The organism is Streptomyces sp. NPDC049541 (assembly GCF_044465725.1).
Classification (GTDB): Bacteria; Actinomycetota; Actinomycetes; order Streptomycetales; family Streptomycetaceae; genus Streptomyces.
Genome location: NZ_JBITLY010000009.1, coordinates 283,782 through 339,983 on the forward strand (window position 1 = coordinate 283,782; position 56,202 = coordinate 339,983).

Genomic DNA, 56,202 nt, shown 5'->3' on the forward strand with positions numbered 1-56,202 from the left:
CGAGGGCCGCGGTGATGCGGCCGCTCTCCACTTCGGCGAGCAGGGCCTTGGTGTCGACGACGGGGCCGCGGGAGACGTTCACGAGCAGGGCGCCGTCCTTCATGCGCGCGAGGAAGTCGGCCCCGGCCAGGCCGCGGGTGGCCTCGGTGAGGGGCGTGACGAGGACGACGACATCCGCTTGGGGCAGCAGGGCGGGCAGATCGGTGAGCGGATGCACCGGGCCGCGCGCCGTGGTGCGCTCAGAGCGCGCGACGCGCGCCACCCGCGCCACCTCGAACGGCACGAGCCGGTCCTCGATGGCGGATCCGATCGACCCGTACCCGACGATGAGGACGTTCTTGTCGGCCAGCGCGGGCCGGAAGCCGCCGAGCCACTCCCCGCGGTCCTGGGCGCGCACGAAGTCGGGGACACCGCGCAGCGAGGCGAGGATCAGGGTGAGCGCGAGCTCCGCGGTGCTCGCCTCGTGCACCCCGCGCGCGTTGCACACCTGTACGCCGGGACGCAGATGCTTCAGCCCCGGCTCCAGGCTGTCGATGCCGGCCGACAGGGTCTGTACCACCTGCACGCCGCTCAACGCGCGCAGGGGACGTACGCCCACGTCACCGGGCTTCATATAGGGGACGACGTAGTAGACGCAGTCGGCGGGGTCCGCGGGGAAGTCGTCGGCGCCGTCCCAGAAACGGTAGTTGGGGCCTTCGGGAAGCCCCTCGATGGTGTCCGGCGGGATGGAAAGCCACACGTCAGCAGTCATGTCAGGAGGCTATGTCAGGTTCATGGGAGCGCAGAGGTTAGGTTGGGGGCCAGGAGAGGGAGGGTCACGAGCAGGTGGAGCGCAGGACGATCGGCGCGGGGGCACTCGCGGTGGGGGCCGTCGGACTCGGGTGCATGCCGATGAGCTGGGCGTACAGCGGGTCGCGGCAGCGGGGCGACGCGTCGCTCAGGGCGGTGCACCGGGCGCTGGACGCGGGCTCGACGCTTCTGGACACGGCCGACATGTACGGACCGTTCACCAACGAGCTGCTGGTGGGGCGGGTGTTGAAGGAGCGCCGCCAAGATGCCTTCGTGTCGACGAAGGTCGGCCTGCTGGTGGGCGAGCAGCACATCGTGGCCAACGGCCGCCCCGGCTATGTGAAGCGCGCCTGCGACGCTTCTTTGAGGCGTCTGCAGACGGATGTCATCGACCTCTACCAGCTGCACCGCGAGGACCCGGAGGTCCCGGTGGAGGAGACCTGGGGCGCGATGGCGGAGCTCGTCCAGGCCGGAAAGGTGAAGGCGTTGGGGTGGTGCGCGGTGGGCGCCCGCGGCGGCCGGCGCTCCGGCGGCCGACTGCACGACGCGACGATCAGGCAACTGCAGCGCGTCCAGCAGGTGTTCCCGGTGAGCGCGGTGGAGGCCGAGCTGTCGGTGTGGTCGCCGGAGGCGCTGGAGTCGCTGCTGCCGTGGTGCGAGGCGCGTGCCGTCGGCTTCCTGGCCGCGATGCCGCTCGGCAACGGCTTCCTGACCGGGACGCTCACCCCCGGCCAGGGCTTCGAACCGGACGACGTCCGCGCCCGCCATCCCCGTTTCACCGCGGAGATGATGGCCGCGAACCAGCCGATCGTGGCCGGCCTGCGCCGGGTCGCGGCCCGGCACGGCGCCGAGGTCACGCCCGCCCAGGTGGCCCTGGCTTGGGTCCTGGCCCAGGGACGGCACGTGGTCCCGGTCCCGGGCACCAAACACGAACACTGGGCGACGGAGAACGCGGCGTCCGCCGCCCTCCGGCTGACTCCGGAGGATCTGGCCGAGGTGGCGGCACTGCCCGGGGCACGGGGATCCTGGGACTAGAACCGGTGCAGAGGATCGGCCGGAAACCGTCCGGGACCGAAACAGGCGGGCTCCGCGGACACGAACGCCCGTCTCGACACCCCCACTGACCACCAGCGCAACGCGGCACCGCCGCTCCCACCGGGAGAACCCCGCCCGAGCCGCGGAACTGCCGGAGGCACGGGGATCCTGGGGCTGAGGGCTGTGGTCGTGAGGCCGAGAGCGGGCGCGTGGCCGCGGCGGCGGGGCTTCGGGATCCGTGGACCGGGAACCTGTGAGGCGTGGGCGGTGTAAGAGAAGGAGAAGCTGCCGCTGGACCGCCCGAAGGGACCAAGACCGTGCTACGACGAGCTGTGCCGGCCGTGCTGGCCACAACCGCGCTCCTGCTGACGGCGGGCTGTTCCTCCGGCGGAGGGTCCGGGGGAGGCGGTGACGGTACGTCGCCGGGCAGCACTGCCGCGCACTCGTCCCCGTCTCGGCAGGCCGCCGAACAGGCCCCGCCCGCCAAGGGCTCCGTCAAGGTGCTGCGCACGGTCGCCACAGGCCTGAAGACCCCGTGGGGCCTCGCCCGGCTGCCCGGCGGGGGCCTGCTCGTCTCCTCCCGGGACGAGGGGACGATCACGAAGGTCGACGAGAACACCGGCAGGAAGACCGAGCTGGGCAAGGTCTCCGGGGTCTCCCCCGCCGGAGAAGGCGGCCTCCTCGGCATCGCGCTCTCCCCGGACTTCGCCGCGGACCGCATGATCTACGCGTACTTCACCTCGGCCTCGGACAACCGCATCGTCCGCCTGCTGTACGACGCGAAGAAGCCGGCCGGCGAACAGCTGGGCGCCCCGGACACGATCTTCAAGGGCATCCCCAAGGGCTACATCCACAACGGCGGCCGCATCGCCTTCGGCCCGGACAGGATGCTGTACGCGGGCACGGGCGAGAGCGGAAACCGGGGCCTGGCCCAGGACAAGAAGTCGCTGGGCGGCAAGATCCTCCGGCTGACCCCGGAGGGCGACCCGGCTCCCGGCAACCCCTTCCCGCACTCCCCCGTCTACAGCTACGGTCACCGCAACGTTCAGGGCCTGGCCTGGGACCCCGAACAGCGCCTGTTCGCCTCGGAGTTCGGCCAGGACACCTGGGACGAGCTGAACGCGATCAAGCCGGGTGACAACTACGGCTGGCCGGACGCCGAGGGCAGGTCGTCCGACCCCGAGTACCACAACCCGCTGGCCCAGTGGCACACGGACGACGCCTCCCCCAGCGGCATCGCCTACGCGGAGGGCTCGATCTGGATGGCGGGTCTGAAGGGGCAGCGCCTGTGGCGCATCCCCCTGAAGGGCACGGCGGCCTCGGTCGATCCGCAGCCCTTCCTGGAGGGCAAGTACGGCCGGCTGCGGACCGTGGTCCCGGCCGGCGGCGACAAGCTGTGGCTGACGACGAGCAACACGGACGGGCGGGGAGACCCGAAGTCCGGCGACGACCGAATACTGGAGCTGCAGGTCGGCTGAGGAATCACTCCTCGGCAGCGTCCGTCCCGTCCTCCTGCCGGGGCGGCCGTACGACGACCTTCCCGGACTCGAGGTCTATCGGCCCGCGTCCGGGGTCGTTGTCGCCGACGTCCTCGCGGGTCAGTTCCAGCCGCTTCTTCTCGTCGCGGGTGTGTTTGCGGCCGGGTGCGAAGAGTTCCTCGAAGGCGTTGAACATCGCTGTCCCTTCAGCTGCTGAGTCATCCGGCGATCAGCCGGTCGCCGTCCCCCGGCGGGAAGAATCCCCGTCGATGCGCCACCGCCGCAGCCTCTCCTCTTCCTGAGACGCCGAGCTTGCCCAGAATGTTCGACACATGGACGCTCGCGGTCTTCGGGGAGATGAAGAGTTCCTCGGCTATCTGGCGGTTGGTGCGGCCGGCGGCGACCAGGCGCAGGACGTCGCGTTCCCGTCCGGTGAGGCCGAGTGCCTCCACCGGGTCGGCGGGCCGAGGGTCCGGGACGCGCTTCAGGGCGAGACGGGCCCGCTGGGCGAGCAGGGCGACGGCGTCGGCGAGGGGGCGGGCGCCGAGGTGGTCGGCCACCGCGTGAGCCAGGCGCAGCAGTTCGGTGGCGCGCTCGCGCTCGTCGTCGCCGCCCGAGGCGAGAAGGGCCTCGGCCAGCCGGTGGCGGACGCGGGCGAGGTCGTAGGGGCGGTCCAGGCATTCGAAACAGGTGACCACGTCCGACCAGGTGTCGGTGGTGTCGCGGCCCTCGGCACGGTCGAGTTCGGCGCGGACCCACTGCTCGTGGGCGAGCCAGATGGGGGTGTCGGTGGTGGTCTTCTTGACGGCCTCGCGGAGCCGTTCGAGGGCGTCGGCGCGGCCCTGCGCCGCCGCGGGCAGGTTCCGGGCGTCGGCCTCGGCGGTGGCGGCGGCCAGCAGCAGGGGCCAGCCGTAGCGCTGGGTGCCGGGCGGGATGTCGCCGACGAGGGCGCGGGCGAGTTCGGCCCGGGCGTCGAGGAGGCGGCCCTCGCCGGCGGCTACACCGATCTCGATGCGGGAGAGGGGCAGGGTGTGCTGAGGCATCGGATCGTGCGTGCCCAAGTAGCTTCGGGCCGCGGCGAGTTGGCGGGCGGCCTCGGACAGGTCGCCGCGGCCGAGGGCGACATGCGCGAGGCAGCTGGCGCCGCCGCCCCGGGGCTTGGCGCCGTGTCCCACGCGCAGCGCGCAGGCCGCCGCGTCGGCGGCCTCGTCCCAGCGGCCCAGCGAGTAGAGCGCCTCGGAGAGGTTGGTCCACACCCAGGCCTCGGAGTCCAGCTGCCCGAACTTCCTGGTGTAGACGAGGCCTTCCTGGAGGAGGGCAACGGCTTCCCGGGCGCGGCCGACCGCGTCCAGTTCGGAGGCCAGATTGACGTAGGCGCGACCGGCGACGTACGAGACGCCCTCCTCCAGGGCCCGGTCCTTGACCTCGTGCATCTCGGCGAGGCCCGCCTCGACGGAACCCGCGTCGACCATCAGACCGCCGTAGGTGAGGCGGGCGTTGAGTTCGATCTCGCGGGCGCCGACCATGCGCGCGTACTCGACGGCACGCTCGGCCGACGAGAGGGCCTCGGGGCCGGGTTCGTGGAGCATCGACCAGGCGGCGGCGGTGGAGAGCACCTCGGCGTGCACCTCGGAGGGCGGCAGGCCGCGGACCAGCTCCTGGGCGGTGCCGAGTTCCTTCCAGCCGTCGCCGCGGGCCAGGGCCTGCACGAGACGGGAGCGCTGCACCCAGAACCAGGCGGCGCGCAGGGGGTCGTCCTCGTCCTCCAGCAGATGCAGGGCCCGCTTGGTGATCTTCAGGGCGCGTTCGCGTTCTCCGGACAGCCGGCCGGCGACCGCGGCCTCGGCCATCAGGTCCAGATAGCGCAGGGGTGTGGTGGCCGGGTCGCAGCCGCAGGGCGGATAGACCTCGGTGTAGTCGATGGGGCGCAGCCGGTCCCGTACCTCCTCGGGGGCGGTGTCCCACAGCTCCATCGCCCGTTCCAGGAGCCGCAGTTGCTCGCTGTAGGCGTGGCGGCAGCGGGCCTCGACGGAGGCGTCCAGCACGGCGGGGAGGGCCTTGTCCGCGCTGTGGGCGTGGTACCAGTAGCTGGCCAGGCGCATGACACGCTGGTCGGCGGGGACGAGCCCCGGGTCGGCCTCCAGGGCCTCGGCGTAGCGGCGGTTGAGGCGGGAGCGCTCGCCGGGCAGCAGGTCGTCACTGACCGCCTCGCGGACCAGGGAGTGGCGGAAGCGGTAGCCGTCGCCGGCGGGCGTGGCCAGCAGGATGTTGGCGTTCACGGCGGCCCGCAGCGCCTCGATGAGGTCGTCCTCGGCGAGCTGGGCGACGGCGGCGAGCAGCGGGTACTCGACGGTGGAGCCGCCCTCGGCGACGATCCGGGCGACCCGCTGGGCGATCTCGGGCAGGCCCTCGACACGGACCAGGAGCAGATCGCGGAGGGAGTCGGTGAGGCCGGTGCCGCAGCCCTCGCTGGCGCAGACGGCGAGTTCCTCGACGAAGAAGGCGTTGCCGTCGGAGCGTTCGAAGATGTCGTCGACCTGGGTGGGGTCCGGTTCGGCGGCGAGGATGCCGGCGATCTGGCGGCCGACCTCCTCCCGGTTGAAGCGGCCGAGTTCGACGCGGCGGACGGTGCGCAGCCGGTCGAGTTCCGCGAGCAGGGGGCGCAGCGGGTGGCGGCGGTGGATGTCGTCGGCGCGGTAGGTGGCGAGGACGACCAGGCGGCCCGTGCGCAGGGTACGGAAGAGGTAGGCGAGGAGGTGGCGGGTGGAGGCGTCGGCCCAGTGCAGGTCCTCGAGGGCGACGACGACGGTCCGGTCGGCGGCGACGCGCTCCAGGACGCGGGCGGTGAGTTCGAAGAGGCGGGCCATGCCCTCCTCGTCGTGCCGCCCTCCGGAGGCTTCGCCCAGTTCGGGCAGGAGCCGGGTGAGTTCCTCCTCCTGGCCTGCGGCCGCGGCGGCGAGCTCGTCGGGCAGTTCGCGGCGCAGGGCGCGCAGGGCGGTGGAGAAGGGGGCGAAGGGCAAACCGTCGGCACCGATCTCGACACAGCCGCCGAGCGCGACGACGGCGCCCGAACGGCAGGCCGCGGTGGCGAACTCCTCGACCAGCCGGGTCTTGCCCACCCCGGCCTCGCCGCCGATCAGGAGGGCCTGGGGGGTGCCTGCGGCGGCCTGGGCGAGGGCGTCGTTCAGGATGTCGAGTTCTTCTGTTCGGCCGACGAACACGGGGCTTACGGACCTGGTCTCCACGACGCCGAGCATCGCATGAGGATCCGACAGCGGGGGAACGGTTTTCGTCCGGGGGCTGCTGCCCCCGGACTCCCGCTCCGGCCCCGGAGGGGCCTCGTCCTCAAGCGCCGGACCGGCTGGTTGCAACCGGCCGGCGCTTGTCGCGCTCACGCCGCGCGGGCGGAGCGAAGCCGGCGAAGCCCCCGGCTATGGCTTTCGTCCTCGGCGGCATGGCGGGTGGCCTCGTGGCGGGCGGCGCGGCGGCCGCGGACGACCTCGCGGGCCAGCCGCTCCTGCTCGGCCTGGCGGATCAGTTCGGCGGAGCGGAGCTGGGAGATCTCGTACTCGTACATGGTGTGTCCCTTGTGAGAGGCGGTTTTCGGGCTTCGCTTGCTGCGATGCCTCAACCTTCGTCTCCAAGGGGGGTGCGCCACATCGGGAGAGTTCCGCATCTTCGGGGGCGCCGGGGGCCTTAGATGTGAGTGAGGGGCCTCAGGAGCTCCGTAAGGTGCTTACGGACGCCCTAAGACCCCTCAGGACCTGCGGTGATGCGGTGGTGGTTCAGCGGGTGGACGGCAGGCCGAGCAGGAGGTCGGTGTACTTCAGGACGGCCAGCAGCAGGCCGATGACGCCGAGTGCGACACCGCCCCAGGCGACCGACTTGATCCAGACCGGCTGCGGCTTGCCGGGGGCGCCGAAGGCGGGCCGGGCGAGCACCACGACGCCGACGATCAGCGCGAGGAGCGCGAACACGCCGCCCCAGAACGCGGTGGCCTTCCAGGCGTCGCCGTAGCCCTCCTTGAGGAGCTTGGCGACATTGGAGGACTGCGCGGTCTGCGCGTGCATCTGGCCGATGAGCGACTGGCGGGCGGAGGCGACGGTGCCGACCCAGCTGCCGGTCAGCGAGACGACGCCGAGCGCGGCGGAGACGACGGCCCCGGCGCCCTGGCCGACGCCGGAGGGCTCCCGGTCGCCGCCGTCGCTCTCGACAAGGTCTGCCTCGGCGGTCGCCTCCTCGGGGGTCTCCTCGGCCGCGGTGGCGTCCACCGTCTCCTCGTCGTGCTTCACTTCGGCGGCCTCGGTCGTGCCGGCCTCGTCATCAGTCTTGGTGGTTCCCATACCTCGCACCGTACGGACGCTGTCTGAGAGGTCTCTTAATGATCGTCGAGGCGATCGTGGAGGCCCCTCCTTACGGATCTTCACTCATCGTTGTGTGCGGCACGCGCGCGTGCTGCGCGCCACTCCGGGGCGAGGATCGACCACACCTCGAGGTCGTGCCGCACCCCACCATAGGGGTGCGCCTGGCGCCGTACACCGTCGCGGGTCATTCCGAGGCGCCGGGCGACGTTCAGGCTGGGTACGTTCCCCGAGGCGGCGACCCACTCGATGCGGTGGATGCCGCGCTCCTCGACCGCCCATTCGACGAGCACCCGCATCGCCCGGGTGACCAGTCCACGGCCCGTTGCCGCGGGCTCCAGCCAGCAGCCGACCTCGGCGTTCTGGGTCTCCGCGTCGAAGTTCAGCGTGAGCACGCCACCCACGAGCCTTCCGTCCAGCCAGATGCCGTGGAGCGAGCCGGTGTCGGCGGCGCGCATGTCGGCGTAGCGCTGGAGCACCTGACGCGCGGAGGGCACGTCGACGGCCTTGGAGCCGAAGGCGATGAACTGTCCGATGAAGTCCCGGCCGCGCTCCAGATGCGCCAGGAACTCCTCGGCGTGCCACGGCTCCAGGGGACGCAGTTCGGCATCGTCACCCAGAGGTATCGCGTACATCCTCGTCCTGCCCCTTCGCCAGTACGTCCGCCACCTCGGCGTCCGTCGCGGCGGCCAGCCTCTCATGGGCCGCGCGGGCCTCGGGCGGTTCGATGCTGATGCGGGGCAGGCGCTGGTCGAGCCAGCGGGGCAGCCACCAGTTGGCGCCGCCGAGCAGGTGCATGAGGGCCGGTACCAGCAGGGTGCGCAGCACGAAGGCGTCGAGGGCGACCGCGGAGGCGAGCGCGATGCCGAACATGGCGATCACCCGGTCGCCGCTGAGCACGAAGGCGAGGAAGACCGAGATCATGATGACCGCGGCCGAGTTGATCACCCGACTGGTCTCGGCGAGCCCGACACGGACTGCGCGCCGGTTGTCGCCGGTCTCCAGCCACTCCTCGTACATCCGGCTGACCAGGAAGACCTGGTAGTCCATGGAGAGCCCGAAGAGGACGGACACCATGATCACGGGGAGGAAGGGCTCGATGGGACCCGCGCGGCCGAGGCCCAGCAGTTCGCTCCCCCACCCCCACTGGAAGATCGCGACGACGACGCCGAAGGCGGCGGCGACCGCGGCGACGTTCATCGCGGCGGCCTTCACGGGGATGCCGATGGACCGGAAGGCGAGCAGCAGGAGCAGACAGCCGAGGCCGATGACGACGCCCACGAACAGCGGCAGCTTGCCGACGATGACGGCGGCGAAGTCGTCGTAGCTCGCCGTCACACCGCCGACGTGCAGGTCGAGCGAGGTGCCGGTCTCGGCGCGCGGCAGCACCTCGGTGCGCAGCCGGTCGACCAGGTCGCTGGTCTTCTGCGACTGGGGTGCCGACTCGGGGACGATCGTGAAGTACGCGGTGTCGCCGCCGGTGTTGTAGGTCACCGGAGTCACCGACGCGACACCCTCGGTGGTGCGGATGGTGGCGTCGAGGTTGTCGAGGGCGAGCTTGTCCTCCGCGCCGTCCACGCGCGTCACCACGGTCAGCGGGCCGTTCACACCGGGCCCGAACCCGTCGGCGAGAAGGTCGTACGCCTGCCTGGTGGTGGATGTGCGCGGGTCGTTGCCCTGGTCGGAGGTGCCGAGATGGAGGGAGAGCGTGGGCAGCGCGAGGGCGGTCATGACGGCCAGCGCGACGATGCCGAGCACCTTGGGGTGGCGTTCCACGAAGGCCGACCACCGGTGGGCGAAGCCGGTCGGCAGCTCCGGCTGCGGCCCGTGCTCCTCCAGATGGCACCGCTCGCGCCGGCTCAGAGCGCGCGGGCCGATGAAGGACAGCAGGGCGGGCAGCAGGGTGACGGAGGCCGCGACCGTCAGGACGACCGTCAGACAGGCGGCGATCGCGACGCCGTTGAGGAAGCTCAGTCTGAGGATCAGCATGCCCAGCAGGGCGATGCAAACCGTGGCACCCGCGAAGACCACGGCGCGTCCCGTGGTCGCCACCGCGCCGGTGACCGCCTCGGTGACGGACAGCCCGCGTTTGAGTCCGCGTCGGTGTCTGGTGACGATGAACAGCGCGTAGTCGATTCCGACGCCGAGCCCGATCAGCATGCCGAGCATGGGCGCGAAGTCGGCGACGGTCATGGCGTGCCCCAGCAGCACGGTCGCGCCGTACGCGGTGCCGACGCTCACCAGCGCGGTCGCGATGGGCAGCATCGAGGCGGCGAGGGAGCCGAAGGCAAGGAACAGGACGGCGGCGGCGACGACCACGCCGACCACCTCGGCCAGGTGGCCGCCCGCGGACTCGGTGAGCCCTATGGCGCTGCCGCCGAGCTCCACCTGGAGGCCGTCGGCCCGGGCCGCCTCGGCCGTGCGCACGACGGCCTCGGCCTCAGGCTTCTTGATGTCCTCGGCCGGGTCGTCGAAGGTGATCGTGGCGTATGCGGTGTGCCCGTCGGCGCTGATCCGGCCCGCGCCCTGGCCGTCGTAGGGATGGGCGACGGACGCGATGCCCGGCAGGTCCGCGATCTTGTCCAGGGTCTCGGTCATCGTCTGTTCGACGTCGGCGGCGCGGACGGTGCCGGAAGTGGTGTGCCAGACAACGGTGTCGCTGTCGCCGCCGAACCCCGGGAAGCCGTCCTGCAGCAGCTGCATGGCCCGGCCGGACTCGGTCCCGGGAGCCTCGTAGTCGTTCGAGTACGCCGAGCCGGTGACGGCGGCCGCCGCGCTCACCCCGCCGAAGGCGAGGAGCCACAGCAGGACCGCGACGAGGCGGTGCCGAACACACCAACGTGCAAGGGCTGCCACGAACGTGCTCCCAGGTGGATTTGTGGATCTTTGACCGGGAACAGTCGTTCACAGGATGAACAGCCCGCAAAGAACGCATGAGCAATGCGAAGGCCACTCTTGCAGGCAGAAGTGATCGTTTACGCCATTCGTGGACTTATTCACACGAAATGGGAGCCAGATCACAGGACAGTAACGAGAACTCTGTCACCTCAGTCGAACTGGTCCCCCAAGGCCATCACCATCGCCCCGATGATCAGCAGCCACAGCGCCCGCCGGGTACGCCCCCGGGAGCCCAGCACCGCGGCCGACGCGCACACGAGGGCGCCGAGGGCGTAGGCGCACGGCACCAGCGCCGGAGCAGAGCCGGTGGCCCTCAGCACCGACGCGGCCAGCCCCGCGAGGGCCAGCAGCGCCCCGGTCCCGGCCGCCGTCCAACGGGCCCGCCGCGCGACCTCGGCGGAATCCGCGGGCTCCGGCATCTCGGAATCACCGCGTCCACTCATGGCGGGCGAGCGTGGCGCGTCCCGCTGGGAAACCGGGTGCGGGGCCTCCACGAGGGCTGCTAGCTTCCGCCCATCGACAGTCCCCGGCTCCTCGCCGACGACCGAAGCGGGTGCATTGTTTGAAGGTCCGACCGAGCTCCTACGCATCGACTTCCACTACGAAGATCACAAGGAGCCCGTTCACCGATGTCCGACACCAGGACCACGAACGACGACCTGACTGACCGCCTCACCCACCCCCGATGGGCCCGCAGCAACCGCTACGACGCCCGTTGGACCATCGAGAACCAGATGGGCCCGCACGCGCTGTGGCTGCTGGAGTGGCTGGCCCCCGCGCTCGGCCTGGAGGAGCTGCGCCCCGGCGCCCGCGTCCTCGACCTGGGCTGCGGCCGCGCGATGACGTCCGTCTTCCTCGCCAGGGAGTACGACGTCCAGGTCACCGCGGCCGACCTGTGGGTGAAGCCCGACGACAACGCCGTACGCATCGCCGAGGCGGGCGTCGCCGACCGTGTGCTGCCCGTGTACGCCGAGGCGCACGACCTGCCCTTCGGCCAGGGCACCTTCGACGCGATCGTGTCCGTCGACGCGTACCAGTACTTCGGCACCGACGACCTGTATCTGCCCACGCTGACCCGGCTGTTGAAGCCGGGCGGACGGATCGGGATCGTCGTACCGGCACTCCGGCAGGAACCGGAGGGCTACGAGCCGCCGGAGCACCTGAAGGAGTACTGGGAGAAGGACCCCGGCTTCTGGGCGTTCCACACCCCCGCGTGGTGGCGCCGCCTGTGGACCCGCAGCGGGGCCGTGGAGGTCGAGACGGCCGACTGGCTCGAGGACGGCTGGCGCGACTGGCTGCTGTGGAGCGAGGTGTGCGCCGAGGAGAGCTCCAGCGCGTTCATGGCGGACATGGCGCGCTGGTCCGTGGACCTCATGCACGCCGACGTCGAGCATCTGCTCGGCTTCGCACGGATCGTGGGGCGCCGGCGGTGAGCTGACATGACTGGGGGGCTGCGCCGGTACGCCGGCGCAGCCCCCTGGTCGCGTGCTCAGCCCTCGCTGACGCCCAGCTTCTGAAGGATCAGCTCCTTGACGCGGGCCGCGTCGGCCTGACCGCGAGTCGCCTTCATGACCGCGCCGACCAGGGCGCCGGCCGCGGCCACCTTGCCGCCGCGGATCTTGTCGGCGATGCCCGGGTTGCCGGCGATGGCCTCGTCGACCGCCGTGCCCAGCGCCGAGTCGTCGGAGACGACCTTCAGACCGCGCTTGTCGACGACCTCGTCCGGGGTGCCTTCGCCCGCGAGAACGCCCTCGATGACCTGGCGGGCCAGCTTGTCGTTCAGGTCACCGGAGTTGACCAGGGCGGTGACCCGGGCGACCTGCTCCGGCGTGATCGCCAGCTCGTCGAGCGAGACGCCCGACTCGTTGGCGCTGCGCGCCAGCTCACCCATCCACCACTTGCGGGCGGAGGCCGCGTCGGCACCGGCGTCGATCGTCGCGACGATCGGGTCCAGCGCTCCGGCGTTGAGGATCGCCTGCATGTCGGTGGCGGAGATGCCCCACTCGGCGAGCAGCCGGGTACGGCGGGCCAGCGGCAGCTCGGGCAGCGCCGCCCGGATCTCCTCGACCCACTCGCGCGAGGGGGCCACCGGCACCAGGTCCGGCTCGGGGAAGTACCGGTAGTCCTCGGCCTCTTCCTTCACCCGGCCCGAGGTCGTCGACCCGGTGTCCTCGTGGAAGTGGCGGGTCTCCTGGACGATCGTGCCGCCGCTGTTCAGCACGGCCGCGTGCCGCTGGATCTCGAAACGGGCCGCACGCTCCACGGACCGCAGCGAGTTGACGTTCTTCGTCTCGGAGCGCGTGCCGAACTTCTCGCTGCCCTTGGGCATCAGCGAGAGGTTCACGTCGCAGCGCATCTGCCCCATTTCCATCCGGGCTTCCGACACCCCGAGCGCCTTGATGACCTCGCGCAGCTCACGGACGTACGCCTTGGCCACCTCGGGGGCGCGGTCGCCCGCGCCGACGATCGGCTTGGTGACGATCTCGATGAGCGGGATGCCGGCCCGGTTGTAGTCGAGCAGCGAGTGCGAGGCGCCATGGATACGGCCCGTCGCGCCGCCCACGTGGGTCGACTTGCCGGTGTCCTCCTCCATGTGGGCGCGCTCGATCTCCACGCGGAAGGTCTCGCCGTCCTCCAGCTGTACGTCGAGGTAGCCGTTGAAGGCGATCGGCTCGTCGTACTGGGAGGTCTGGAAGTTCTTCGGCATGTCCGGATAGAAGTAGTTCTTCCGGGCGAAGCGGCACCACTCGGCGATCTCGCAGTTCAGCGCGAGACCGATCTTGATGGCCGACTCGACGCCGGTCGCGTTGACGACCGGGAGCGAGCCGGGCAGGCCGAGGCAGGTGGGGCAGGTCTGCGTGTTGGCGTCCTGACCGAGTTCGGTCGAACAGCCGCAGAACATCTTGGTCTTGGTGCCGAGTTCGACATGGACCTCGAGGCCCATGACGGGGTCGTACGACGCGAGAGCGTCCTCGTACGACTCCAGGTCGGTCGTGGTGGTCACGGTGAAACTTCCCTCTCAGCCCAGCAGGACGTCGTCGTCGCCCAGCCGCTTCAGCTCGCGGTACAGGACGGCGAGACCGGTGACGATCCCGACGGCGGCCACGGTCGCGTCGATCAGCCGCAGCGTGTCCTGCTCGGAACGTGCCTTCTTGATCCGCTTGGCGACACCCAGCGCGCCGAAGGCGGTGGTGGCGATGGACACGTACGTACCGGACTTGGACTTCTTGAAGTCCTTGGCCTTGGTCAGTGTCTTGGTCACAGCGACGGAGCCTCCTCGAGGAGCGGGTGCCCCCACCTTTCCACGAAGGCGGCCTCGACGGCTGCGCCGACCTTGTAAAGACGGTCGTCCTTCAGCGCCGGGGCGATGATCTGCAGACCGACCGGGAGGTTGTCCTCCGGGGCCAGGCCGCAGGGCAGCGACATGGCCGCGTTGCCCGCGAGGTTCGTGGGGATGGTGCACAGGTCCGCCAGGTACATCGCCATCGGGTCGTCGGCGCGCTCGCCGATCGGGAAGGCGGTGGTCGGGGTGGTCGGCGAGACGATGACGTCGACCTGCTCGAAGGCCTTCTCGAAGTCGCGCGTGATGAGCGTGCGGACCTTCTGGGCGGAGCCGTAGTAGGCGTCGTAGTAGCCGCTGGAGAGGGCGTACGTGCCGAGCATGATGCGGCGCTTCACCTCGGGGCCGAAGCCCTCGGCGCGGGTGAGGGAGGTGACCTCCTCGGCGGAGTGCGTGCCGTCGTCGCCGGTCCGCAGGCCGTACCGCAGGCCGTCGAAACGCGCGAGGTTCGAGGAGCACTCGCTCGGCGCGATCAGGTAGTACGCCGACAGCGCGAGGTCGAAGGACGGGCAGTCCAGCTCGACGATCTCGGCGCCCAGTTCCTTCAGCAGCGCGACGGACTCGTCGAACCGCTGGATGACGCCGGCCTGGTAGCCCTCGCCGCGGAACTGCTTGACGACGCCGACGCGCATGCCCTCGACGCTGCCGTTGCGTGCGGCCTCGACGACCGGCGGGACGGGGGCGTCGATGGACGTCGAGTCGAGCGGGTCGTGCCCGGCGATGACCTCGTGCAGCAGCGCCGCGTCCAGGACCGTACGGGCGCAGGGCCCGCCCTGGTCGAGGGAGGAGGAGAAGGCGACCATGCCGTAGCGGGAGACCGCCCCGTACGTCGGCTTCACGCCGACCGTGCCGGTGACGGCGGCCGGCTGGCGGATGGAGCCGCCGGTGTCGGTGCCGATGGCGAGGGGCGCCTGGAAGGAGGCGAGCGCGGCGGAGGAGCCGCCGCCGGAGCCGCCGGGGATGCGGGTGAGGTCCCACGGGTTTCCGGTGGGTCCGAAGGCGCTGTTCTCCGTCGACGACCCCATGGCGAACTCGTCCATGTTGGTCTTGCCGAGGATGACGACGTCGGCGGCCTTCAGCTTCTTGGTGAGGGTCGCGTCGTACGGCGGGATCCAGCCCTCGAGGATCTTCGAACCGACGGTCGTCGGGATGCCCTCGGTGGTGAAGATGTCCTTGAGCGCGAGCGGCACACCGGCGAGCGGGCCGAGCTTCTCGCCCCGCTCCCGCTTCTCGTCGACGGCCCGGGCCTGGGCCAGGGCACCCTCGCGGTCGACGTGCAGGAAGGCGTGCACCTTCTCGTCGACGGCCTCGATACGGGCCAGGTGGGCCTCGGCGACCTGGACGGCCGTGAGCTCGCCGGAGGCGATCCTCGCGGCGGTCTCGGCGGCCGTGAGCTTGATGATGTTGACGTTGTCCGTCATGGCGGTTAGTCCTCCCCCAGGATCTGCGGCACCTTGAAACGCTGCTGCTCCTGGGCCGGGGCGCCGGAGAGCGCCTGCTCGGGGGTGAGCGAGGGACGGACCTCGTCCTTGCGCATGACGTTCGTCAGCGGGAGCGGGTGCGAGGTCGGCGGTACGTCTTGGTCGGCGACCTCGCTGACGCGAGCCACCGCGCCGATGATGTCGTCCAGCTGTCCCGCGAAGTGTTCGAGCTCTTCGGGCTTCAGCTCCAGACGCGCCAGCCGGGCGAGGTGGGCGACCTCCTCGCGCGTGATGCCAGGCATGCAGCGTTCCTCTGGGGTGAGTGTGTGTGGTTCGGGGCTGGGGGCTGGCGTCACATTTCCGTCGTCCGCCCGAAGGGCGGGCCGCGCGGCGTCTGGTGCGTGCGATCGCAAGGCGCCGGAGCGCCCTCGTGGCGGAGCCACGTGGGCGATTCGGCAACGCGGCGAGCGTGCGTGCCAGGCGTCGCGCGGCAGGCGGAAATGTGACGCCAGTCCCCAATCCTATGGGGCGGGAGCCGGGGACCGTGAAACGGTTTCCCGGACACTACGCCCAAGGGGCCGTCGGGGGTCAACGGCGCCCGTCCCAGGCCTCGGCCCCCGCTTCCCACCGACCCGCACGGGTGGGCCGGTGGGGAACTACTCGTCGGTGGCCGCGGCCGGCAGGGCCGCGCGCGGTCGCTGCCAGCCCCGCGAGCCCCGCGCCCGCAGCCATGCCGTCGTCTCCTCCGCCGGCATCGCGGCCGCGACCAGCCAGCCCTGTACGGCGTCGCAGCCGAGGTCGCGCAGCCGCTCCCAGGTCTCGTCGTCCTCGACGCCCTCCGCGACGACCAGCAGGCCGAGGGAATGGGCGAGGTCGACCGTGCAGCGGACGATCTCCGCGTCCTCCGCGTCGACGGCGAGGCGGGCCACGAAGGAACGGTCGATCTTCAGCTCGCTCACCGGCAGCCGCCGCAGGTGCACCAGGGAGGAGTAGCCGGTGCCGAAGTCGTCCAGTGACATCTTCACGCCGTGACCGGTGAGGCCAGCCAGTGTGTCGGCGGCGCGCTGCGGATCCTCCAGCAGGACGTGTTCCGTTATCTCCAGTTGGAGCGCTCCCGCCGGGACTCCGTGCCGGGCCAGCCGGGCGGCGACGGAGCCCGCGAAGCCGGGGGTGTGGACGTCACGCGGTGAGACGTTGACCGCGACCGGCACGTGCAGGCCCTGGGCCCGCCACCGGGCCACCTGCGCCAGCGCCGTCTCCAGGACGTACTCCGTGAGATGGGGCATCAGCCCCGAGGACTCGGCGATCGCTATGAACTCGTCCGGCGGCACCTTCCCGCGCTCGGGATGCACCCATCGGACCAGGGCTTCCAGGCCCGCGACCTGTCCGTCGAAGCGGACCTTGGGCTGGTAGTGGAGCTGCACCTCGTGCGCGTCCAGCGCCCGGCGCAGATCGCCGAGCAGGCCCAGCCGGTCCGGTGTGTTGGAGTCCCGCTTGGACTCGTACACCTCGACGCCCGTACGGTCCCGCTTCGCCTGGTACATCGCCACGTCCGCCCGGCGCAGCAGCCCCTCGGCATCGAGCGCGTGGTCCGGGAAGACGGCGACACCCGCGCTGGCCTCCAGCACGAGGGTGAGCCCGTCGAGGTCGAGCGGGGAGCTGAGCGCGGCGACCAGGCTCCGGGCGACCCGGGTCGCGGAGGTCGTGGAGTCGGCGACGGGGAGTAAAACGGCGAACTCGTCACCGCCGAGCCGCGCGGCCTCCGCTCCGCGGGGCAGGGCGAGGCGCAGCCGGTCGGCTATCTGCAGGAGCAGCCGGTCACCGGCGAGGTGCCCCAGGGTGTCGTTGACCGAGCGGAAGCGGTCCAGGTCGATCAGCATCAGGGCGGCGCGGGCGCCGATGCGTTCGGCGTCGTCCAGCGCGGTCCAGATGCGCTCGAGGAGCCACTGCCGGTTGGGCAGCCCGGTCAGCGGGTCGCGCAGCTGCTCCTCGGCCCGGGCCCGGGCTATCCACAGGGTGGAGTCGAGGGCGATCAGCGGGATGGCGAACAGCGGCAGCAGCACCGGCTGGGCGACGGCGACCACGCAGACCAGCGGGGCGATGCCGAGCAGCGCGACCGCGACCAGGCCCTGTCTGACCAGGGCGGTGCGGGCGACGGTGGGCAGTCCGCCGTGGCGCGGGGCGTGCAGGTACCACAGGAGGGTGCGGGTGACCAGGAGGTAGGCGACGGCGACCAGCATCACCTCGGGCGCGGTGCTGACGGTCCAGGTGTCGGGGTTCCAGGGTTTCTCCACGGACGGCACGCGCCCGAAGGCGCCCAGCACCAGGGCTCCGGCTCCGATGCCGAGGATGTCCACCGAGCCGTGCAGCACGCCCTGGCGCCAGCGGTTGCGCCGGGCTATGCCGACCAGCACCACCACGGTGAGGCTGACCATTCCGGCGGGCACCCAGCCGTAGAGCAGCAGGACGGCGAGGGTGAGGGCGGCGCCCGAGCCGGTGCCGCCCCACCAGCGGGAGCGGCCGAGCATGACCAGGTGGCCGACGATGATGCCGGTCAGCACGGCGAAGGACCAGCCGACGGTGCCGGCCGGGAAGAGCGCGTGGGTCCCGGTGAAGCCGCGGTAGAAGCCGGCGCCGAGGACGAAGGCCGCCGCCGCGACGACCGCGGCGGGCAGTGCGGGCCAGGACATGTGCCGTTCGTGTTCGGGATCCGCCAGTCCGGGAGGGTGGTCGGCGGTGAGGTGCGGGGCGCGCCCGTCCGTCACGGTGTACTGTCCGGTGGCGCGCCCCTCCACACCCGGACGCTCCGAAGGCCGCCCGGCCCACCGGCTCGCCCGCCATGCGCCGGTGACCCGGCGCAGGCGCAGCCGTGAGTCAGGGGCGGCGCTCTCGGTCGGTTCCATTCCCGTCCCTCTCACAGCCGGCGGTGCCCACGCCACACGGCCCGTTGCCCGACATCCATCAACGGCACCGCGTTGGAAAACCCTTCCCCTTGCCCGTCAAGAGCAAGGGGATGCCCCAACCGCAGCTGGGCACGGCAGGTGCACACCTCAACAGTAGGCCGCAGAAGGCTTCCACGGGCAGCGGTCGTAGACGGTTGCCCGAATGCACCCCGGCCACCCGTATGCATCTGGTATGCGCCGATCGGGTGGCCTTCAATCGCTATTCCGCTGTGGGAAGCGCAACTTCGGCCGCCGCGTCCGGTCCCTGTTCCAGCAGGACGTTGAAGCCCTCCTCGTTCAGGACGGGCACTTTGACCTGCATTGCCTTGTCATATTTCGACCCGGGATTGTCACCTACGACCACGAAGGATGTCTTCTTCGAAACGGAACCGGTTACTTTCGCTCCGCGGCTCTGCAGTGCCTCCTTCGCCCCGTCGCGGGTGAAGTGCTCGAGAGTGCCGGTGACCACTACGGTCAGCCCTTCGAGCGGGCGCGGGCCCTCGTCCTCCCCCGAGCTCTCCTCCTCCATGCGCACGCCCGCGGCACGCCACTTGCGGAGGATCTCCTGGTGCCACTCCTCGGCGAACCATTCCTTGAGGGAGGCGGCGATGATTCCGCCCACGCCGTCGGTGTTCGCCAGTTCCTCCTCGGTGGCCTGCTCGATGCGCTCGACCGACCGGAACTCGCGGGCCAGCGCCTCGGCGGCGACCGGGCCGACGTGACGGATCGACAGGCCCGTGAGGATGCGCGCGAGCGGGCGCTCCTTGGCCGCGGCGATGTTCTCCAGCATGGCAACCGCGTTCTTCTTCGGCTCGCCCTGCTGGTTGGCGAAGACCGTGACGACCTTCTCCTCGCCGGTCCTCGGGTCGCGCTTGGGCAGCCCGCTGTCCTGGTCGAGGACGTACGCCTTGATGGGCAGCAGCTGCTCGATCGTGAGGTCGAACAGGTCACCCTCGTCCACCAGGGGCGGGTCCTCGGGCTCCAGCGGCTTGGTGAGGGCGGCCGCGGCGACATAGCCGAAGTGCTCGATGTCCAGCGCCTTGCGGCCCGCCAGATAGAACAGCCGCTCGCGCAACTGGGCCGGGCAGGTGCGGGCGTTGGGGCAGCGCAGATCGACGTCGCCCTCCTTCATCGGCCGAAGCGCCGTACCGCACTCGGGGCACTCGGCCGGCATCACGAACTCGCGCTCGCTGCCGTCGCGCAGGTCGACGACCGGGCCGAGGATCTCCGGAATGACGTCACCGGCCTTGCGCAGCACCACGGTGTCGCCGATGAGGACGCCCTTGGCCTTGACGACGTCCTGGTTGTGCAGGGTGGCGAACTCGACCTCGGAGCCGGCCACCGTGACCGGTTCGACCTGGGCGTACGGAGTGACCCGGCCCGTGCGGCCCACGCCCACGCGGATGTTGATGAGCTTGGTGTTGACCTCCTCCGGCGCGTACTTGTACGCGATCGCCCAGCGCGGGGCGCGGGAGGTGGAGCCGAGCCGCCCCTGGAGCGGGATCTCGTCCAGCTTGACGACCACTCCGTCGATCTCGTGCTCCACGGAGTGGCGGTGCTCGCCGTAGTGCGCGATGAATTCCCGTACGCCGTCGAGGCCGTCGACCACCTTGTTGTGCCGGGAGGTGGGCAGGCCCCAGGTCTTCAGGAGGTCGTAGGCCTGGGAGAGGCGGGTGAGGCCCTCGAAGCCCTCCAGGGCGCCGATGCCGTGGACGACCATGTGGAGCGGGCGGGTGGCGGTGACGCGGGGGTCCTTCTGGCGCAGTGAACCGGCCGCCGCGTTGCGCGGGTTGGCGAAGGGCTTGTCTCCGGCCTCGACCAGGCGGGCGTTGAGCTCCTCGAACTTCTCCATCGGGAAGTAGACCTCGCCGCGGATCTCCACGAGGTCGGGGACGCGGTCACCGGCCAGCCTGTCCGGAATCTCCGCGATCGTACGGACATTGGGGGTGATGTCCTCGCCGGTGCGGCCGTCGCCGCGGGTCGCGGCGCGCGTGAGACGGCCCCGCTCGTAGGTGAGGTTGACGGCGAGGCCGTCGACCTTGAGCTCGCACAGGAGGTGGTAGCCGGGCCCGCCGACGTCCCTGGCGACGCGCTCGGCCCAGGCGGCCAGCTCCTCGTCGCTGAAGGCGTTGTCCAGGGAGAGCATGCGGGAGCGGTGCTCGACGGAAGTGAACTCCGTCTCGTAGGCCCCCGCGACCTTCTGGGTCGGCGAGTCCGGCGTGCGCAGCTCGGAGTACTCCTCCTCCAGCGCCTCCAGCGAGCGCAGGAGCTTGTCGAACTCCGCGTCGCTGATGACCGGAGCGTCCTTCACGTAGTACCGGAAGCGGTGCTCCTCGATCTGCTCAGCGAGCTTCGCGTGCTTCTCCCGCGCCTCGGCGGGCACCGTCGTCTCCGCTTGCTTGTCGCCGGCCACCGTGTTGTCCTCCCGTTACTCTGGGTTGTCCGCGAGGGATCTCGCCGCCCGGACGCAGTGGGCGAGTGCCCTGCGTGCGTAGTCCGGGGAGGCCCCCGCGAGTCCGCACGACGGCGTGAGCGTGACCGCCTCCGCGAGAAGACCCGGTTGCAGCCCCAGCCTGCGCCACAGCGTCCTGACACCCATGACGCTACCGGCAGGGTCTGACAATGGGCCGTCCGTGCCCGGTACGACACCTGCGAAGAGCCGGGTACCCGCTTCCACCGCCTCTCCGATCGTGTCGTCGTCACGCTCGGTGAGGAGCGAGAAGTCGAAGGAGACCGCCGCCGCGCCTGCCCTGCGCAGGAGGGCGAACGGGACGTCCGGTGCGCAGGAGTGGACCACGGTGGGGCCGTCGCTGTGAACCCCGACGACGTCGCGGAGGGAGGCCTCGACGAGCTGGCGGTCGACGGCGCGGTGGGTGCGGTAGCCGCTGGCGGTCTTCACCCGGCCGCGCAGAACGGCCGTGAGGGAGGGTTCGTCGAGCTGGAGGACGAGGTGGGCGCCGGGGATGCGGCGGTGCAGCTCGGCGAGGTGCAGGCGAAGGCCCTCGGTGAGGGAGGCGGCGAGGTCGCGGCAGGCGCCGGGGTCGGAGAGGGCCGCCTCGCCGTTCTTCAGCTCCAGGGCGGCGGCGAGGGTCCAGGGGCCGACCGCCTGCACCTTGAGCGGGCCCTCGTACCCCTGCGTGAACTCCTCGATCGCGTCGAGGTCCTCGCCGAGCCATGACCTGGCCCGCTTGGTGTCCCGGCCCGGGCGGTCGCCGATGCGCCAGCCGCTGGGTTCCACGCGGGCGTACAGCTCGACGAGCATTCCCGCGGTTCTGCCGATCATGTCGGCGCCGGGGCCGCGGGCGGGCAGTTCGGGCAGGTGGGGGAAGTCCTCGAAGGTCCCGGTGACGGTTTTCGCCGCCTCACGGGCGTCGCCGCCGGGCATGGATCCGATGCCGGTGGCTGGGCCGAAGGAAAGGTCTGCGTTCACACATGAAGCCTATGTTTTTCGCCCCCGCCGCCCCTACCCGTCCCGGGGGCCGGCCCCCGGACCCCCGCTCCTCAAACGCCGGAGGGGCTGGATTCGGCGCAGCCACCTCAGTCCGTCCGGCGTTTGAGGACGCGGCCGTTCAGGCCGAAGCAGGGGTCTGGGGGCGGCAGCCCCCAGGGGACGGGAACGGGAAGGGGCGGCGGGGGCGAAAACCGTCCGTCAGCGGCCCGGGCGGACCGTCAGGTCGTTGATTTCCGCGTCCCGCGGCAGATCCACCGCCAGCAGGATCGTCGTCGCGACCGACTCCGGGTCGATCCACTTCGACGCGTCGTACTCCTTGCCCTCCTGCTGATGGACCTTGGCCTGCATGGGGCTGGCCGTGCGGCCGGGATAGACCGACGTGACCCGGACGCCGTTGCCGTGCTCCTCGTGCCGCAACGAGTCCGCCAGTGCCTTCAGACCGTGCTTCGAGGCCGCGTACGCGGACCAGTCGGCATGGGCGTTCAGGCCCGCTCCGGAGTTGACGAACACCACATGGCCGCGGGCGGCGCGGAGTTGGGGCAGGAAGTGGCGGGTCAGCTCGGCCGGGGCGATCAGGTTGACGTTGAGCTGGTGGCGCCAGGTCTTGGGCGTCAGCTCGCCGACCGGCCCGAGGTCGACCACACCCGCGATGTGGAGCAGGGAGTCCACCCGGTCCGGCAGCGTCTGGTGCGAGAAGGCCCAGGACAGCTTGTCCGGGTCGGCCAGGTCGCCGACCAGCGTCCTCGCACCGGGAAACTCCGCCGCGAGTTCCTTCGCGCGGCCCGCGTCGCGCGCGTGCAGGACGAGTTCGTCCCCGCGCGCGTGGAGGCGGCGGGCGACGGCCGCGCCGATGCCGGAGCCCGCTCCGGTGATCACATGGGTAGCCATGCCCGCCATGCTCGCACCCGCAGGCATCCGCGCAGCGCCCCGCCCCGCCTCACTCGATGCCCTGGCTCTCCTCCAGGTAGGCCAGCGCACCCACCGGCTCCTCCGCGAAGAACACCAGGTCGGTGAGGGGCCGGGGCAGGAACCCCTCGTCCTCCATGCGCCGGAACTGCTCCTTGAGGCCGTCGTAGAAGCCCGCGGTGTTGAGCAGGACGACCGGCTTGTCGGTGTGGCCGTGCTTCTTCAGCTCCAGGATCTCGGTGGCCTCGTCCAGGGTTCCCGTCCCGCCGACCATGACGACCACCGCGTCGGCCTTCTCCAGGAGCAGCTTCTTCCGCTCGGCGAGGTCACGGGCGATCACCATCTCGTCCGCACCCTGCCGCGCCTTGGCCGCCAGGAAGTCCACGGAGACCCCGCACAGCCGTCCTCCGGCCTCCTGCACTCCGTCGGCGACCACCTTCATCAGGCCGACGTCCGAACCGCCCCACACCAGCGTGTGCCCGCCCTTGCCCAGCAGTTTCGCGAACTCGCGCGCGGGGCGCGTGTAACGGTCGTCGAGGTCGGCGGCGGAGAGGAAGACGCAGATACGCATGCCCTCACCGTACGCGGGAAGAAAGGGGCCTTGGCGAATGCTTCTCCGGTATGGCCGAAGGACACACGATCACCATCGAGCAAAGTGACCGGCACGTGCGCGTGGTGCACGGCGAGCAGATCCTGGCGGAGAGCGAACGGGCCCTCGTCCTCAGGGAGACGGGCTGTCCGCCGCGGTACTACCTCCCCGCCGAGGACGTACGGCTGGAGCTGCTGACCCCGTCGGACACCCACACCTACTGCCCGTTCAAGGGCACCGCGAGCTACTGGTCGCTGCCGGACGCGGCGGACCTGGTGTGGTCCTATCCCGAGCCCAAGCCCGAGGTCGCCCAGATCAAGGACCACCTCTGCTTCTACGAAGTCGAGGTGTCGTGAACAAGGTCGTGAACGAGGTCTTCAGCGCGTAAGGGCGATTATTTCCCCGCCTTGGGGCAGTCTCCACAGGCATGGACAAGAAGACCATTTCGCACGACGGCACCTCTCTCGCCTATCAACGCACCGGTCAGGGGCCCGCGGTCATCCTCGTCAGCGGAGCGATGTCGACGGGCGCCACCGTGGCGCCCCTCACCGGGCCGCTCGCCGGTCGTTTCAGCGTCGTCTCCTACGACCGCCGGGGCCGCGGCGAGAGCGGCGACACCCAGCCGTACGCGGTGGCCCGCGAGGTGGAGGATCTCGCCGCGCTCATCGACGCGGTGGGCGGCGAGGCCTCGCTGTACGGCATCTCTTCGGGCGGCGCGCTGGTCCTGGAGGCGGCCGCGAGCGGGCTGCCGGTCCGCCGGGTCGCCGTGTACGAGGTGCCGTTCGCGGTGTACGAGGGCGGCGCGAAGGAGCGCGCCGAGTACACCGAGCGGCTCGAGGAGGCGCTCGGGCAGGGCCGGCGCGGGGACGCGGTCGAGCTGTTCCTCAGGCTCACCGGGCTGGCCGAGGAGATGATCCAGAGCGCCCGCAACTCCCCCATGTGGTCCGGCATGGAGGCGATCGCGCCGAGCCTGGCGTACGACAACGCCGTGATGGGAGACGGTCTGGTGCCGCGGGACCGGCTGGCCGGGATCGATGTGCCCGTGCTGTCCCTTGCGGGCAGCGCAAGCCCCGCCTGGATGCGCGAGGCCGCCCGGGCCGTGGCCGAAACCGCACCCCAGGGGACGTACCGGGTCCTGGAGGGACAGACCCACATGGTGGACCCGAACGTCCTCGCGCCGGTGCTGGCGGAGTTCTTCTAGACGGGCGCGCGCCCACGCCGAGTTCCGCACCCGGCGCGCCGGTCCGATGCCCCTGCTCATCCATCCGGTGAGCAGGGGGCGGTGCGGTGGTGCTGCTCTCACTCCAGGGGAGAGCACGACCGTCCGCGACGCGCTCGTCACTGGAGACGGTCAGCCGACCGAAGTCGTCGTCCTCGCGCGCGTGGTCGTCGCGATCGTCGCCGAGCCCACCACGCGCGTGCCGTCGTACAGCACGATCGCCTGGCCGGGGGCGACCCCGCGGACGGGCTCCGCGAAGGAGACCTCCAGGGTGCCGTCGACCAGTTCGGCGGTGACCTCGGTCTCGCCGCCGTGGGCGCGCAGTTGGGCGGTGTAGCTGCCGGGGCCGGACGGTGCGGTACCGCACCAGCGGGGCTTGATCGCGGTCAGGGCGGTCACGTCCAGGGCGTCGGCCGGGCCGACCGTCACCGTGTTGTTCACCGGCGAGATGTCCAGGACGTAGCGCGGCTTGCCGTCGGGTGCGGGGGTGCCGATGCGCAGACCCTTGCGCTGGCCGATGGTGAAGCCGTACGCGCCCTCGTGGGTGCCCAGCTTGGCGCCGGACTCGTCGACGATGTCGCCCTCGGCCTTGCCGAGCCGGTTCGCCAGGAAGCCCTGGGTGTCGCCGTCGGCGATGAAGCAGATGTCGTGCGAGTCGGGCTTCTTCGCGACCGCGAGACCGCGGCGCTCGGCCTCGGCACGGATCTCGTCCTTGGTCGTCACCGTGTCACCGAGCGGGAAGAGGGCGTGCGCCAGCTGCCTCTCGTCCAGGACGCCGAGGACGTACGACTGGTCCTTGGCCATGTCGGAGGCGCGGTGCAGCTCGCGGGTGCCGTCCTCGTTCACGATCACCTGGGCGTAGTGGCCGGTGCAGACGGCGTCGAAGCCGAGCGCGAGGGCCTTGTCGAGCAGGGCGGCGAACTTGATCTTCTCGTTGCAGCGCAGACAGGGGTTCGGGGTGCGGCCGGCCTCGTACTCGGCGACGAAGTCCTCGACCACGTCCTCGCGGAAGCGGTCGGCGAGGTCCCAGACGTAGAACGGGATGCCGATGACGTCGGCGGCGCGGCGGGCGTCCCGCGAGTCCTCGATGGTGCAACAGCCACGCGCGCCCGTGCGGAAGGACTGCGGGTTCGCGGAGAGCGCGAGGTGGACGCCGGTCACGTCGTGGCCGGCCTCCGCGGCGCGGGCGGCGGCGACGGCGGAGTCCACTCCGCCGGACATGGCGGCGAGTACGCGAAGGGGGCGGGGGCGCTGCGAGGTGTCAGTCATAGCCCTTCAAGAGTACGGGGGCGCGGGAACCGGAGCCCACGAGTATCCGTTGGTGATCACATGGGGGCGAGCAGGAGTGACTCGGACCGGCGGATCGGCCGCCGCGCGCTGCTGGTGGGCGGGGCGGCGGCCGCGGTCGGCACGGCGGTGCTGGCGCGCGGGGAGCTGTCGCACCTGTGGTGGCGGCTGCCGGGGGTGGAGAAGCCTCGCACCCCGGGCGCGGTCGACTTCCGGGGTGCGCAGTGGGTGGCGGCCTCCCCGGCGAACTACCGGCGGGCCGACCGGCCGGACGACTACGCGATAGACCGGGTGATCATCCATGTCACCCAGGGCGACTTCGCGAGCGCGGTCAAGGCCTTCCAGGACCCGGACTACAAGGCCGCGGCCCACTACATAGTCCGCAAGGACGGACACGTCACCCAGATGATCCGCGAGCTGGACGTGGCGTTCCAGGCGGGCAACCGCGAGTACAACGAACGCGGTGTCGGCATCGAGCACGAGGGCTTCGTGGAGGACAGATCGTCCTTCACGGACGCGATGTACGCGTCCTCGGCACGGCTGACCGCGGGGATCTGCAGGCGGTACGGCATACCCGTCGACCGGGAGCACATCATCGGGCATGTGGAGGTGCCGGGGACGGACCACACCGATCCGGGGCGGTACTGGGACTGGGACCGGTACATGGGGCTGGTGCGGTCGGTGAGGACAGCGAAGTCGTAGAAGACGACGAAGCCGGCGGCGCTTCTCAGGTGAGTCCGGCGGCTCGAGCTCGCTCGACCGCCGGGCCGATCGCCTTCGCCAGGGCCTCGACGTCGGCCTCGGTGGAGGTGTGGCCGAGGGAGAAGCGCAGGGTGCCGCGGGCCAGGTCGGGGTCGGTTCCGGTGGCCAGCAGGACATGGCTGGGCTGGGCGACGCCCGCGGTGCAGGCGGAGCCGGTGGAGCACTCGATGCCCTGCGCGTCGAGGAGCAGCAGCAAGGAGTCGCCCTCGCAGCCCGGGAAGGTGAAGTGGGCGTTGGCCGGGAGGCGGTCCACCGGGTCGCCGCCCAGGATCGCGTCCGGGACCGCCGTACGGACGGCCTCGACCAGGCTGTCGCGCAGGGCGCCGATCTCTCGCGCGAACCACTCGCGTTGCTCGGCGGCGAGCCGTCCGGCCACCGCGAAGGAGGCGACGGCGGGGACGTCGAGGGTGCCGGAGCGGACATGGCGCTCCTGGCCGCCGCCGTGCAGGACCGGTACGGGGGTGTACTCGCGGCCGAGGACCAGCGCGCCGATGCCGTACGGGCCGCCGATCTTGTGCCCGGAGACCGTCATCGCGGCGAGTCCCGAGGCGGCGAAGTCGACCGGGACCTGCCCGAAGGCCTGGACAGCGTCGGCGTGCAGCGGGATGCCGGACTCCCGTGCCACATCGGCCAGTTCACGGACCGGCATGACCGTGCCGATCTCGTTGTTCGCCCACATCACGGTGGCCAGGGCCACGTCGTCGGGGTTGCGGGCGATCGCCTCGCGCAACGCCTCGGGGTGCACCCGTCCGTACGGGTCGACCGGGAGGTACTCGACGGTGGCGCCCTCGTGTTCGCCGAGCCAGTGCACGGCGTCGAGCACGGCGTGGTGCTCCACGGGGCTGGCGAGGACGCGGGTGCGGGCGGGGTCGGCGTCGCGGCGGGACCAGTACAGGCCCTTCACGGCGAGGTTGTCGGCCTCGGTGCCGCCGGAGGTGAGAACGACCTCGCTGGGGCGGGCGCCGAGCGCCTCCGCAAGGGTCTCGCGGGCCTCCTCGACGGTACGACGGGCCTGCCGGCCGGAGGCATGGAGGGAGGAGGCGTTGCCCGTGACGCTCAGCTGGGCGGTCATCGCCTCGACTGCCTCGGGGAGCATCGGGGTGGTCGCGGCGTGGTCGAGGTAAGCCATGGTGGGGCCGATTCTACGGCGCCCCCGTCGCCGGCCGTACGTCCGGACCGGGCGGTTCGGCGACCGGGCCCCGTCGTCCTCGGGGAGGTCGGCCGTTCGTCATGGTGTTCCCCGGGCTCACAGGCTCCACGAAACGGTGTTGGACATCTGCATGGCGATCACCAGGACCACCAGGTCGGCCACACCGAGGGCCATACCCAGGTAGGCGCGGCCACGCCGGGCGGTGCCGCGCCAGAGGGCGACGGCGGCCAGGACGATGGCGACGGGGCCGAGGAAGACGTTCAGCACGAGGAGGCCGAGAAGGCCGAGGATGAAGGACGCGACGGCCATGCCGTCGGCGTCGCGGGCGGGCTTGCGGGCGGTGGTGTCGGTGCGGCTCGTGGCCGGGGCGGTGAGTTGCATCGTGCTCAGCTCCAGGAGGCAGAAAGTCGGACGTCGGGTCGGGCGGCCGGCTCGGCGGTCAGTTGGCCGAGGTGCGGCGGCTGTGGCGCTCGCGGGCGGCGAAGATGCCGAGCCAGACGGCGATGCCGACGGCCACGAGAGCGGTGACGGTCAGCGGCGCGTGGGCCACGGTGCCCAGGACGACGCCGAGCAGCATGAGTGCGGCGACGAGGAACAGCATGGGATTCGATCCCCCTCCGTGCGCCCCGTGAGGGCGCCTCTGGTTAAGTTTCGGTGAACGGTTGTAGTAACACTTGTTCACTGACTACAGAGTCTAGCGCGCCGGACGGCTTTCCAAATCCGGAGAACAGTTGTTAACTGGATGACATGAGTCACACCCTCGGTATCCGGCAGGCCCAGAAGCAGAAGACCCGTCAGGCGCTCCTGGACGCGGCGCTCGGTCTGCTGGAGGAGCAGAGCCTGAGCAGCCTGGGCCTGCGCGAGGTCACGCGCGCCGTGGGCGTCGCCCCGACCGCCTTCTACCGCCACTTCCGCTCCATTGCGGATCTCGGCGTGGCCCTGGTCGAGGAGGCGCTGGGCAGCCTGCACCCGATGATCCGGACGACGGTGTCCGCGGCCGACTCCAGTGAGGAACGCATAGCGCGCGCCATCGAGTTGATCGCCGGCCATGTGGACGGGTACCCCGCCCATGTCCGTTTCATCGCCCGCGAGCGGCATGGCGGCGTCCAGCCGGTGCGGGACGCCATCCGGGACCAACTGGCCCGGTTCGCCGAGGAGGTGAAGGGCGAGCTCGCCAAGGACCCGGAGTCCGAGGGCTGGAGCGACGACGACCTGCTCATGCTGGCCCATCTGTACGTGGACCAGATGCTGATCACCGCCTCGCTGTTCCTGGAGGCCCTGGAGGGCACCGAGGAGGACCGGGAGCGCGTGGCGCAGGTGGCGACCCGTCAGATGCGGCTGATCAGCATCGGGCGGCACCACTGGCGGGACTGAGCCCGGGCAGCCCGAAGGGGCGGCACCCCGTTCACCGGGAGTGCCGCCCCTTTGCCGTACGGCGTCCGAGGTCAGTTCTTGGTGGCCTGCGCGGTGGGGGCACCGCCGGGTGCGGCACCGCCGCCGGGGCCACCCTGACCGCCGCAGCCGCCGCCCTGGCCGCCTCCGCCGGGGCCGCCCTGACCGCCACCCGCCGCCGCACCGGCGGTGGGCGCACCGCTCGGCATGCCCGAGGGAGTGCCGGAGGGCCTGGCGGTGGCGTTGCCGGTGGGGGCACCCGAGGGGGCGCCGCTCGGGCGCCCGGAGGCGTTGCCGGTCGGTGCCTGACAGGCCTGCTGCCGGCCGGAGCTGCCGCTGTCCGAGGACGACGACGAGTCGCCCGAGCCGCAGGCCGCCAGGACCAGAGGCGAGAGCGCCAGCAGGGCCACTGCGGGGACGAGACGCACACGCTTCATGAGAAACAACTCCAAGGAAGATGAGGGCAGATGAGGGGTCCTCGAGTGCGGGAACTCAATCAACGGCGCTTAGGGCTTCCTTGGGGGCGGTCTGTCCCCGGCCTGTGAGTCAGGTAAAGCGGATCTCAGGAGACCGCGCTGACCTGCGGCTTCACCAACCGCTCTCGTCTACTCGCTGGTACAGGTCCGTGACAGAGGCGGCCGCGGCGGCCAGCTCGGCGCGTACCTCGGGCGGCGAGAGGACCTCCACGCGGTCGGCGAACTGCAGCAGCTGGCGCGCCTGGCCCACGGCGCCGTACGAGAGCCGCGCGGTCACCCACTCGCCCTCGCCGTCGTCCTCGGGGAGTTCGGCGAGCTGCGCGGCGTGCAGGCGCAGGAACATGTCGAGGCGGTCGCGCCGGACGCGCACGGTGACGTCGAGCCCGCCGGGACGCTCCTCGACCTGGCGGCGCAACACCTCCCAGACATCGGCGAGTTCGACACCCGGCCGCCGCTTCACCCCGTCCTCGAGGACGGTGGCGGACCGCACCCGGTCGGCGCGGAAGAGCTGCGGTTTCGCGCGCCGGTCGGCGACGAGGTACCAGATGCCCGCCTTCGACACGAGCCCGTACGGGTCGACGGTGTACGTCCGCGCCTCCTGCGCCCCGCTGTGCCGGTAGCGCAGCCGCAGCCGGCGGTCGGCGAAGACGGCGTCCTGCAGGGTGTCCAGGTCGACGGCGGGCTGCGGACCGCCCTTCCAGCGGGTGGCGTCGACGAGGATGCGACGGGAGGTCACCTCGGCGGCGGGGCGGTACGGCGCCGGCAGCGCGGCCATCACCTTGCGCAGCGCCGAGCCGAGCGCCGCGTCCAGGCCGAGTGCGGCGTGTGCGCCCTGGGCGGCGAGGATGAACAGGGCGCGGGACTCGTCGGCGGTCAGGCCCGTGACGTCCGTACGGAACCCGGCGAGCAGTTCGATGCCGCCGTGCCGCCCGCGCTCGGCGTAGACCGGCACACCGGAAGCGGACAGCGCCTCGATGTCCCGGTAGATGGTCCGTACCGACACCTCCAGCCGGTCGGCGAGTTCATGCGCGGGGACGCGGCCGCGGGTCTGCAGGAGCAGCAGGATCGAGAGCAGTCGGTCGGACTTCACGGCACCAGAATCGCGCCACGCGAAGGTCTCCGGCAAATGTTGACGGAAGCTGTCAGGTTATGCGGGGACTCTCTGACCCGAGCCCTTCAGAGAGAGGTCCCCATGAACGCCATGAACGCCATCGACCCCCGCCCCGTGTACACCCGCGCCACCGAGCAGGCGGCGGCGCTCATCAAGACGGTACGTCCCGAGCAGTTGGCCGGACCGACTCCCTGTACCGAGTTCGACGTGCGCACGCTGCTCAGCCACATGGTCGGCGGCACCCTGCGCATCGCGGTGGTCGGCGAGGGCGGCGACGGGCTCGCGGTGCACCCGTTCGTGGACGGCGTGGCCGACGAGGACTGGACGGCCGTGTACGACGAGGTCCGTACCCGGGTGCTCAAGGCCTGGGCGGGCGACGAGCGCATGGAGGCCCCGGTGCGCGTTCCCTGGGGTGAGGTGCCGGGTCGTGCGGCGCTGTCGGGCTACGTGATGGAACTGGTCACCCACACGTGGGACCTCTCCGAGTCCCTGGGCCACCCCGTCGAACTCGACCCGGAGCTGGCCGAGTTCGCCCTCGCCACCGCGCGCCGCGTGCTGCCCGATCCGCAGCGCGACGAGCAGACTCCCTTCGCCGACGTCCTGTCGGCCCCTGAAGGAGCCGACGCCTACCGCCAGTTGGCCGCCTGGCTCGGCCGGTCTCCGCTCAACCGAGCCTGACCGCCTACTACCGTCCGCTTTTCGATCTCGCCCCCGCCGCCCCTTCCCTTCCCGTCCCCGGGGCTCCGCCCCCAGACCCCCGTTCGGCCTGAACGGCCTCGTCCTCAAACGCCGGACGGGCTGAAAGACCAAGGCCCGCCCGGCGAAACATCAGCCCCTCCGGCGTTTGAGGAGCGACCGCACCCGCGGAGCGCCCCGCTCAGCCGAGCCTCACGCGGGCCAGTTGGCGGGACTGGGCCACCAGGCGGTCGTTGGTGTCCCAGACCTCCGCGTCCTCCTCCAGGAAGCCGCCGGCCAGGTTGCGGGTGGTGATCGAGACGCGGAGGGGGCCGGGGGCCGGGCGGGCGCGGACGTGGACCGTGAGTTCCACCGTGGGCACCCAGCCCTTCAGGCCGAGTTCGAAGGCGGTGGGCGGGAGTGCGTCCACCGCCAGGAGGAGGGAGAGCGGGTCGGCGTCCCGGCCGTCCGCCAGGCCGAACCAGGCGCGCATCTCGCCCTTGCCGGACGGTGCGCCGACCGCCCAGCCGAGGGTGGCGGGGTCGAGCTTGATCATCAGGCGGTCGGCGATCGCGGAGCTGCCGGTGACGGGGGCCGGCCCGTCCTGGGGGCCGAAGCACTCGTCCATGGGTGGCAACTCCGGCGGGGCGGCCGTCGTCCGCACGTCGTCCGGCAGTGCGTCCAGGTCGCCGTAGGAGGCGAGGACACGGATGCGTTCCACCTCGCGGCCCTGCTCGTCGTACTGGAAGAGCGAGGCCTGGCCGGTGGACAGGGTGCGGCCGGTGCGGACGACGTCGGTGCGGACGACCGCCGGGCCCGGTTGGGACGCCGTCAGATAGTGCGCCGAGATCGTGAACGGGTCGGCGTGCGGCAGGGCGTCCGCGAGGGCGCGGCCCAGGACGGCCAGCAGATAGCCGCCGTTGACGGCGTTGATGATGGTCCAGCCGGCGGAGAGGTCGATGTCGTACACGCCAGGGGCGCGCTGGACGAGCGCGGTGTCCCGGTCGAACTCGCTGTCACCGATGGCGGCCCTGGTGGCCTGCGCGGAAGCTGCTTCTGGCATGTCTGAACCGTACAACGAGAAATTACTAAGCGGTAGCTTTCCATGTTACGGGCTCATGACACATTCCTTCGGCCGCCGTCCTCCCGGGTGAGGTTCCGGCAATTTCTTGGTAAGTGTCCGCACTCGTCCTCAACCCCGCGGCGCCTCTCCCCCTCTATGGGGACATGAGCCTCACCGGGACTCCGTTCCTCTACACGCTGATCGTGCTGTTCGCGATCGCCCTGATACTGCCGCTCGTCCTGTGGACGCGGATGCGCGGGCCAAAGGCCGTGCGCATGGCGGCCCGGGTGCTGATGCTGCTGTTCGCCCAGGGGACGGCGGTCGCGCTGGTATTCGTCTTCATCAACAACGCGAACAACCTCTACGACAACTGGGCCGACCTGCTCGGCACGGGCAACCATGTGCAGCAGGCGGCCGACCTCGGTGCCGACGGCACCGGCGGAATAGCGCTGAAACGGTTGCCCAAGGTGAAGCAGGAGTTCACCCCGGCCACCGGCCCGGGCATGCGCGGTGTGCGCCAGACCGAGCTCAAGGGCCGTGTCTCCGGCGTGAACGCCGAGGTCTATGTGTGGCTGCCGCCGCAGTACGACGAGCCCGCCTACCGCAACCACAACTTCCCCGTGGTCGAGCTGCTCCCCGGCTACCCTGGTTCGGCGAAGGCGTGGTTCGGGTCGATGAAGGTGACCCAGCAGCTGGCCCCGCTCATGCGCAGCGGACAGGTCGCGCCGTTCATCCTGGTCGCCCCGCGCACCAACCTGCTGGCCGGTGTGGACACGGGCTGCGCGAACATTCCGGGCCAGGTCAACGCCGACAGCTGGCTCAGCATCGACGTACCGAAGATGGTCACGGACAACTTCCGCGCCCAGCCGGGCCCCAAGGGCTGGGCGGTCGCCGGGTACTCGGCCGGGGCGCACTGCGCGGTCAAGCTGGCCGTCGCGCACCCGAACCGCTACATGGCCGCGATCAGCATGTCCGGCTACAACGACCCGATCGGCGAACGCAACTCGCTCGCCGCGCAGAACCCGACGGTCCGGGCCGAGAACAACCCCTTCCTGCTGCTGAAGAAGGCGCCCACCCCGCCCCGGATCGCGCTGTACATTTCAGGCCAGCCGCACGACGGCTACGAGGCCGGTGTCGGCCTCGAACAGATCGCGAAGGCGCCGACGACCGTGCATGTCGTCTTCATCCCGAAGAGCGCGGGCGGCCACACCATGGCGCTGTGGCGTCCGCAGGTCGTCCCGTCGTTCCGCTGGCTCTCCGTGGAGATGGGCCAGCACCACGGTCGGGCGCGGAACACTACTCCTCCCGCACGGTCGACCGGCGGTTCCACGCACGCGGCGCTCGCCAGTGGTACTTCATCGCAAGCAGGCGCAACACGAAGGCGGTGACGACCGCCAGTCCGCTGGTGAAGGGGGTCAGGGCGTCGTAGCGGAGGCACAGGACGGCCATGGTGGAGCCGACCATCGCTGGGACCGCGTACAGATCGCGGTCCCAGCGCAGCAGTGACGGCACCTCGTTGGCGAGGACGTCCCTGAGCACACCGCCCCCGACGGCGGTGGCGAGACCGAGGGTCGCGGACTGGGTGAGGCCGAGACCGTACTCGTACGCCTTGATCGTTCCGGCCACGCAGAACAGACCGAGGCCGGCCGCGTCGAAGACGTTGACGGCGACCTGGATGCGCTCGACGTGCGGGTGCAGGAAGACGACCATGAGGGCGGCGAGGAGCGGGGTGATGAAGTAGCCCAGGTCCGTGAAGGCGGCCGGGGGCACCGCCCCGATGATCAGGTCCCGGAACAGCCCTCCGCCCAGCGCGGTGACCTCGGCGAGCACGGCGATGCCGAAGACGTCGAAGTTCTTGCGGACGGCCAGCAGCGCGCCGGAGATGGCGAACACGAAGATGCCGACGAGGTCGAGCGTGTGCTGGACGGAGGGGCTGAACAGTTGCTGGAGCACCCCACATTCTTACTCGGGGGCTCTCACGGTCCTCACAGGGCCGGTTTGCCGGTGGTGTAGATCCACTTCTGGAACAGGTCGTCGAGGTTCTGCCCGGAGATCTTCTCGGCGAGCGCGATGAACTGCCCGGTGTTCGCGTTGCCGTAGCGGTGGATCCTCGTCCAGGTCGGCAGCAGCTTGAAGAACGCCTTGTCGCCGATGCGTTCACGCAGCGCCTGGAGGGCCATCGCGCCGCGCTGGTAGACCGCGGAGGCGAACATGGTGTCGCGCTGCGGGTCGGCGACGGTGATCTGCCAGAACGGGTTGTCGGCGGCCCGCGAGTTGTATGCGGCCAGGTAGGAGTCGTGGGCGCTGCGGGTGCCCTGGTGCTCGGCCCACAGCCACTGGGCGTAGGTGGCGAAGCCCTCGTTGAGCCAGATGTCCTTCCAGCGCTCGACCGAGACCGAGTCGCCGAACCACTGGTGGGCGAGTTCGTGCACGATCGTCGTCTCGTTGCGCACGGCCGAGTACGCCGGCTTGCTCTGCACCTCCAGCGAGAACCCGGCCTGGGGCATGTCGTCGACGATCGCGCCGGTCTCCTCGAAGGGGTACGGCCCGAAGACCTGCGACCAGTAGTCGGTGGCCGCCGCGGTGACGGCGTACACGTCGACGGTGTTGCTGTTCGCGAGCACCGGGTCGATGGCGACGTAGATCGGGATCCCGGAAGGCGTGGTGCCGGTCTTCACGTCGAACTTCCCGATGGTGGCGGTCGCCAGGTAGGTCGCCATGGGCTTCGACTCGCGCCAGTGGGTGTACGTCGAGCCGTCCTTGTCGTACGTGGAGACGAGACGGCCGTTGGAGACGCCGGTCAGGCCCTGGGGCGCCTTGATACGGATGTCGTACGTGGCCTTGTCGTCGGGGTGGTCGCTGGACGGGAACCAGGTGGAGGCGGCGTTGGGTTCGCAGGCGACGAAGACGCCGTCGGGTGTCTTCATCCAGCCGTAGTCGGAGCCGAAGACGATGGGGCCGTTGAGGGGTTGAGGGACGCCGCCGTAGGTGACGGTGACCTTGAAGGTGTGCCCCTTGGGGAGCACTCCCTTCGGCGTGATGGGCAGTTCGTCGCCGTCCCGAGTGAACTCGGCGCGTCTGCCGTTCACTTCGACCCCGGTGACCTCCAGCTTCTGCAGGTCCAGATCGAAGGAGGAGAGGGTCTGGGTGGCGCGGGCGGTGAGCGTCGTACGGCCGTCGAGGCGGTCGGTGTCGGGGTTGTACGCCACGTCGAGGTCGTAGTGGCGGGCGTCGAAGCCGCCGTTGCCGAGGTCGGGGAAGTAGGTGTCGCCGATGCCGGGAGCGCCCGGAGTGGGGGCGGAGGAAGCGGCGATGACAAGGAAGGAGGCCGCCGCGGTCGCGACAGCCCCTAAGCGTGCCGAACGGGAGAGTGCCATGAGTGGGAGCCCCTTCGGTGCGTAGTCCGATCAGACGGATACGCCCGACTCTGCAGGCCCCTGCACCGACATGTACATGACTTTACCAAGTCGTCATGCGCTAACCGGAGGTTGACTCCTGTCCGCACACGAACTGCCCCGGCAGTCCGTTCGGACTGCCGGGGCAGTTCGCCCTGACGGATCTCGGTCTACTTCTCGCCGGTGGTTTCCGGGTTTCCGGACTCCGCGGCGGGCTCCGCCGCCGCGGGCTCCGCCACTGCCGATTCGGCCTCGGCCTCGGCCTCGATCTCGGCGACCTCAGCCGCCACCGCCGCCGACGTCTCCGCCGACTCCGCGAGCACCTCGTCCGCGACCAGCTCGGCCGCCTCCTTGGCGACCGTCAGCAGGACGGTGTCCTGCGGGGCCTGGTCCTCGAAGTTCTCCGGGTGGTGGCAGGCGACCTGCTGGCCGGGCTTGAGCTCGACGAGCTTCGGCTCGGTCGTCTTGCAGATCTGCGTCGCCTTCCAGCACCGGGTGTGGAAGCGGCAGCCGCTCGGCGGGGAGATCGGCGAGGGCACGTCGCCCTTGAGCAGGATGCGCTCGCTCTTGGCGTTCTTGCGCCGCGGGTCCGGGATCGGCACCGCCGACATCAGCGCCTTGGTGTACGGGTGCATCGGCGCCTTGTACAGCGACTCCCGGTCGGCCAGCTCCACGATCTTGCCGAGGTACATCACCGCGATCCGGTCCGAGACGTGCCGGACGACGGAGAGGTCGTGCGCGATGATCACGTACGTCAGGCCCAGCTCCTGCTGGAGGTCGTCCAGCAGGTTGACGACCTGCGCCTGGATCGACACGTCCAGCGCGGACACCGGCTCGTCCGCCACGACCAGCTTCGGGTTCAGGGCGAGCGCACGGGCGATGCCGATGCGCTGGCGCTGACCGCCGGAGAACTCGTGCGGATAGCGGTTGTAGTGCTCGGGGTTGAGGCCGACCACCGACAGCAGCCGCTGCACTTCCTTCTTGATGCCGCCCTCGGGCTCGACGCCCTGCAGCCGGAAGGGAGCGCCGACGATCGTGCCGATGGTGTGGCGCGGGTTCAGCGAGGAGTACGGGTCCTGGAAGATCATCTGCACATCGCGGCGCAGCGGACGCATGCCGCTCACCCCGAGGTGCGTGATGTCCTTGCCCTCGAACTCGACCTTGCCGCCGGTCGGTTCGAGCAGCCGGGTGATCAGCCGGCCCATCGTCGACTTGCCGCAGCCGGACTCGCCCACGACACCGAGGGTCTCGCCGGCCTTGACCTCGAAGTCGATGCCGTCGACCGCGTGCACGGCGCCGACCTGCCGCTGGAGCAGGCCCTTCTTGATCGGGAAGTGCTTCTGGAGCCCGGTCACCTTCAGCAGGGTCTCGCCGGGGGCGGCGTCCTTGGTGAGGGTGGCACCGTCGCTCTTCGCGGGAGTGGTCACTTTGTCCTCGCTCACAGCTTCGGCGCAATCTCTTCGGTCCAGATACGCTCCCGCTGCTCCTGCGTCATGTGGCAGGCGGCCCAGTGCTGGCTGCCGACCTCGGTCAGCTCGGGGCGGACCGTGCGGGTGACGTTGTCCTTCGGGATGTCCGCGTACGGGCAGCGCGGGTTGAAGGCGCAGCCGGACGGGACGTTGATCAGGGAGGGCGGGGAGCCCTTCACCGGGATCAGGCGCTCCTGCTGCTCCCGGTCCAGGCGCGGCATCGAGCCGAGCAGGCCCCAGGTGTAGGGGTGGCGGGGCTCGTAGAACACCTTCTCCGCCGGACCCCGCTCGACGCAGCGGCCGCCGTACATCACCAGGATGTCGTCGGCGAGCTCGGCGACGACGCCCAGGTCGTGGGTGATGATGATGACCGCGGAGCCGAACTCCTTCTGCAGATCCCGGATCAGGTCGAGGATCTGCGCCTGGACGGTCACGTCCAGGGCGGTCGTCGGCTCGTCCGCGATGAGCAGCTCGGGGTTGTTGACCAGCGACATCGCGATCATCGCGCGCTGGCGCATACCACCGGAGAACTCGTGCGGGTAGCTGTCGACGCGCTTGTCCGGCTGCGGGATGCCCACCCGGTCCAGCATCTCGACCGCGCGCTTCTTCGCGGTCTTCTTGTCGACGTCGTGGTGGATGCGGTAGGCCTCCACGATCTGCTGCCCGATCGTGTAGTACGGGTGCAGCGCGGACAGCGGATCCTGGAAGATCATCGCCATCTGGCGGCCGCGCAGCTTGCGCACCTCGTCCGGGTCGGCGGTCAGCAGCTCGGTGCCGTCCAGCCAGATCTCACCGGAGATCTGCGCCTTGCGCTTGCCGTACTGACCGGCCGTGTGCAGACCCATGATGCCGAGCGAGGTCACCGACTTGCCGGAACCCGACTCGCCCACGATGCCGAGGGTCTTGCCCTTCTCCAGCTTGAAGGAGAGCCCGTCGACGGACTTGACCAGGCCGTCGTCGGTGGGGAAGTGCACCTTCAGGTCGCGCACTTCCAGGAAGGAGGTCGGGGCGGGCGAGGTGCCCGTGGGCTCGCCCACGGCCGCTCCGCTCTTGCTCAGTTCCGTCATGCGAGCCTCACTCGGGGGTCGATCACGGCGTACAGGACGTCGACCACGAGGTTGGCGATCAGCACCGCGAGAGAAGTGATCAGGGTGACGCCCAGAATGATGGGCAGGTCCTGGTTCTTGATGGCGGTCAGCACCGCCTGGCCGAGGCCCGGCAGGCTGAACGTCGTCTCGGTCAGGATCGCGCCGCCGATGAGGGCGCCGAGGTCCATGCCGAGCATGGTCAGGATGGGCGTCATCGTGGAGCGCATGGCGTGCTTGCCGATGACGACCTGCTCCTTGAGGCCCTTCGCACGGGCCGTGCGGATGTAGTCCTCGCCGAGGATCTCCAGCATGGTGGCGCGGGTGATCCGGGCGTACATCGCCGCATAGAGGAACGCGAGGGTGATCCAGGGCAGGATCATGCCGCCGAGGTAGCCGGACACGCTCTGGCTGAGCGGCACGTACTTGCCGTCCATCCATTTCAGTCCGAAGACGAAGATGGCGGAGGCCAGCAGGCCGGTGAAGTAGATCGGCAGGGACACACCGCTGAGGGCGACGACCATGGCACCGCGGTCCCAGAGGCTGCCCCGCTTGAGCGCGGAGAGCACACCGGCCGCGACACCGAAGACCAGCCACAGGACGGCGGCACCGAGCGCGAGACCCAGGGTCACCGGGAAGCGGTCGGTCAGCACCGGCCAGACAGCCTGCTCGCTGCGGAAGGAGTAGCCGAAGCACGGCGCGGAGCAGTGGGTGATGTCGCCGCCGGCCGCGTAGGTGCGGCCCACGAAGATGCCCTTGAAGAAGTGCCAGACCTGAACGAAGATCGGGTCGCTCAGACCCAGCTTCGTCCGCACCGCCTCCACCGCCGCGGGGTCGGCCTGCTTGCCCACGAAGCTCGTGGCGATGTCCACGCCCGCCCACTTGGGGACGAGGAAGAAGATGCTGAAGACCACCAGGATGGTGACCACCAGCATCACTGCGGCGGCGAACAGCCGCCTGATGAGATAAGCGAGCACAGCTAACGGCCCGCCGCGGGGCCGCGGGCCGCCGGAGGTCGTCCGGTGGCCCGCGGTCCCGCCGCGCCGGCCTTCACCTGCCTTTCGTGCCGTACGGCGGGTGTGCCGGGATTACTTCGAGGACTTCAGACCGATGTTGACGAAGTCGTAGTAGCCGCTGTAGGCGTTCGTCGTGTACACGTTGCCGATCCGCGAGGAACGCCAGTTCAGGAGCCGCTCGAAGGTGAAGGGCAGGTAGTACGCGCCCTCGCTCACCTTGTGGTTGATCTCCGTGGCGATCTGGGTCTTCTTCGCCTCGTTCAGTTCGCCGTTGTACTGGTCGAACAGACCGTCGATCGTCTTGTCCTTGATCAGAGCGTAGTTGTTGTTGCCGCTCTGCAGGATGTAGTGGCTGCTCCACAGCGGGATGCCGTAGCCCTGGACGGTCGGGAAGTCCGGGCCCCAGCCCATGATGATGATGCCGAGCTTCTTCTTCGCCACGTTCGACGGGGAGCCGATGATGCCGGCGCTCTGCGAGCCGTCGTACTGGTAGATGTCGGCCTGGATGCCGACCTTCTTCAGCGCCGCCTGCAGGGACGTGGCCGTGGCCACCTCCTGCGTCTTGTTGTTGCGGACGGCGATGGTGGTCTTGAAGCCGTTCGGCTGGCCGCAGGCCTTCAGCGCCTGCTTGGCCAGGTCGTCGTTGCCGTTCTTGTTGGCACCGGCGATCTTGTACGGGTCGTACTTCTGGCCCTCGCCACCGGGGATCGACGGCGGGAGCATGTTGGTGCCGATGTCACCACCGGCGATCGGGCCACCGCGCGCGGTCTGCAGCGACACGTGGTCGGCGGCGTAGATCACGGCCTTGCGGCAGTCGATGTTGTCGAACGGCTTGACGCTCTGCGGGAAGACCGCGTAGCGGATGAAGCCGGAGACCGGGTTGTCCAGGTTGTCCTTGTGCTGCTTCAGGGCGATGGTGCGGCCCTGCGGGCCGAGGCCCGTCTGGCTGGCGTCGATGTCGTAGTCGCCGTTGATCAGACGCTGGTCCATGTCGCTCTGGTTGGTGGAGATGTCCAGAGTGATCTTGTCCGGGTACGCCTTGCGGACCGGGTCCGAGGACGCCTTCCACTCGGTGTTGCGCACCAGCACCAGCGACTTGCCCGGGCTGTAGGACTCGAACTTGTACGGGCCGGAGGAGAACGGCTTCAGGCCGTACTTGGACTTGGTGTCCTTGTCCTGGCGGACCGGCGAGGCGGTGACCATCGCCAGCACCTGCTTGAAGTCCGAGTTGGGCTTCGGCAGGTGGAAGACGATCGTCTTGGCGTCGGGCGTGTCGATCGCCTTCAGGCCGAGCTTGTCCTTCGAGGTGTCCTTGTAGGGACCCTTGTAGGTGTTGTTCGGGTCGAGCATCTGCTGCAGGTAGATCGGACCGCCGGACAGGACGTCCTGCGCCCAGACGCGCTCGATGCCGTACTTGATGTCCTGGGAGGTGATCGGCTTGCCGTCCTCCCAGGTGATCCCGTCACGCAGGTGGAAGGTGTAGGTCTTGCCGTCGGTCGAGACCTGACCCTCGTCCGTGGCGAGGTCGGGGGTGACCTCCGCGCCCTTGGCGCCCGGCTCGGTCTTGTAGGTGAGCAGCTGGCGGCTGTAGTAGCGCGCGAAGTCCCACATGAAGCCGTAGTAACCACGCGTGGTGTCCCACGAGTCGGCGTCCTGCGGGGTGACGAACTTCAGCGTGCCGCCCTTCTTGACCTGATCGGCCTGGGCAACCTTGTTGTTCGCCGCGTCGAAGCCGGCCGCACCCGTCTTCGAACCGCCGCTGTCGCTGCCGCCGCCGCACGCCGCCATGGTCAGCATGCCGGCGACCGCGGCAGCAGCGGCCAACGCCTGCTTGCGCCGCCCTGAGGTGCGTTGGGTAGTCACGATCTCGGTTCCTCCGGTTTTGATGAGAGACCCCGTGGGAGTGCTCACGGGACGCTTGGGGTACGGCAGTTCAGCGCGATCCCTTCGGGTCGAGCGCGTCCCGCACGCCGTCGCCGAAGAGGTTGAAGGCCAGAACGGTGATGAAGATCGCCACGCCGGGGACCACCATGTACATGGGGTCCGAGTCGTAGTAGTCGATCGCGGTCGAGAGCATCTGCCCCCAGGAGGACGTGGGGGGCTTGACGCCCACGCCCAGGAAGCTGAGTGCCGCCTCGGTGAGGATGTTGGTGGGGATCATCATCGTCGTGTAGACGATGATCGGGGCGACGAGGTTGGGCAGCAGTTCCTTGAACAGGATGTAGAACCGCCCGGCACCCAGCGATCGGGCCGCCTCGACGTACTCGCGCTCGCGCAGCGAGAGGGTCTGGCCGCGCACCACGCGTCCGATGTAGGGCCAGCCGAAGAAGCCGATGACCAGGATCATCACGAACACGCGCACGCTGGAGCCGCTCAGGCCGAGCATCTCGTTCGGCATGACGGAGACCAGCGCGATGATGAAGAGCAGCTGCGGGAAGGCCAGCAGGCCGTCCATGACGCGGCTGATGACCGAGTCGACCCAGCCGCCGAAGAAGCCGGCCAGGATGCCGAGGATCGTGCCGAGCACGACGGCGACGATCGCGGACAGGAAGCCGACCAGGAGAGAGATCCGGGCGCCGTAGAGGATGCGCGCGAAGATGTCGCGGCCGTTGACCGGCTCGACGCCCAGCCAGTGGTCGCCGCTGATGCCGCCGAGCGACCCCTTGGGGGTGCTGAACAGCGGGTCGATCAGGCTCTCGTGGTAGACGTCGGGGTCCTGCCCGTAGAGGCTGGTGATCACCGGTGCGAGCAGCGCCACCACGACGAGTACGAGCACGACGATGCCGCCTGTGAGGGCGAGCTTGTCCCTCTTCAGGCGCTCCCAGGCGATCCGGCCCAGGGAACGCCCCTGTACGGCCTTGTCGCCCGCGGTGGCGACCGCCGCTTCCTCGGCCGCGCTGGGGGCTGCTTCCGCGGTCGGCTCGTGCAATGGTGCCGTCATCAGGCAGGGACCCCTCTTCGATTCAACCGGCGGTAGCCGGCCCGCGCTTGCCGCTGTGGCGGCGTGATCAGTCCGTCGTACACAGGGACGAAGTCCCCTGGAGCGGGAGTCTTCAACGCTTTGGCGATCTGTTGCCAGACTTGGCGGTGAAAGGATGCGTAAACGTGATGCGGGCTGGAGGGTTCCGTTATCCGGACACCGGGTAACGGCGGCCGGACGGGGATTATTTTGGACATACTTCACGTTATAGTATCTTCCGGCGCTATCTACGCGCGCAGATCGACTCCCGACCTGGTATGGACCAGGCCTGCGTCTCAGTATCCGCCATGCACCGGTGGGTACCCGTACCCGGCCGCCGGGGCCTGGGCCGGAGCGGCCGCGTGGGCCTCGCGGTCGTAGAAGGGGCGGGCGCTCGCCCGCATCCACAGCGCGACGGGGTCGTACTCGTCGGACATCGCCACCGTCGACACCGGCAGTCCGTCCGGGACGGCGCCGATGGACTGCTGCATCATCGCCCGCACCGAGTCCACCGCGGGCGGACTGGTGTCGTACACGTCGAGGCCGATGGCGAGATACGGCGCTCCGAGCGCCGGCTGCACCCAGGCGCGGCGCAGCGAGCGGACGGCCGGGGTGCGGTGGGCGTTCTGCACGAGCAGGGCGTAGAACTGCGGGATCTCGATCGCGGGTTCCGACATCCGCAGCGGACCGGCCGCCTGGCGCTCCAGACCGGTGGCGATACGGCGCAGGTCCAGCCAGGGGATGCCCACGCCACCGCCCGGGGCGTGCGGATTGAGCCAGAGGCCGAAGTGGTCGGGGTACAGGGTCCGGGCGACGTCAAGGCCGTCGACCACTTCGTACGATCTGTTCCAGCCGCTGGCGCTCAGCTCCTGCGCCGAGGTGACGCAGGGCGCGTAGCCGTAGCCGTCGACCTCCATGTTTCCGTACTGGGCGTCCGGGGAGCCCGCCTGGCCGTGCCACAGGAGCATCCAGACCTGGCCGGAGCCAGGAGTCGCGAGTGCGCGGAGGAGTGCCTCGTAGGCGTCGTAGCGCCCCGGCGTCACCTGGCGCAGCATGTTCTCGACCGTCCCGGTCGTGGTGCCGCTGGCGCTCACGTGTGTGCCCCTTCTCATGGTTGCCCCGCGTGGACACAAGCTTAAGCGCCTAAGAACTCGAGGCTTGTGGTGTGTTGGCGAGTGCGGGTGCGTCGTGGCTGGTCGTGCCCACGCGGCGGAGCCGCATAGCGATACTGCCCCGCGCCCCCCGGGGTGGCTGCCCCTCGCGGCGTTCTACAGGTGATCCCTCGTATAGAAAGGGCGTACCCGTTCGCGCATCCAGGTCGCCACCGGGTCGTCCGTCACGTCCAGGAGGACCAGGTTGACGGGCCACGGGGTGGGGGTTCTGGTGATGGCCCGGCTCAGGGCCTCCAGGGGCAGGGCTCTGATGTCACCCTCCCGCTGGGAGAGCTCGACGCCCACGAACATCACCGGGTCCGACGTCTCGATGGCGGCGAGGCAGCGGCGGGCGGTGACGACGACGCCGGTCCCGGCGAACTCGGCGGAGGCCGCGGCGAGGAAGTCGATCGGGTCGTCCTGCCAGTCCGGCTCGAAGAGCTTGACGCGGCCACCGGAGGCGGGGCCGTCCAGCGGGGTGCGGCCCACGCGGCAGAGTTCGGCCACGGCGGGCGGCGGGAGCGGGATGCCGACCACGCCGTCCGGGTTCACGGCGAGGCCGACCTGCGGCGGCAGTCCGCGGGCGAACTCGACGGCCGGGGCGATCGTGTACGCCATGTGGGAGCCGACCACCTGCCGGAACTGCTCCTCGGAGCTGAAGACCGGCACATAGGCCTGGCCCTCGATCTCCAGCGTGGGCAGGTCGACGGGGCCGCTGTTCAGGTCGCCGCCGTTCGGCAGCGGTACCCAGACGAAGCTGCGGCCGAGCACCTCGATGATCCGGCCGCCCGCCGAGGGTATGCCGAGGGAGGCCGACAGCACCTCCTCCAGCTCGTTGCCGGGCCATCCGCCGTGCGGATGGGGGTGCGCCTGCAAGGGAAAGTCCGCGGGAAGATCCGCTGCGAAGTCCATCTGTGTCCGACCGCCTGCTGAGAACCACTGCTGTGGCTGGAAAGGCTAGCGGCTGGGAGGGACAAAGGGGTTGGGTCGTGCGTCACCCCGTGAAACCGATCCTGCGCAGCACGTCCGCCGCGTCCCGGTCCAGCAGCACCGCCGAGCCGACGCCCTCGGGCAGGTCGCCCCGCTCGACCGCGCGGATCAGCCGGGCCGCCGCCGTGCGGTGGCGCAGGAAGGCGTAGCGCGAGACACCGCGGCCACGCTCGCGCTGGCCCTCCAGGGCCGTGCCGGGCGTGACGTCGAGCAGCAGCAGATGCAGGGTGCCGCCGCGGCGCCGGGCCTCTCGGGCCAGCCAGCCGCGCACCCAGGCCTGCGTACCGCAGTCGTGCACGACGACCCCTTCGCCGCTGCGCAGGGCGCGGCGCAGTCCGGCGTAGTGGGCGAGGCGGACGAGGGGCCGGTAGAGCGCGTAGGGCAGGAAGCGGGGCGTGCGGGCCTCCCAGCGGTCGCGGGCGTCCTGGGAGTCGATGCGGATGCCGCGGACCGCGCGCTCCATCAGCGTGGACTTGCCGCTGCCGGGCAGGCCGGTGACCACCACCAGGTCACGAGGGCCGAAGAGCAGGGCGTGCGGGCTGTGCCCCGAGCGGTCGCGCAGATCGCGGACCACGGGTGCCGGGCAGGCACCGCACACATCCTTGGCCGGGGCCGCGGGCTGCTTGGGCAGCGCGACGGCCGAGGTCGTGGCGTACACCGTGGTCCTGTTCACCGTGATCGTCCTTCCTGGGGGTCAGGAAAGCTTCTCCCCACTCTTTGTAAAGGGAAGGTAATGCAGGACGTCTCGCGGTTGTGTTCGGTTCCGGCCACAGCCCAGTCACAAAGAGGAGGGGACAGAGAAGAGGTGCCGAGGAGGAGGGGGCGCGTGCAATGATGTGCGCGCAACTGCATACCGGCCGTTTGAATCCGCGCGGGAGAGTCCCGGCAGCAGAGTCTGCCGGGCGCCGAAGGAGCAAGTCCCTCCCTTGAATCTCTCAGGCCCCGTTACCGCGCGGGCGAGGCACATCTGAAAAGCGGGCCACCGGATCCGGTGGCCCCACCCAAGGTGCAAGCCATGACTTCATGGCGAACCTCTCAGGTTCCGATGACAGATGGGGAGGAACGACCTCGCCCGTCATGCACTCTGCCTGGGAGACGACCGTCCGATGAGCAGCACCGAACCCCGTCACACCGCGCTCGATGCCCTGCATCGCTCGCTCGGCGCGACGATGACCGACTTCGCCGGCTGGGACATGCCCCTGCGCTACGGCTCCGAGCGCGACGAGCACCTCGCCGTGCGGACGAAGGCCGGGCTCTTCGATCTCTCCCACATGGGCGAGATCACCGTGACCGGCCCGCAGGCCGCCCAGCTCCTGAACTTCGCCCTGGTCGGCAACATCGCCTCCGTCGGCGTCGGCCGCGCCCGCTACACCATGATCTGCCGGGCCGACGGCGGCATCCTCGACGACCTGATCGTCTACCGGCTCGCGGAGTCCGAGTACATGGTCGTCGCCAACGCCTCCAACGCCCAGGTGGTGCTGGACGCCCTGGTGGAGCGTTCGGCCGGCTTCGACGCCGAGGTGCGCGACGACCGGGACAACTACGCGCTGATCGCCGTGCAGGGCCCCGAGTCCCCGGGCATTCTCAAGTCGCTCACCGACGCCGACCTCGACGGTCTGAAGTACTACGCCGGCCTGCCCGGCACCGTCGCCGGCGTCCCCGCCCTCATCGCGCGCACCGGCTACACCGGCGAGGACGGCTTCGAGCTGTTCGTCGCCCCCGCGGACGCCGAGAAGCTGTGGCAGGCGCTGACCGACGCCGGCGCACCGGCCGGCCTTGTGCCCTGCGGGCTGTCCTGCCGGGACACCCTGCGCCTGGAGGCGGGCATGCCGCTGTACGGGCATGAACTGTCCACCTCGCTCACGCCGTTCGACGCCGGGCTCGGCCGGGTGGTGAAGTTCGAGAAGGAGGGCGACTTCGTGGGGCGCGAGGCGCTCCAGGAGGCGGCCGCCAGGGCTGCGGAGAACCCGCCGCGCGTCCTCGTCGGCCTGGTCGCCGAGGGCCGTCGGGTCCCGCGCGCCGGGTACGCCGTGGTCGCGGGCGGCGAGGTGATCGGCGAGGTCACCTCCGGGGCCCCCTCCCCCACGCTGGGCAAGCCGATCGCGATGGCGTACGTCGACGCGGCGCATGCGGCGCCGGGCACCGAGGGTGTCGGCGTGGACATCCGGGGCAGCCACGAGCCGTACGAGGTCGTGGCGCTGCCGTTCTACAAGCGGCAGAAGTAGACACTGGCTGAGACTGGGCGAGGGGGGCTCCGGCCCCGGACGCGACCCCGCCCACATTTCCGCTGCTCACACGCGTTTTCCGCAGTCCCTCATTCATCAGCACTCCACCGCGTACAGGAGAATTCAGGCCATGAGCAACCCCCAGCAGCTGCGTTACAGCAAGGAGCACGAGTGGCTGTCGGCCGCCGAGGACGGCGTCTCGACGGTCGGCATCACGGAGTTCGCGGCCAACGCGCTCGGCGATGTCGTCTACGCCCAGCTTCCCGAGGTGGGCTCCGCCGTGACCGCGGGCGAGACCTGCGGCGAGTTGGAGTCGACCAAGTCGGTCAGCGACCTGTACTCCCCCGTCACCGGTGAGGTCACCGAGATCAACGAGGACGTGGTGAACGACCCGTCCCTGGTCAACTCGGCTCCCTTCGAGGGCGGCTGGCTCTTCAAGGTCCGCGTCACGGAGGAGCCGGCCGATCTGCTCTCCGCCGACGAGTACACCGCCCAGAACGCCGGCTGAGGAGCCGTAGACGCATGTCCGTACTGAACACGCCCCTGCACGAGCTCGACCCGGACATCGCCGCCGCGGTCGACGCCGAGCTGCACCGCCAGCAGTCCACCCTCGAGATGATCGCCTCGGAGAACTTCGCGCCGCTGGCGGTGATGGAGGCCCAGGGCTCGGTCCTGACCAACAAGTACGCCGAGGGATACCCGGGACGGCGCTACTACGGCGGCTGCGAGCACGTCGACGTCGTCGAGCAGATCGCCATCGACCGGGTCAAGGAGCTGTTCGGCGCCGAGTACGCCAACGTGCAGCCGCACTCCGGCGCCTCCGCCAACCAGGCCGCGCTGTTCGCGCTGGCCCAGCCCGGCGACACCATCCTGGGCCTGGACCTCGCCCACGGCGGCCACCTGACCCACGGGATGCGGCTGAACTTCTCCGGCAAGCAGTTCAACGTGGTCGCCTACCACGTGGACGACTCCGGCCTGGTCGACATGGCCGAGCTGGAGCGGCTGGCCAAGGAGCACCGCCCCAAGGTGATCATCGCGGGCTGGTCGGCGTATCCGCGTCAGCTGGACTTCGCCGAGTTCCGGCGGATCGCGGACGAGGTCGGGGCGTACCTGTGGGTGGACATGGCGCACTTCGCCGGCCTGGTGGCCGCCGGGCTGCACCCCAACCCGGTCGAGCACGCGGACGTGGTCACCTCCACCACCCACAAGACGTTGGGCGGCCCGCGCGGCGGCATCATCCTGGCCCGCCAGGACTTCGCGAAGAAGCTGAACTCGTCCGTCTTCCCGGGCTTCCAGGGCGGTCCGCTGGAGCATGTGATCGCGGCGAAGGCGGTGTCCTTCAAGGTCGCCGCGAGCGAGGAGTTCAAGGACCGGCAGCGGCGTACGGTGGACGGTGCGCGCATCCTCGCCGAGCGGCTGACCGCGGACGACGCCCGTGAGGCGGGAGTGAACGTGCTGTCCGGCGGCACCGACGTGCACCTGATCCTCGTCGACCTGCGCCACTCCGAGCTGGACGGGCAGCAGGCCGAGGACCGTCTGCACGAGGTCGGCATCACGGTCAACCGCAACGCCGTCCCCAACGACCCGCGCCCGCCGATGGTGACCTCGGGTCTGCGGATCGGCACCCCGGCCCTGGCCGGCCGCGGCTTCACCGCCGAGGACTTCGCCGAGGTCGCGGACGTCATCGCCGAGGCGCTGAAGGCGCCTTCTCCCTTCCAGGGGGCCGACGTCGAGGCGCTCAAGGTCCGGGTCAAGGCGCTTGCCGACAAGCACCCGCTGTACCCCGGCCTGAACAAGTAGTTCCCCGGTGGGGGCACCCGACGACGTGTGCCCCCACCCTTTTCGGAGGAGTTCCCGTGGCCATCTCGGTCTTCGACCTGTTCTCGATCGGCATAGGCCCGTCGAGCTCCCACACGGTGGGACCGATGCGCGCGGCCCGCATGTTCGCGCGACGTCTGCGCAACGAGGAGCTGCTGGGCTCCGTCGCGTCCGTACGATCCGAGCTGTACGGCTCCCTGGGCGCGACCGGCCACGGCCACGGCACCCCCAAGGCGGTGCTGCTCGGCCTGGAGGGCGCCTCACCGCGGACGGTGGACGTGGAGACGGCGGACGAGCGGGTGGCCGAGATCAAGTCGTCCGGCCGGATCCGGCTCCTCGGCGAGCACGAGATCCCGTTCTCCTTCGACGACGACCTGAAACTGCACCGCCGCAAGGCCCTCCCGTACCACGCGAACGGCATGACCCTGTGGGCGTTCGACGCCTCGGGCACGGAGCTGCTGTCGAAGACGTACTACTCGGTGGGCGGCGGCTTCGTCGTCGACGAGGACGCGGTCGGCCAGGACCGCATCAAGCTGGACGACACGGTGCTGAAGTACCCCTTCCGCACGGGTGACGAGCTGCTGCGCCTGACGAAGGAGACGGGCCTTTCCATCTCCGCGCTGATGCTGGAGAACGAGCGGGCCTGGCGCACCGAGGACGAGATCCGCTCGGGGCTCCTGGACATCTGGCGGGTCATGCAGGCGTGCGTGTCCCGCGGCATGTCCCGCGAGGGCATCCTGCCCGGCGGTCTGAAGGTACGGCGCCGGGCCGCGGTCTCCGCCCGCCAACTGCGCGCCGAGGGCGACCCGTTGGCGCATGCCATGGAGTGGATCACGCTCTACGCGATGGCGGTGAACGAGGAGAACGCGGCGGGCGGCCGCGTGGTCACCGCCCCCACGAACGGCGCGGCGGGCATCATCCCGGCGGTGCTGCACTACTACATCAACTTCGTGCCGGGCGCCGACGAGGACGGCGTCGTCCGGTTCCTCCTCGCGGCAGGCGCCATCGGCATGCTCTTCAAGGAGAACGCCTCCATCTCCGGCGCCGAGGTCGGCTGCCAGGGCGAGGTCGGCTCCGCGTGCTCGATGGCCGCGGGCGCGCTCGCGGAGGTGCTCGGCGGCTCCCCCGAACAGGTGGAGAACGCCGCCGAGATCGGCATGGAACACAACCTCGGCCTCACCTGCGACCCGGTCGGCGGCCTGGTCCAGATCCCCTGCATCGAGCGCAACGGCATGGCCGCCGTCAAGGCGGTCACGGCGGCGAAGATGGCGATGCGCGGCGACGGCTCCCACAAGGTGTCCCTGGACAAGGTCATCAAGACGATGAAGGACACCGGCGCGGACATGAGCGTGAAGTACAAGGAGACGGCGCGGGGCGGGCTGGCGGTGAACATCATCGAGTGCTGAGGGGGTGGGCTCTGACCAGCGTGTTCGTATCTTTCAGCGCTGTCAGGGGCTTCCCTGCTTACGCGGCGGAAAGTCCCCGAAACGTCCCTGAGACAGACGTGAAAGTCCCTGAAAAGTCCCTGGGAAGCCCCCCTGGAAGCGCCTCGTGACCTGCGGGTTCGCGGTATGTGATCAACGCCGGATTCAGCGCTCACCCACCACTGGACGTGCTAAATCGATCCCCTGGGCCCACCTGAGGGGTCCCATTCGATACATGGACGCTGCGGAAAACTCGCGCCTGGAACAGCGGCTGGCCGGCCTCTCCCCCACATTCACGACGGCACAAGCGCGTCAGGCCCTGCTCTCCCCCCGCGATCTGGCGCACTTGGTCGCAGAAGCTCGTATAGACGAACTATCCCGTGGGGTGTACCGGCGGGCAGACGCCCCGGAGACGGCGCACGGGGATCTGCTGGCCGTGTGCGCACGGGCCCCTCGCGCCGTCACCGCTGGGCCCCAGTATTTGGCGGTCGCCCTGCCTCGCCCGCCCCGCCCCGGCCGTCGACACGCCCGGCATTCCCGACTGTCGCCGACGGAGACACCCCCGTATACAAACGACCAGGTCAAAGCTCAGGCGCCGTCACTCAACAAGCTGACCAACCATCAGCGAATCAGCACAAAAAGCCAGGTCAGAGGCCATCTGACCCCGGCCCAGAGCTGAGCCGCCTTCGGGATTCGAACCCGAGACCTACGCATTACGAGGGCGGCAGAGATCGTGACGGGATGTGCCACGCGATCGCATCAGATCCTGTTTTCGCAGATCAGAGCGCCGATCACAGTCCCGCTACTCACATGGCGTGTTGCCTCGTCCACAGGCGTCCGCGCTCCGCTCGCGCTCCCCACCCCTCGGCGAGGCAAGGCCTCTGCCCTGAGCGACCCCTCGTTGGCACCATGCCGGCACAGCTTGTCGAGATCGCACACACGAGACGATCGCCGTCATTCGCAGGTCTCTGGCCCGCATTCTTCACGTCACCGAGCAGAGCAGCAGCAGCTCGACGAGGGACGGCCCATGTCCGCCTTGGGTGTCGCAGCCGTCGGCACATCCATGCCTGCGGGCTCCGGTACATCGATGTGGAGCGAGCAAGTCGGCGGTGACGACCCGGTCGCGAGGCAATCCGTCACCGCCTCCGGTCAAGCGGCAACACCGCAGAACCACCCTGCCAATAACAAGAGTTTTGTTAAAATGACTCCATGGCCACCATCCCCGACCCCGCCCCCGGAGAAGGCCCCGTCCGCCCGGTCTCCGTCTCCCTCCACGAAGGCACCATCGCCGCCCTCAAGGCACGCACCGGCAAGCGCGGCATGTCCGCCTACGTCGAAGCCCTCATCCAGCGCCAACTGGAACGCGACCGGCTACGCGAACTCATCGAGGACGCCGAAGCCGAACACGGCCCGGTCGACCAGGCCGCGGTCGATGCCAAACGGGCGATCCTGCGCGGTGACGCAGCAGGCTCGGCGGACGCCGCGTGAGCGGCACCCTCGTCCTGGACTGCGAGGGTCTGTCCAAACTCGTTCACCGCACCCCCGAGCTCACCGAGTGGCTGGCCGCCGCCGAGGCAGAGGACATCCGCGTCGTCACGAGCTCCGTCACCCTCGTCGAAGCCCGCGACCCCAAGACCGACCAGGCCCGCTTCGACTACGCCGTCTCCCGCGTCAACATCGTCCCGCCCACTGAAGCCATCGCCCGCCACGCGAGCAAACTCCTCGCCGCAGCCGGCCTGCACGGCCACAAGTACGCCCTCGACGCGATCGTCGCCGCCACCGCGATGGCCTCCCCGCCCCCCGCGACCGTCCTGACGTCAGACCCCGAGGACCTCCTGGTGCTGTGCGGCCCCGACGTACGTGTGATCAAGATCTGACGCAATGCGATGCCGGGCCGACCACGGACTCCGACTGCCGCCTGATCGACACGGTTCTGTCCGTTTCTGTCTTTCCGCACGGTCCGGACCGTCGGCAGCACCGGGGCCCCAGCCTCAGCTCAGGGGTACCTGCGGGACGCGCTCGCGCAGGCACTGGCCGGGGACCGGTACGAGCGCCGAGCGTGATGGAGAGCATGCTGAATGAGCTGATGCGTGACATCACCGGCGAGGTGATCACCGCTGAGCCAGCCGGATACTGGTAATCAGAGCGGATGCGTACGACGGCACGCCCTGCCGAACACCAGGGACACTGCCGCGTCCGCATCGGGTGACCACCGCCGACCGCCCGGGATCGGGCGGGGATCAACCGCCGGCATGTGACGCTTCGGAGTCGGAGTCCGCGTGGGCAGGCCAGTTGTCCCGCCGTTCCCGCGCCACTGCCGCGCGACTGCCGATCCGTTCTCCGTGGGAGCCGACCCGTTCTCCGCTCAGCGGGAAGGCGGGCGCAGTCGGTTGGACAGAGGTGATCGGTTCGGGGAGTTCATCGGGTTCCGGGCGCTCCGGACGCTCAGGGAGCGCGGGGCGCGGGATCTTCCGGTGGATGGATTCGCCGTCGGTCTCCCGGCTCTGGTGCTCGAAGAAGCGGAGCATCTCCACCGGGAACGGCATGACCAGGGTGCTGTTCTTCTCCGCCGAGACGTCCACCACGGTCTGCAGGAGGCGCAGTTGGAGCGCGCCCGGAGTGTCGGCCATGGTCGCCGCGGCGTCACTCAGACGCTGGGACGCCTGGAACTCACCGTCGGCGGCGATGACCCGGGCACGGCGTTCACGCTCGGCCTCAGCCTGCTTGGACATGGAGCGCATCATCGACTGCGGAAGGGCGATGTCCTTGATCTCCACCCGCTCGATGCGCAGTCCCCACGGTTCCTCGGTGGGGGCGTCCATCACCTTCTTGAGCTCCGCGTTGATGTGGTCGCGGTCGGAGAGGAGCGTGTCCAGATCCGCCCTGCCGATGACCGCGCGCAGCGAGGTCTGGGCGATCTGGGAGACGGCGCTGGGGTAATTGCGGACGTTCACCAGGGCCTTGACCGGGTCGATGACCCGGAAGTAGACGACCGCGTCCACGGTGAGCGTCACGTTGTCGGCGGTGATGGACCCCTGCGGCGGGATGCCCAGCACCTCGGTCTGGACGGAGACCTTCCGCATCCGGTCCCCGATCGGCCGGATGACACGCAGTCCGGGCCCGCGGATGTCCGGCAGCAGCCGCCCGAAGCGGAACACCACGCCCTTCTCGTACTGCTGGACGTTGCGCAGGCTCAGGGCCAGCAGGACCAGCCCGGCCACGGCGAACACCACCAGCACAGTGATCAGAACACCCATGGTTCTCACATTCCTTACGTCGATGACGGTCCCGGACCGAGCGGTCCGGGAAGCATCCGGCACGGGAGGACCCCGGCCTGTGCCCGTGGGTGCGGCCGGGGTCCCGGGCTGCTGTTGAGGCTCTGCTACGTCGGCCCGGCTCGGCCGGGAGAACTCTGCGGTACGTCGCTCGGGCCGGCCCCGGTGATGCCGGTGGCGGCCAGAATCCGCTCGGCAGAGACGTCGTTGTCGTCCTGTACGGCCATGACCATCGCGTCGTGCGCGGGGCCGATACCGGCCCCCGGCGGGATCACCAGGAACAGGAAGTGGTCCTGGTCGCCACGGGTGACGATCATGGTGTGGTCGCCCACGGCGGACCAGTCGATACGCACCATGTGCCCGTCGACGAACAGATGGCCCGGGGCCCCGTCCCAGTCGCTCGCGTCGAGACCCACGCGGGCGATGGGGCCCAGGCGTGCCGTCAGCGCGGTGAGGAGAGCCGACAGCTGGCTCTTGAGGTCGCGTGTCCGCGGCCACCAGGCGCCGTCGAACGTCCCCGTGCGCCTGGCTGTGGTCTCCATCCGCAGGACCGCGGTGCCGGGAAGCACCGGCTCACCGCTGGTGTCTGCCAGAAGCTTCACGGAATGCATGGCGTGGAGCATGGCGACTCACTTCCCCGCCGTCCGGGTCCGGCGCCGTGGCCGGAGCCGTCCGCGTCCCCCGTCGCGGTGGTCGCGGCGATCGCCGGCGCCATTCGTTCCGGCACGACCGCGAGGTTTCTGCGGGGCCGATGGTGCCGCCCCCCGGGCCGTCAACCGGGAGCGGCCGTAGTGGAAAACGGCGATGCGCTCGTCGTGCTGGTCGTTGAGCAGGTGGATCAGGAGCACGCCCACAGCGACCATCGCCAGAAGCGCCATCACGGTCACGAAGGTCTCCATGACCCTCACCTGCCCTTTGCCGGATTCGGTGTCGGCGAGGCGACTGCCGGAATGGTGAGTACCGGAGCAGTGACTGCCGGGATCCGTGGACGTGAGGCCGGACCGGGGGCCTCACGGCCTCCTTCGGCATCCCAGACGGCTTCCACGGCCCGTTCGGCCGCCGTCACGGTGCGCAGACGCGCTGCCTCCTCCATCAGTCGGCCCGTGCTTGACACGCGCAGTGGACCACTCACGGCGGCCATCAGCCACGCGGCCGAGACGGGAGTCGTCTGTGGGTCGAGCAGGGCAGTCGATGAGGGAAGTTCCGCCCCCGGATAACAGGAGTGGTACCACCGGGCGCCGTCCAGCAGAGCCGGAACCGAACCGGTGAGAGCCGGCGCCATGCGAAGAGACGGAGAAGAGGGCCGGTGTTCGATTGCCGGCGCGTACGAAACGGTCGCTCTCATGATGCGAACCCTGCTCCGGGCCGGTCGGACCGGCCCGGTGAAATCAATCGCCGAAAACGACACAAGCATGGAGGCCGGTGCGCGAAATACCCTCGGTGACATCAGCCTACTCCTCCGGCGGGCCGTTCCACGGACGCGATCCGTACAAGTGTGGGAAGTCGACGGGCCGACGCCGAGCATCCGGGCACCGATCGGCTGCCGAGGTCGGCCGTCTGTGGCAGTGAGGGGCGCGCCATGGGCGCGAACACAGCCGAGACCGCGTTACCAGGCACTTTTCAGAAGCTGACGGACCATCTGACGGCCTCCCACGCCGAGCTGTTCGTACGACCGACCCGATCCCACAGCTCCCCTTCGGGAGGAAGACCGGCGGGACAGGAGGCCACTCGGTCACCACAGCTCTGCGAAGGCTCCGCATCGCCCTGACCCACTCGGCACCGGCACCTCGCCCGTGATCAGCACGACAGCGGTGCTCGGGGCGACGCCGACCGCTTCCCCGGCGGGGGCAGCCGCTGAAGCAGCTCCTACAGCGGACGTGAGCCTCCCGCCCACTTCCCCAGCGTTCCGCGCTCGTCCGGCTGCAGCACTGGGACTTCGCGGGCGGCGCACACCGCGCGGGGAAGCGTCCGGTCGTCAGCAGGCCCACCACGACCCCGCCGTGCAGTTACCGGCCGTGCCGTTGAGCACATGCAGATCCGGGGTACCGACCGACGCCCCCGAGGCCCCGTCCTGTCGATGCTTGCACCCAGCAACCACTGCCCCACAGCGCCGCCCAACCCGACGACCGCGGGGACTTGAGGATCGTTCGCCACAGACAGACAGATCGAAGGCACCGCGTCCTCCTCGGCGCTCCTGCGCGGCCGGGGTGCCGGGAAACCCCGCCCGCAAGGAACTCCCCGAAGTCGGCCGAGGCGCGCGTCACCGTGCATTCCGGCCGGGGCGGGCGCCGTGGCCTCGGCCCGGCATGTTCCAGCGGTGACGTGCGTGATCCGCTGCCACCCGTCGCCGTCAGCGGAGAGGACGCCGCCGGGCGCGCCGGGACAGCCGCACGGCGACCACGGTCACGTCGGCCACGAGAACCACGATGCCGACGATCAGCAGATATCCCAGACCCTCGGCCGTCACGCCGATGATTCCCAGGACGACGGCAACAAGGACGAACAGGATAAAGTACGCCACGGCTTGGACACCTCCCTTGGACCGTGCCGTCGCTCAGCGGCGTGCGAGCTTTCGTTCGCCGTTCACGCCCGGCTGGTACGTCATCCCGTAGTGCTGGAAGATCGCTTCCTCCTGCTCGGCGGGCAGGACGTCGTCCGTGCCGATCGAAGGAGCCTTCCTGACCAGGCTCCTGGTGTGGGCGATCTTCACGTAGCCCGGCCCCAGGAGTACGTCGTCAACGGGCACGAAGACCAGGCGCCGACGAGTCGGCAGCCCGGTCCGTACGGTGACCACGGCCGGTTCGTCGGTGGTGGTGTCCACGTAGACCGCTTCGAGCACGCCGATCCTGTGCCCCTTCGGGTCGACGACGTCATGGGTGCGCCACTCGCGGATGTCGACTGCCTGGATCATGCGCTGTCCCTCCTGAGCGGGACACCGGTCGATGCGGGCCGCCTCCCCTGGAAGATCGCGGCCCGGCCGGAACCGGAAGAGCGGCTGTGACAACGACTCCGGCGCAACCACGCCGGAGTCGCCCTTCCGGGCGGCTGCA

54 protein-coding genes and 1 riboswitch (1 of these 55 cut by a window edge) are annotated in these 56,202 nt (G+C 70.2%); of the genes, 15 read left to right on the top strand and 39 right to left on the bottom strand.

All coding sequences use genetic code 11. The annotated features are described in order from the left end of the window. Positions 1-751: the 5' portion of a 2-hydroxyacid dehydrogenase gene (locus tag ACIBW9_RS31275; protein ID WP_398960377.1), read on the bottom strand. 200 nt of this gene lie to the left of the window's left edge; 751 of the gene's 951 nt are visible here — the first part of the coding sequence; the start codon lies at positions 749-751; its stop codon lies beyond the left edge, outside the window. A gap of 74 nt (positions 752-825) precedes the next feature. Here ACIBW9_RS31275 and ACIBW9_RS31280 point away from each other — a divergent pair, with 74 nt between their 5' ends. Continuing rightward, positions 826-1,824 carry an aldo/keto reductase gene (locus ACIBW9_RS31280; protein WP_398960378.1) on the top strand — a complete coding sequence of 333 codons (999 nt, stop codon included), beginning with the start codon at positions 826-828 and terminating at the stop codon, positions 1,822-1,824. A gap of 332 nt (positions 1,825-2,156) precedes the next feature. Further along, positions 2,157-3,302, top strand: coding sequence for a PQQ-dependent sugar dehydrogenase (locus ACIBW9_RS31285; RefSeq protein WP_398960471.1), 1,146 nt, complete (start codon positions 2,157-2,159; stop codon positions 3,300-3,302). Positions 3,303-3,306: 4 nt separating this feature from the next. Here ACIBW9_RS31285 and ACIBW9_RS31290 read toward each other — a convergent pair whose 3' ends face one another. The 7 genes from ACIBW9_RS31290 to ACIBW9_RS31320 all read right to left on the bottom strand — a co-directional run bounded on the left by ACIBW9_RS31290 (position 3,307) and on the right by ACIBW9_RS31320 (position 11,004). Further along, positions 3,307-3,498, bottom strand: a complete 192-nt coding sequence (locus ACIBW9_RS31290) for a DUF6191 domain-containing protein (RefSeq protein WP_398960379.1) — start codon at positions 3,496-3,498, stop codon at positions 3,307-3,309. 22 nt (positions 3,499-3,520) lie between these two features. Further along, a complete protein-coding gene (locus ACIBW9_RS31295; RefSeq protein WP_398960380.1) occupies positions 3,521-6,559 on the bottom strand; it encodes an AAA family ATPase in 3,039 nt (1,012 codons plus the stop codon). A gap of 134 nt (positions 6,560-6,693) precedes the next feature. Next, complete coding sequence (locus ACIBW9_RS31300; protein ID WP_398960381.1) at positions 6,694-6,879, bottom strand: hypothetical protein; 186 nt, start codon at positions 6,877-6,879, stop codon at positions 6,694-6,696. Positions 6,880-7,087: 208 nt separating this feature from the next. Then, the gene (locus ACIBW9_RS31305; RefSeq protein ID WP_398960382.1) at positions 7,088-7,645 is read right to left on the bottom strand and encodes a hypothetical protein; all 558 of its coding nucleotides are present in this window, start codon (positions 7,643-7,645) and stop codon (positions 7,088-7,090) included. 80 nt (positions 7,646-7,725) lie between these two features. After that, positions 7,726-8,298: a GNAT family N-acetyltransferase gene (locus tag ACIBW9_RS31310; protein WP_398960383.1), complete on the bottom strand. Its 573-nt coding sequence runs from the start codon at positions 8,296-8,298 to the stop codon at positions 7,726-7,728. Continuing rightward, positions 8,276-10,519, bottom strand: a complete 2,244-nt coding sequence (locus tag ACIBW9_RS31315; RefSeq protein WP_398960384.1) for an MMPL family transporter — start codon at positions 10,517-10,519, stop codon at positions 8,276-8,278. The genes ACIBW9_RS31310 and ACIBW9_RS31315 overlap by 23 nt, the downstream gene beginning before the upstream one ends. 191 nt (positions 10,520-10,710) lie before the next feature. After that, the gene (locus ACIBW9_RS31320) at positions 10,711-11,004 is read right to left on the bottom strand and encodes a hypothetical protein (RefSeq protein WP_398960385.1); all 294 of its coding nucleotides are present in this window, start codon (positions 11,002-11,004) and stop codon (positions 10,711-10,713) included. Positions 11,005-11,190: 186 nt separating this feature from the next. On the opposite strand from ACIBW9_RS31320, the gene ACIBW9_RS31325 reads away from it, so the two are divergent. Further along, positions 11,191-11,994 (top strand): methyltransferase domain-containing protein, encoded by an 804-nt coding sequence (locus tag ACIBW9_RS31325; RefSeq protein WP_398960386.1) that lies wholly within the window; start codon positions 11,191-11,193, stop codon positions 11,992-11,994. Positions 11,995-12,050: 56 nt separating this feature from the next. Here ACIBW9_RS31325 and gatB read toward each other — a convergent pair whose 3' ends face one another. The 9 genes from gatB to ACIBW9_RS31370 form a co-directional block, all read right to left on the bottom strand. Next, complete coding sequence (gatB, locus tag ACIBW9_RS31330; protein ID WP_344404938.1) at positions 12,051-13,565, bottom strand: Asp-tRNA(Asn)/Glu-tRNA(Gln) amidotransferase subunit GatB; 1,515 nt, start codon at positions 13,563-13,565, stop codon at positions 12,051-12,053. A gap of 15 nt (positions 13,566-13,580) precedes the next feature. Further along, positions 13,581-13,823, bottom strand: coding sequence for a hypothetical protein (locus ACIBW9_RS31335; protein WP_344404939.1), 243 nt, complete (start codon positions 13,821-13,823; stop codon positions 13,581-13,583). Continuing rightward, positions 13,820-15,322 (bottom strand): Asp-tRNA(Asn)/Glu-tRNA(Gln) amidotransferase subunit GatA, encoded by a 1,503-nt coding sequence (gene gatA / locus ACIBW9_RS31340; RefSeq protein WP_398960387.1) that lies wholly within the window; start codon positions 15,320-15,322, stop codon positions 13,820-13,822. The genes ACIBW9_RS31335 and gatA overlap by 4 nt, the downstream gene beginning before the upstream one ends. Before the next feature lie 5 nt (positions 15,323-15,327). Then, complete coding sequence (gatC, locus tag ACIBW9_RS31345; protein WP_030851400.1) at positions 15,328-15,624, bottom strand: Asp-tRNA(Asn)/Glu-tRNA(Gln) amidotransferase subunit GatC; 297 nt, start codon at positions 15,622-15,624, stop codon at positions 15,328-15,330. Between the two features lie 354 nt (positions 15,625-15,978). Next, positions 15,979-18,225 carry a putative bifunctional diguanylate cyclase/phosphodiesterase gene (locus ACIBW9_RS31350; protein WP_398960388.1) on the bottom strand — a complete coding sequence of 749 codons (2,247 nt, stop codon included), beginning with the start codon at positions 18,223-18,225 and terminating at the stop codon, positions 15,979-15,981. 259 nt (positions 18,226-18,484) lie between these two features. Continuing rightward, positions 18,485-20,677 carry an NAD-dependent DNA ligase LigA gene (ligA, locus tag ACIBW9_RS31355; RefSeq protein WP_398960389.1) on the bottom strand — a complete coding sequence of 731 codons (2,193 nt, stop codon included), beginning with the start codon at positions 20,675-20,677 and terminating at the stop codon, positions 18,485-18,487. Between the two features lie 15 nt (positions 20,678-20,692). Then, positions 20,693-21,694 (bottom strand): methionine synthase, encoded by a 1,002-nt coding sequence (locus ACIBW9_RS31360; protein WP_398960390.1) that lies wholly within the window; start codon positions 21,692-21,694, stop codon positions 20,693-20,695. Positions 21,695-21,913: 219 nt separating this feature from the next. Further along, a complete protein-coding gene (locus tag ACIBW9_RS31365) occupies positions 21,914-22,612 on the bottom strand; it encodes an SDR family oxidoreductase (protein ID WP_398960391.1) in 699 nt (232 codons plus the stop codon). Between the two features lie 40 nt (positions 22,613-22,652). Then, positions 22,653-23,192, bottom strand: coding sequence for a TIGR00730 family Rossman fold protein (locus ACIBW9_RS31370; protein WP_398960392.1), 540 nt, complete (start codon positions 23,190-23,192; stop codon positions 22,653-22,655). Positions 23,193-23,242: 50 nt separating this feature from the next. Between ACIBW9_RS31370 and ACIBW9_RS31375 the strand changes: the two genes are divergently transcribed. Continuing rightward, on the top strand, positions 23,243-23,566 hold the full coding sequence (locus ACIBW9_RS31375; protein WP_398960393.1) for a DUF427 domain-containing protein: 324 nt from the start codon (positions 23,243-23,245) through the stop codon (positions 23,564-23,566). 71 nt (positions 23,567-23,637) lie between these two features. After that, positions 23,638-24,411 (top strand): alpha/beta fold hydrolase, encoded by a 774-nt coding sequence (locus ACIBW9_RS31380; RefSeq protein WP_398960394.1) that lies wholly within the window; start codon positions 23,638-23,640, stop codon positions 24,409-24,411. 150 nt (positions 24,412-24,561) lie between these two features. On the opposite strand, the gene mnmA is transcribed toward ACIBW9_RS31380, so the two are convergent. Beyond that, positions 24,562-25,698 (bottom strand): tRNA 2-thiouridine(34) synthase MnmA, encoded by a 1,137-nt coding sequence (gene mnmA, locus ACIBW9_RS31385; protein WP_398960395.1) that lies wholly within the window; start codon positions 25,696-25,698, stop codon positions 24,562-24,564. Positions 25,699-25,758: 60 nt separating this feature from the next. On the opposite strand from mnmA, the gene ACIBW9_RS31390 reads away from it, so the two are divergent. Beyond that, positions 25,759-26,418 (top strand): N-acetylmuramoyl-L-alanine amidase, encoded by a 660-nt coding sequence (locus ACIBW9_RS31390; protein WP_398960396.1) that lies wholly within the window; start codon positions 25,759-25,761, stop codon positions 26,416-26,418. A 25-nt stretch (positions 26,419-26,443) separates the two neighbouring features. On the opposite strand, the gene ACIBW9_RS31395 is transcribed toward ACIBW9_RS31390, so the two are convergent. From ACIBW9_RS31395 to ACIBW9_RS31405, 3 genes are all read right to left on the bottom strand, one after another. Beyond that, positions 26,444-27,607 carry a cysteine desulfurase family protein gene (locus ACIBW9_RS31395; RefSeq protein WP_398960397.1) on the bottom strand — a complete coding sequence of 388 codons (1,164 nt, stop codon included), beginning with the start codon at positions 27,605-27,607 and terminating at the stop codon, positions 26,444-26,446. Positions 27,608-27,724: 117 nt separating this feature from the next. Beyond that, positions 27,725-28,009 carry a DUF4190 domain-containing protein gene (locus tag ACIBW9_RS31400; protein ID WP_398960398.1) on the bottom strand — a complete coding sequence of 95 codons (285 nt, stop codon included), beginning with the start codon at positions 28,007-28,009 and terminating at the stop codon, positions 27,725-27,727. A gap of 58 nt (positions 28,010-28,067) precedes the next feature. Further along, positions 28,068-28,229, bottom strand: a complete 162-nt coding sequence (locus tag ACIBW9_RS31405) for a hypothetical protein (RefSeq protein WP_181922309.1) — start codon at positions 28,227-28,229, stop codon at positions 28,068-28,070. Positions 28,230-28,375: 146 nt separating this feature from the next. Between ACIBW9_RS31405 and ACIBW9_RS31410 the strand changes: the two genes are divergently transcribed. Then, entirely contained in the window at positions 28,376-29,002 is a 627-nt protein-coding gene (locus ACIBW9_RS31410; RefSeq protein ID WP_398960399.1) for a TetR family transcriptional regulator, read from the top strand. Positions 29,003-29,073: 71 nt separating this feature from the next. Here the strand turns inward: ACIBW9_RS31410 and ACIBW9_RS31415 are convergent, their stop codons facing one another. Together ACIBW9_RS31415 and ACIBW9_RS31420 are read right to left on the bottom strand one after the other, a co-directional pair. After that, on the bottom strand, positions 29,074-29,457 hold the full coding sequence (locus ACIBW9_RS31415; RefSeq protein ID WP_398960400.1) for a hypothetical protein: 384 nt from the start codon (positions 29,455-29,457) through the stop codon (positions 29,074-29,076). Positions 29,458-29,608: 151 nt separating this feature from the next. Next, positions 29,609-30,586, bottom strand: a complete 978-nt coding sequence (locus ACIBW9_RS31420) for a helix-turn-helix transcriptional regulator (RefSeq protein ID WP_398960401.1) — start codon at positions 30,584-30,586, stop codon at positions 29,609-29,611. 102 nt (positions 30,587-30,688) lie between these two features. Here ACIBW9_RS31420 and ACIBW9_RS31425 point away from each other — a divergent pair, with 102 nt between their 5' ends. Continuing rightward, entirely contained in the window at positions 30,689-31,285 is a 597-nt protein-coding gene (locus ACIBW9_RS31425; RefSeq protein WP_398960402.1) for a TIGR03086 family metal-binding protein, read from the top strand. A 199-nt stretch (positions 31,286-31,484) separates the two neighbouring features. Here the strand turns inward: ACIBW9_RS31425 and ACIBW9_RS31430 are convergent, their stop codons facing one another. Further along, positions 31,485-32,345, bottom strand: a complete 861-nt coding sequence (locus ACIBW9_RS31430) for a thioesterase family protein (RefSeq protein ID WP_398960403.1) — start codon at positions 32,343-32,345, stop codon at positions 31,485-31,487. A 164-nt stretch (positions 32,346-32,509) separates the two neighbouring features. Between ACIBW9_RS31430 and ACIBW9_RS31435 the strand changes: the two genes are divergently transcribed. Then, positions 32,510-33,733, top strand: a complete 1,224-nt coding sequence (locus tag ACIBW9_RS31435; RefSeq protein WP_398960404.1) for an alpha/beta hydrolase — start codon at positions 32,510-32,512, stop codon at positions 33,731-33,733. Here the strand turns inward: ACIBW9_RS31435 and ACIBW9_RS31440 are convergent. The 10 genes from ACIBW9_RS31440 to ACIBW9_RS31485 all read right to left on the bottom strand — a co-directional run bounded on the left by ACIBW9_RS31440 (position 33,642) and on the right by ACIBW9_RS31485 (position 45,083). Then, on the bottom strand, positions 33,642-34,298 hold the full coding sequence (locus tag ACIBW9_RS31440) for a trimeric intracellular cation channel family protein (protein ID WP_398960405.1): 657 nt from the start codon (positions 34,296-34,298) through the stop codon (positions 33,642-33,644). The two genes, ACIBW9_RS31435 and ACIBW9_RS31440, sit on opposite strands and share 92 nt — an antisense overlap. Positions 34,299-34,330: 32 nt before the next feature. After that, the gene (locus ACIBW9_RS31445; RefSeq protein WP_398960406.1) at positions 34,331-35,722 is read right to left on the bottom strand and encodes a M1 family metallopeptidase; all 1,392 of its coding nucleotides are present in this window, start codon (positions 35,720-35,722) and stop codon (positions 34,331-34,333) included. A gap of 188 nt (positions 35,723-35,910) precedes the next feature. Then, positions 35,911-37,167, bottom strand: a complete 1,257-nt coding sequence (locus ACIBW9_RS31450; RefSeq protein ID WP_398960407.1) for an ABC transporter ATP-binding protein — start codon at positions 37,165-37,167, stop codon at positions 35,911-35,913. An 11-nt stretch (positions 37,168-37,178) separates the two neighbouring features. After that, on the bottom strand, positions 37,179-38,276 hold the full coding sequence (locus tag ACIBW9_RS31455; RefSeq protein WP_398960408.1) for an ABC transporter ATP-binding protein: 1,098 nt from the start codon (positions 38,274-38,276) through the stop codon (positions 37,179-37,181). After that, complete coding sequence (locus ACIBW9_RS31460; protein WP_398960409.1) at positions 38,273-39,271, bottom strand: ABC transporter permease; 999 nt, start codon at positions 39,269-39,271, stop codon at positions 38,273-38,275. Before ACIBW9_RS31460 ends, ACIBW9_RS31455 begins: the two co-directional genes overlap by 4 nt. A 111-nt stretch (positions 39,272-39,382) precedes the next feature. Next, on the bottom strand, positions 39,383-41,173 hold the full coding sequence (locus tag ACIBW9_RS31465) for an ABC transporter substrate-binding protein (RefSeq protein WP_398960410.1): 1,791 nt from the start codon (positions 41,171-41,173) through the stop codon (positions 39,383-39,385). Positions 41,174-41,243: 70 nt separating this feature from the next. After that, positions 41,244-42,251, bottom strand: coding sequence for an ABC transporter permease (locus ACIBW9_RS31470; RefSeq protein WP_398960411.1), 1,008 nt, complete (start codon positions 42,249-42,251; stop codon positions 41,244-41,246). 314 nt (positions 42,252-42,565) lie between these two features. Continuing rightward, positions 42,566-43,363, bottom strand: a complete 798-nt coding sequence (locus ACIBW9_RS31475; protein ID WP_344404980.1) for an enhanced serine sensitivity protein SseB C-terminal domain-containing protein — start codon at positions 43,361-43,363, stop codon at positions 42,566-42,568. 174 nt (positions 43,364-43,537) lie between these two features. Continuing rightward, the gene (locus ACIBW9_RS31480) at positions 43,538-44,332 is read right to left on the bottom strand and encodes an enhanced serine sensitivity protein SseB (protein WP_398960412.1); all 795 of its coding nucleotides are present in this window, start codon (positions 44,330-44,332) and stop codon (positions 43,538-43,540) included. An 82-nt stretch (positions 44,333-44,414) separates the two neighbouring features. After that, complete coding sequence (locus ACIBW9_RS31485) at positions 44,415-45,083, bottom strand: AAA family ATPase (RefSeq protein WP_398960413.1); 669 nt, start codon at positions 45,081-45,083, stop codon at positions 44,415-44,417. Between the two features lie 189 nt (positions 45,084-45,272). Beyond that, a riboswitch (glycine riboswitch) is annotated at positions 45,273-45,371 on the top strand. Between the two features lie 145 nt (positions 45,372-45,516). Between ACIBW9_RS31485 and gcvT the strand changes: the two genes are divergently transcribed. The 6 genes from gcvT (at position 45,517) to ACIBW9_RS31515 (ending at position 51,754) form a co-directional block, all read left to right on the top strand. Continuing rightward, the gene (gene gcvT / locus ACIBW9_RS31490; RefSeq protein WP_398960414.1) at positions 45,517-46,635 is read left to right on the top strand and encodes a glycine cleavage system aminomethyltransferase GcvT; all 1,119 of its coding nucleotides are present in this window, start codon (positions 45,517-45,519) and stop codon (positions 46,633-46,635) included. A gap of 130 nt (positions 46,636-46,765) precedes the next feature. Next, positions 46,766-47,143 (top strand): glycine cleavage system protein GcvH, encoded by a 378-nt coding sequence (gene gcvH / locus ACIBW9_RS31495; protein WP_099931447.1) that lies wholly within the window; start codon positions 46,766-46,768, stop codon positions 47,141-47,143. A gap of 14 nt (positions 47,144-47,157) precedes the next feature. Further along, positions 47,158-48,435, top strand: a complete 1,278-nt coding sequence (gene glyA, locus ACIBW9_RS31500; RefSeq protein ID WP_398960415.1) for a serine hydroxymethyltransferase — start codon at positions 47,158-47,160, stop codon at positions 48,433-48,435. A 56-nt stretch (positions 48,436-48,491) separates the two neighbouring features. Next, the gene (locus ACIBW9_RS31505) at positions 48,492-49,859 is read left to right on the top strand and encodes an L-serine ammonia-lyase (protein ID WP_398960416.1); all 1,368 of its coding nucleotides are present in this window, start codon (positions 48,492-48,494) and stop codon (positions 49,857-49,859) included. A gap of 1,227 nt (positions 49,860-51,086) precedes the next feature. Next, positions 51,087-51,365, top strand: coding sequence for a hypothetical protein (locus tag ACIBW9_RS31510; RefSeq protein WP_398960417.1), 279 nt, complete (start codon positions 51,087-51,089; stop codon positions 51,363-51,365). Further along, a complete protein-coding gene (locus tag ACIBW9_RS31515) occupies positions 51,362-51,754 on the top strand; it encodes a type II toxin-antitoxin system VapC family toxin (RefSeq protein WP_398960418.1) in 393 nt (130 codons plus the stop codon). Before ACIBW9_RS31510 ends, ACIBW9_RS31515 begins: the two co-directional genes overlap by 4 nt. Positions 51,755-52,117: 363 nt before the next feature. Here ACIBW9_RS31515 and ACIBW9_RS31520 read toward each other — a convergent pair whose 3' ends face one another. The 5 genes from ACIBW9_RS31520 to ACIBW9_RS31540 all read right to left on the bottom strand — a co-directional run bounded on the left by ACIBW9_RS31520 (position 52,118) and on the right by ACIBW9_RS31540 (position 56,063). Continuing rightward, positions 52,118-53,134: an SPFH domain-containing protein gene (locus ACIBW9_RS31520; protein ID WP_398960419.1), complete on the bottom strand. Its 1,017-nt coding sequence runs from the start codon at positions 53,132-53,134 to the stop codon at positions 52,118-52,120. Between the two features lie 125 nt (positions 53,135-53,259). Beyond that, positions 53,260-53,763 (bottom strand): DUF5994 family protein, encoded by a 504-nt coding sequence (locus tag ACIBW9_RS31525; protein WP_398960420.1) that lies wholly within the window; start codon positions 53,761-53,763, stop codon positions 53,260-53,262. Between the two features lie 18 nt (positions 53,764-53,781). Beyond that, complete coding sequence (locus tag ACIBW9_RS31530) at positions 53,782-54,051, bottom strand: hypothetical protein (protein WP_398960421.1); 270 nt, start codon at positions 54,049-54,051, stop codon at positions 53,782-53,784. Positions 54,052-55,502: 1,451 nt separating this feature from the next. Further along, positions 55,503-55,673, bottom strand: coding sequence for a hypothetical protein (locus ACIBW9_RS31535; protein ID WP_398960422.1), 171 nt, complete (start codon positions 55,671-55,673; stop codon positions 55,503-55,505). A 33-nt stretch (positions 55,674-55,706) separates the two neighbouring features. Beyond that, positions 55,707-56,063, bottom strand: a complete 357-nt coding sequence (locus ACIBW9_RS31540; RefSeq protein ID WP_398960423.1) for a PRC-barrel domain-containing protein — start codon at positions 56,061-56,063, stop codon at positions 55,707-55,709. Positions 56,064-56,202: the final 139 nt, after the last annotated feature.

Coding starts and splice junctions, on each gene's coding strand:
- gatC (WP_030851400.1), bottom strand. CDS start 15,624: ATGCCTGGCATCACGCGCGAGGAGGTCGCCCACCTCGCCCGGCTGGCG.
- ACIBW9_RS31410 (WP_398960399.1), top strand. CDS start 28,376: ATGAGTCACACCCTCGGTATCCGGCAGGCCCAGAAGCAGAAGACCCGT.
- ACIBW9_RS31470 (WP_398960411.1), bottom strand. CDS start 42,251: ATGACGGCACCATTGCACGAGCCGACCGCGGAAGCAGCCCCCAGCGCG.
- ACIBW9_RS31370 (WP_398960392.1), bottom strand. CDS start 23,192: ATGCGTATCTGCGTCTTCCTCTCCGCCGCCGACCTCGACGACCGTTAC.
- ACIBW9_RS31290 (WP_398960379.1), bottom strand. CDS start 3,498: ATGTTCAACGCCTTCGAGGAACTCTTCGCACCCGGCCGCAAACACACC.
- gcvT (WP_398960414.1), top strand. CDS start 45,517: ATGAGCAGCACCGAACCCCGTCACACCGCGCTCGATGCCCTGCATCGC.
- ACIBW9_RS31510 (WP_398960417.1), top strand. CDS start 51,087: ATGGCCACCATCCCCGACCCCGCCCCCGGAGAAGGCCCCGTCCGCCCG.
- ACIBW9_RS31425 (WP_398960402.1), top strand. CDS start 30,689: ATGAACGCCATGAACGCCATCGACCCCCGCCCCGTGTACACCCGCGCC.
- ACIBW9_RS31325 (WP_398960386.1), top strand. CDS start 11,191: ATGTCCGACACCAGGACCACGAACGACGACCTGACTGACCGCCTCACC.
- ACIBW9_RS31405 (WP_181922309.1), bottom strand. CDS start 28,229: ATGCTGTTCCTCGTCGCCGCACTCATGCTGCTCGGCGTCGTCCTGGGC.
- gcvH (WP_099931447.1), top strand. CDS start 46,766: ATGAGCAACCCCCAGCAGCTGCGTTACAGCAAGGAGCACGAGTGGCTG.
- ACIBW9_RS31480 (WP_398960412.1), bottom strand. CDS start 44,332: ATGGACTTCGCAGCGGATCTTCCCGCGGACTTTCCCTTGCAGGCGCAC.
- ACIBW9_RS31295 (WP_398960380.1), bottom strand. CDS start 6,559: ATGCTCGGCGTCGTGGAGACCAGGTCCGTAAGCCCCGTGTTCGTCGGC.
- glyA (WP_398960415.1), top strand. CDS start 47,158: ATGTCCGTACTGAACACGCCCCTGCACGAGCTCGACCCGGACATCGCC.
- ACIBW9_RS31525 (WP_398960420.1), bottom strand. CDS start 53,763: ATGCATTCCGTGAAGCTTCTGGCAGACACCAGCGGTGAGCCGGTGCTT.
- ACIBW9_RS31395 (WP_398960397.1), bottom strand. CDS start 27,607: ATGGCTTACCTCGACCACGCCGCGACCACCCCGATGCTCCCCGAGGCA.
- ACIBW9_RS31350 (WP_398960388.1), bottom strand. CDS start 18,225: ATGGAACCGACCGAGAGCGCCGCCCCTGACTCACGGCTGCGCCTGCGC.
- ACIBW9_RS31540 (WP_398960423.1), bottom strand. CDS start 56,063: ATGATCCAGGCAGTCGACATCCGCGAGTGGCGCACCCATGACGTCGTC.
- ACIBW9_RS31380 (WP_398960394.1), top strand. CDS start 23,638: ATGGACAAGAAGACCATTTCGCACGACGGCACCTCTCTCGCCTATCAA.
- ACIBW9_RS31415 (WP_398960400.1), bottom strand. CDS start 29,457: ATGAAGCGTGTGCGTCTCGTCCCCGCAGTGGCCCTGCTGGCGCTCTCG.
- ACIBW9_RS31430 (WP_398960403.1), bottom strand. CDS start 32,345: ATGCCAGAAGCAGCTTCCGCGCAGGCCACCAGGGCCGCCATCGGTGAC.
- ACIBW9_RS31435 (WP_398960404.1), top strand. CDS start 32,510: ATGAGCCTCACCGGGACTCCGTTCCTCTACACGCTGATCGTGCTGTTC.
- ACIBW9_RS31300 (WP_398960381.1), bottom strand. CDS start 6,879: ATGTACGAGTACGAGATCTCCCAGCTCCGCTCCGCCGAACTGATCCGC.
- ACIBW9_RS31375 (WP_398960393.1), top strand. CDS start 23,243: ATGGCCGAAGGACACACGATCACCATCGAGCAAAGTGACCGGCACGTG.
- ACIBW9_RS31365 (WP_398960391.1), bottom strand. CDS start 22,612: ATGGCGGGCATGGCTACCCATGTGATCACCGGAGCGGGCTCCGGCATC.
- mnmA (WP_398960395.1), bottom strand. CDS start 25,698: ATGACTGACACCTCGCAGCGCCCCCGCCCCCTTCGCGTACTCGCCGCC.
- ACIBW9_RS31445 (WP_398960406.1), bottom strand. CDS start 35,722: ATGGCACTCTCCCGTTCGGCACGCTTAGGGGCTGTCGCGACCGCGGCG.
- ACIBW9_RS31305 (WP_398960382.1), bottom strand. CDS start 7,645: ATGGGAACCACCAAGACTGATGACGAGGCCGGCACGACCGAGGCCGCC.
- gatA (WP_398960387.1), bottom strand. CDS start 15,322: ATGACGGACAACGTCAACATCATCAAGCTCACGGCCGCCGAGACCGCC.
- ACIBW9_RS31320 (WP_398960385.1), bottom strand. CDS start 11,004: ATGAGTGGACGCGGTGATTCCGAGATGCCGGAGCCCGCGGATTCCGCC.
- ACIBW9_RS31400 (WP_398960398.1), bottom strand. CDS start 28,009: ATGCAACTCACCGCCCCGGCCACGAGCCGCACCGACACCACCGCCCGC.
- ACIBW9_RS31455 (WP_398960408.1), bottom strand. CDS start 38,276: ATGACGGAACTGAGCAAGAGCGGAGCGGCCGTGGGCGAGCCCACGGGC.
- ACIBW9_RS31310 (WP_398960383.1), bottom strand. CDS start 8,298: ATGTACGCGATACCTCTGGGTGACGATGCCGAACTGCGTCCCCTGGAG.
- ACIBW9_RS31520 (WP_398960419.1), bottom strand. CDS start 53,134: ATGGGTGTTCTGATCACTGTGCTGGTGGTGTTCGCCGTGGCCGGGCTG.
- ACIBW9_RS31530 (WP_398960421.1), bottom strand. CDS start 54,051: ATGGAGACCTTCGTGACCGTGATGGCGCTTCTGGCGATGGTCGCTGTG.
- ACIBW9_RS31390 (WP_398960396.1), top strand. CDS start 25,759: ATGGGGGCGAGCAGGAGTGACTCGGACCGGCGGATCGGCCGCCGCGCG.